Source organism: Collinsella sp. An307, assembly GCF_002161805.1.
In the GTDB taxonomy this organism is placed as follows: domain Bacteria; phylum Actinomycetota; class Coriobacteriia; order Coriobacteriales; family Coriobacteriaceae; genus Coprousia.
Window position 1 is genome coordinate 1 of record NZ_NFIP01000005.1, and the last position, 57,671, is coordinate 57,671.

Below are 57,671 nucleotides of genomic sequence, written 5' to 3' on the forward strand. Positions count from 1 at the left end.
TCCAGCCCTCCTCGAGCGCCATCAGCGCCAGCTCCACGTCCTCCCTGCTGTGCATGCGGACCTCCCGTCCGGACCGCCGCGCGGTCCAACTTTTTGTCCGCGGTCCCCTTGAGCGTAGAAAGAGCGCGTGTGCTAACATACTGACCAACGCGTTGACGGAGAGGGTTGCACCCGCCGCGTCGCCGCCAAGAGAGGGAGGGTCACCGGCTGAGAGCCCGCCTGCGGAGACAAGGATGCAGCGTTCACTCCCGAGCAGCGACTTGAACGGTTCGCGCCCCGCGCCGAGCTGAGTAGGGAAGCCGTTGCCCCACGACACGGGGCCATGAGGGGGTACGTGGGGAGACATCCCACGGCCAAACAAGGTGGTACCGCGGTAATTGAGCCGTCCTTGGGACTAATCCCAAGGACGGTTTTTTAGTGGCTCTACAGGAAGGACAGGTATGAGTCTGATTGAAGATCTGGACGCGCTCGAGGCTCGCGCGCGCGAGATGATCGACAACGCCAACGATGCCGGCAAGCTCGAGGCGGCTCGTGTGGCGCTGCTTGGCAAGAAGGGCGAGGTAACCGCCCTTATGCATATGATGGGTAAGGTGGCCCCCGAGGAGCGCCCGGTGCTCGGCAAGCGCGCCAACGAGCTGCGTCGCATGGTTGAGGGCCTGATCGAGAATCGCGGCGAAGGCATTCGCCGTGAGGCGATGGCGGCGGCGATTGCCTCTGAGGCTATTGATGTGACGCTGCCCGGCGCGCGCCCCACGCTTGGCCATCAGCACCTCATCACGCAGATTGCTCAGGAGATGGAAGACGTCTTCTGCGCCATTGGCTACACCGTTGAGGCGGGTCCCGAGGTCGAGACGAGCTGGTACAACTTCACCGCGCTCAACGCCCCCATGGATCACCCCAGCCGCTCAGCGCGCGACACGTTCTACGTGGTTGACAACGCGCCCGGCAGCGTCGTGCACCCCGAGGAGCACGCGGCGGGCGAGTCCGACGTGCTGCTGCGCACCCAGACCTCGGGTACGCAGATTCACATCATGGAGAACCAGAAGCCGCCCATCTACGCCATCGTACCGGGCACGGTGTATCGTCCCGACACCGCTGACGCCTGCCACCTGCCGCAGTTCCACCAGGTGGAGGGCCTCGTGGTGGACGAGGGCATCACCTTCGGCGACCTCAAGGGCACGCTTGATTACTTTGCCAAGGCCATGTTTGGCCCCGACCGCAAGACGCGCTACCGTCCGCACTTCTTCCCGTTCACGGAGCCCAGCTGCGAGCTCGACGTATCCTGTCACGTCTGCGGCGGCAAGGGTTGCAGCTTCTGCAAGCACTCGGGTTGGATTGAGATTCTGGGCTGCGGCATGGTCGACCCCAACGTGCTTGTGAACTGCGGCGTCGACCCCGAGCGCTACACCGGTTTTGCCTTTGGCATTGGCGTCGAGCGCGTGGCAGCGCTTCGCTACGACCTGCCGGACCTCCGTGCCCTCATGACCGGTGACATGCGCTTTTTAGCGCAGTTCTAAGAGAAGGAGATACGCATGCGCGTTTCATATACCTGGCTCCGCGATCTTATCGATGTGCCGGAGTCTCCCGACGAGCTTTCCCGCGAGTACATTCGCACCGGTACGGAGGTCGAGGCGATCGAGACGGTCGGCGATGCTTTTGAGCACGTGGTCACCGCTCAGGTCGTTTCCAAAGAGCCGCACCCCGATTCTGACCACATGTGGGTCACGAAGGTCGACGTGGGCCGTTTTAACCTCGGCGAGGACGGCGAGCCCGAGCCGCTGCAGATTGTTTGCGGCGCCCAGAACTTCGAGGCAGGCGACCATATTGTGACGGCGCTCGTGGGCGCCGAGCTCCCCGGTGGCATCAAGATCAAGAAGTCGAAGCTCCGCGGCGTCGTCTCGTGGGGCATGAACTGCTCCGCGCGCGAGCTCGGTCTCTCGGGCGATCACTCGGGTATTATGATCTTGCCCGAGGACGCGCCGGTGGGCGTGCCCTTTGCGGAGTATCACAACACCGCGGACACCGTGCTCGACTGCGAGATCACGCCGAACCGCCCCGACTGCCTCTCGATGATCGGTATGGCGGTCGAGACCTCGGCGATTTTTGACCGTGACACGCACATCGAGCTGCCGCGCATCCAGCACGAGGATGCCTCGGTGCATGTGGACGACCTCGTCGAGGTCCGCGTGGACGACCCCGAGCTCTGCAGCCGCTACACAGCGCGCGTGGTTCGCGGCGTGAAGATCGGTCCTTCGCCCGAGTGGCTCGCGAGCCGCGTTGCCGCTGCCGGTATGCGCCCCATCAACAACGTGGTGGACGTCACCAACTACGTGATGATGCTCACCGGGCAGCCCCTGCACGCCTTTGACCTCGGCAAGCTCTCCGAGCGCGAGGGCCGCCGCCATGTGGTGGTGCGCGCTGCGCACGAGGGCGAGCAGATCCAGACCCTCGACGGTGTCGAGCGGACGCTTTCTGCCGATATGTGCGTCATCACCGACGACGGCGAGCGTCCGGTGTGCCTCGCCGGCGTGATGGGCTCGCTCGATTCCGAGATTGACGAGACCACGCACGACGTGCTGCTCGAGGCGGCGTGCTTCGATTCGAGCCACATCTCGCGTACGAGCCGCAACCTCTCGCTCATCTCTGAGGCGTCCATCCGCTACGAGCGCCAGGTCGACCGCACGCGCTGCGATATGGTGTCGAGCATAGCGGCGGCGCTGTTTGAGCAGTGCTGCGGCGCAACCGTGGTATCGGGCGCCATCGACGTCTACCCGGTGCCCGCCGAGCCCGTAACGCTCACCCTGCGCCCGGCGCGCGCCTGCGCGATTGCCGGCACCGACATCCCGGCTGAGTTCATGTCCGCGCGCCTCACGCGTCTGGGCTGCACGGTCGAGACGGCCGCTGACGGCACGCTTGCCGTGACGGTTCCCACCAACCGCCCCGACCTCGAGCGTGAGATTGACCTCATCGAGGAGATCGTGCGCCTTTGGGGCATGGACCGCGTGCCCGCGACCATCCCCGCCGCCAAGAACCACATCGGCGGCCTCTCCCACGACCAGCGCCTTGTGCGCGAGGTCGGTCAGATCCTGCGTGCCTGCGGCCTCAACGAGACGCTCTCCTACGCCTTTGCCGCCCCCGGCGACCTCGAGCGTTGCGGCATGTCCGACGAGGGTCGCGGCGTGCCGGTGAAGATCATGCGCCCGCTCGTTGCCGAGCAGTCCGAGATGCGCCGCACGCTTCTGCCCGGCCTTCTCACCTCGGTTGCGTACAACGAGGCGCACGGTCACGAAAACGTGCACCTCTACGAGATCGGCACGCTCTTCCACGGCCGCGAGAATGCGAGCCTGCCCAAGGAGAACCAGAGTGTGGCAGGCGTGCTCTCTGGCACCTGGGGCGACATCTCCTGGAATCAGAAATATGCGCCGCTGCGCTTCTTCGATGGTAAGGGCATTGTCGAGGAGCTTTTGGCGCAGCTGCGCGTGGAGAAGGTCCGCTTCCGTCCGGCCGAGGGCGAGGGCTTTGGCTTCTTGCAGCCCGGCCGCGGCGCGGAGGTGCTCTCGGGCGGTACCGTGCTCGGCTGGGTGGGCGAGATTCACCCCGAGGTCCGCGCGTCTTATGACATCGCGCTGCCGGTCGTGGCGTTTGAGCTCTCGCTTGACGCGCTTCTGCGCGCCGCGCACGACCAGGGCGCCTACGCTGGCTTCTCCACCTATCCTTCGGTCGATGTGGACCTGGCCATTGTGGTCGATGAGTCGGTGACCTACGAAACGCTCGTCCAGCGCCTGACCTCCGCCGGCGGAAAGCTCCTGCGCGACGTCCGTCTCTTCGACGTCTACCGCGACGAGGAGCGCGTTGGTGCGGGCAAGAAGTCCATGGCGTTCGCACTCACCTATCGTGCCGACGACCACACGCTTACCTCCGATGAGGTGGAGCGCGTCCACGGCAAGCTCGTCACCAAGGTGTGCCGCGCCGTGGGCGGCGAGGTACGCGGCTAGCAGCTCCTGGGGGTGGGAGGTTGGTTTCTGAGAACGTCCTCGGCGCTTTGCGCCTGCGGAATGTTCTCAGAAACCAACCTCCCGCCCTGCTGCAGCCAACCGTACACCTACGCGCGCCTACATAATGAGATGTGGATAACAGACTCGTGAGTAACTTACTCGTGAGTCTGTTACGCTTTCTTTGGCTTGTCTATTACTTGTCCGGAGGCATCGATGCCCAGCTGGAACATTCATATCGCTCAAACGCAGCGGCTGTTTGAACGCGGGGGAGCGGTTGCACGCATCGTGCGCGACCGCAATGCGTTTCTCTTTGGCAGCCTCATCCCCGATATCTACGTGGGCTACATGGTGCCTGCCATCAAGGATCCCATCCCGTATCGCATCACGCACTTTGCTACGCCCGCGCACATTCCCAAGCCGCGCGAGGGGGAGTTTTGGGATACGTATGTTGCCCCCGCGGCAGAAAGAATGGGTATCACGGCGGCTGCGGCGCTCGCCGTGCCTGCCGCAGAAGAGGTGATTCCCGCAGCGTCGCTTGCCGTCGAGCAGGACTATGTGAGCCGCTCCCACTATCCGCAGCGCTACGAGGATGCCGAGCCGCCCGTTTGGCAGGCGTCGGCGGCTGATGACGACCTTTCGCCGGCAGCCATCGAGCAGTCGCTCTTTGACCTGCTCTTGGGCACGTGGTCGCATCTTTTGGCCGATAACATCTGGAACACGCGGGTAAACGAGTTCCTGGACGCCCACGGCGGAAAGCCGAGCGAGAGCTTCCGCATCAAGAAGCAGGGTGACTTCGACCTATTTGGCAAAGCGCTGCCGCTCGACCTTCTACCGCGGATGACCCCGCGTCTTGCGGCGACCGTTCGGGCGTTTCCCCAGTACGCTATCGACGAGGCCGCCGTGCTCACTACCATAGGTGTGGCGCACGAGACGGTCCGCACCAACCATGGGGACCAGAACCCGCGCTACCAGCTGCTTACGACTGACTTCTTTGAGCATGTCTTTGGCGAGAATCTCGATGAAGCGGACCGGCTTGTGGTTGAGCGACTGGGCTAGGCGGATCGGCTTGTGGTCGAGCGACTGGGCTAGACAGTCCTATCCGTTCGCGCGTTCCAGCCTCCGTTATAAGAAGGAAACAGAGGTAGCGTAAACTAGTGCGCTCAAGTGACGCCGTTTTAGTGACGCCCAAGAGAGGTACCCATGTTCGACATCATGTCTTTGCTGGCCGCGCTGAACACCAACGTGCTGTGGGGCATCCCCATGGTCGTGCTGATGATCGGGACGGGCGTGTTTTTGCTCGTCGTTACGCGCGGCGTTGTCTTTTCGCGCTTCAACGTGGTGATGCGCTACACCACCAAGACGCTTTTCCAGCGCCAAGACAAGTCTGAGGCGGGGGAGGGCACCATCTCGCCCTTCCAGGCGGTGTGCACCGCGCTTGCGGCCACGCTCGGCACCGGCAACATTGTGGGCGTGGCGCTCGCGGTGGCAACGGGCGGCCCGGGCTCTATCTTTTGGCTGTGGCTCTCCGCGCTGGCGGGCATGGTCATCAAGTTCTGTGAGGTCACGCTTTCGGTCGCCTACCGCACGCGCAACGAGCGCGGCGAGATTGTGGGCGGTCCCATGTACTACATCTCCCGCGGTTTGGGTCTCAAGTGGCTCGCGGTCCTCTTTGCCGTCTTCGGTTTTCTGGCGTCCTTTGGCATCGGGGCGAGCGTGCAGGCAAACTCGCTCGCCAGCAGCGTTAACGCGACCTTTGGGGTTCCCTTCGCCGTGATCGGCGCCGTTGTGGCGTTGCTTGCGGGTCTGGTGCTTATCGGCGGCATCAAGCGCATCGCGCAGATCACTGAGGTGCTCGTGCCCTTTGCCGCCATCTTCTACCTCGTTTGCGCCGCCGTGGTACTCATCTGCAACGCCGCGGAGATTCCCGCTGCCATCGCGGTGATCTTCCGCGATGCGTTCACCGGCACGGCGGCCACGGGCGGCTTTCTGGGCGCGACGGTCATGTACGCGTGCCGCGTCGGCATGTCGCGCGGCGTCTTCACGCATGAGGCGGGCATGGGCTCCGCGCCCATCGCGCACGCCTCCGCCGACACCGACCACCCCGCTCGCCAGGGTCTGTGGGGTACCTTCGAGGTGTTCTTCGACAGCATCGTCATGTGCACCATCACCGGGCTGGTGATCATCACCTCGGGGTTGTGGTGCGCCGACCCCATGATGACCGAGGGAGCCATGAGCTCCGCCGCCTTTGAGCAGAGCATCCCCGGCGGCCAGTACGTGGTGACGGTCGGGCTCATGCTTTTTGCCTTCGCCACGTTGATTGCGTGGTACTACTACGGCGAGAAGTGCGTCGAGTACCTCTTTGGCGCGCGTCGCGGCGGGCGCGTGGCGATTCGCCTCTACCAGGTGGCGTACGTGGCGATGGTGTTTGCCGGCTGCGTGGCTAACCTCGATACGGTCTGGGAGCTCGCCGACTTCTTCAACGGCCTCATGGCGATCCCCAACCTCGTCGCCCTCATCGCGCTCGCCCCGGTGATTCGGCGGCTCTCGCAGGACTTCTTCCGCGACCCCGACCGCCGGCGTCCGCGTGACACCGACTACCGTGACCTTCTGACCTTCCGCGACGGCGAGTAACTAAAAAAGGCGCCTGGCACAGAGCCAGGCGCCTTTTGCATTAGGGGATGCGTTGCCGCGCAGCTGCGAGCTAGTGCACCTGAACAACGTAGGCCACGTTGGTGGAGGTCACCTTGTCGGCCAGAGCGATGGAGGTCTTGGGATCACCGACCGTCACGACGGCGAGGTCGTTCTTATCGACGTAGCCGTGCTCCTTGGCGGAGGCAATCGCCTTCTGCACGGTCTCGTCGACGGTGCCCTGGGTGATGGCGGCGTAGCGCGGCTCGACGCCCCAGTACATGATCATCTTCTGCACGGCCCACTTGTGACGCGAGAAAGCGACAACCGGGGTCTTGGGGTGGAAGTGCGAGATCAGACGCGCGGAGCGGCCGGTGGTCGTCGGGACGATGATGGCCTTGGCGTCGATGGTGGTGGCCATGTTAACGGCGGAGAGACCCACGACGTTGTTGATTACGCGGGTGCCGTGGCTGCCAGCCGGAACCTGGAGCGGACCGTGGTCGGCGATGTGCTGCTCGGTCTCGTGGGCGATAGAGGCCTGCATGCGGACGGCCTCGACCGGGTACTTGCCGGCAGCGGTCTCACCAGAGAGCATGACAGCGTCGGTGCCGTCATAGATGGCGTTCGCCACGTCGGCAACCTCGGCGCGGGTCGGGCGCGGGTTGCGGATCATGGAGTCGAGCATCTGGGTCGCGGTGATGACGGGCTTGTAGGCCGCGTTGCACTTGGCGATGATGGTCTTCTGGATGTGCGGCACGAGCTCGGGCTGAATCTCGATGCCGAGGTCGCCGCGGGCAACCATAACGCCGTTGGAGGCCTTCAGGATGTCGTCGAAGTTCTTGACGCCAAGAGCGCACTCGATCTTCGGGAAGATGCCAACGTGCTCGCCGCCGTTCTCGTCGCAGAGCTTGCGGATCTCGCGCACCGCGTCGCCGTCGCGCACGAAGGAGGCCGCGATGTAGTCGATGCCCTCCTTAAGACCGAAGAGGATGTCCTCACGGTCGCGCTCGGTGATGGCGGGAAGACCCGTCTCAACGTTGGGGACGTTGATGCCCTTGCGCTCGCCAATCTCGCCGCCGTTCTCAACGGTGCAGTGGATGTCCTGGCCGTGGATGGCGTTGACCACAAGACCAATGAGGCCGTCGTCAATCAGGATCTTGGAGCCGGGGCGGACCTCACGGGGGAGGTTGACGTAGTCAAGGGAGATGTGGCTGGCGTTGCCGAGGTTCTCCTCGGTGGTCGGCTCAGCCGTGACGATAATCTTGTCGCCGGCCTTGACGGTGACCTTCTGATGATCCTCGAGCAGGCCCGTGCGAATCTCGGGGCCCTTGGTGTCGAGAAGGATGCCCACGGGCGTGTCGAGCTCCTCGGCAATGCGCTTGACGCGCTCGATGCGGCCGTGGTGCTCCTCGTAGGAACCATGGGAGAAGTTGAAGCGGGCGACGTTCATACCCGCCTTGATCATCTCGCGGAGTGTCTCGTCGTTGTCGCAGGCGGGACCCATCGTGCACACGATCTTGGTGTGTTTGTACATCAGTCCTCCAGAGTCTTTTCTTATTCCTTGTAACGTCATGCGCATTATAGAAGGACTAGCAAGACCGAATAGCGAAAAATAGATGCCGCACACCGATTTCTAATAGATTTTTTACAAGATAAGGTGGCAATAGCTTCAAATAGTCCGAGCAAGGACGTCCTCGGCAATTAACCTCTTATAAACCAGATAAGGGCGCTCACGAACGCTTCATTTTACGCTAAGATAGAGCGCATTGTCAGCTGCTGCCCGGATCGGCGGCTTTGACGAGCCCTTGCCCCACTCCCGGGGAATTACGATCGGGCGTCAACCTGCAGGGCGGCTTGATGCTCCCGGGAGGGAAACGTATGCAAAAAGAATACTTGGCTTCGGCCGAGGAGGTGCTTGAGGAGCAATCCACAAGCGCTGATGCGGGCCTTGCTGCCAATGTGGCGGCGAGCCGCCTGGCGGCGGTAGGCCCCAACAAGCTCGACGAGGAGGAGAAGACGCCGCTGTGGAAGCGCTTCTTTGAGCAGATGGCCGACCCCATGGTCATCATGCTCATCTGCGCCGCGGCCATCTCCGCCATCACGGGCACCATTCAGGGTGAGCCCGAGTGGGCCGACGTCATCATCATCATGGCGGTCGTCATCATCAACTCCGTGCTCGGCGTGGTCCAGGAGGCCAAGAGCGAGCAGGCCCTCGAGGCCCTGCAGCAGATGAGCGCCGCGCAGTCCAAGGTCATGCGCGACGGCAAGCTCATCCATCTGCCGTCCGCCGAGCTCGTGCCCGGCGACATTGTGCTGCTCGAGGCCGGCGACTCGGTACCTGCCGACTGCCGCGTGCTCGAGAGCGCCTCTATGAAGATCGAGGAGGCCGCGCTCACCGGCGAGTCCGTGCCGGTTGAGAAGCACGTTGAGGCCATCGCCCTTGCCGACGGTGTCGACGACGTGCCGCTGGGCGACCGCAAGAACATGTGCTACATGGGCTCCACTGTGGTCTACGGCCGTGGCCGCGCCGTGGTTGTTGCCACCGGTATGAAGACCGAGATGGGCAAGATCGCCAACGCGCTCACCACCGCTAAGAAGGAGCTCACGCCGCTCCAGATCAAGCTGAACGAGCTCTCGGGCATCCTCACCAAGCTCGTGCTCGGCATCTGCGTGGTCATTTTTGCCGTCGACCTCATCCGCCACGGCGGTGAGCTCGGAAGCAACCCCGAGATGATCCTCGACACCTTTATGGTCGCCGTGTCGCTCGCCGTTGCCGCCATCCCCGAGGGCCTCGTGGCCGTCGTGACCATCGTGCTTTCGATGGGCGTCACCAAGATGGCGCGCCGTCAAGCGATCATCCGCAAGATGACCGCGGTCGAGACGCTCGGCTGCACCACCGTGATCTGCTCGGACAAGACGGGTACGCTCACGCAGAACAAGATGACCGTTGTGAAGCACGAGCTCGCTGCGCCTGAGGAGAAGTTCCTCGCCGGTATGGCGCTCTGCTCCGACGCAAAGTGGGACGAGGAGAAGGGCGAGGCCCAGGGCGAGCCCACCGAGTGCGCGCTTGTGAACGACGCCGCCAAGGCCGGCATGCAGGGGCTCGACGTTGAGCACCCGCGTGTGGGCGAGGCGCCGTTTGACTCCGGCCGCAAGATGATGTCTGTGGTGGTCGAGGAGGCCGACGGCACCTTTGAGCAGTACACCAAGGGTGCGCCCGACGTCGTGATCGACCTCTGCACGCACATCTACGACGGCGACCAGATCGTGCCGCTCACGCCCGAGCGCAAGGCAGAGCTGCTTGCCGCCAACAAGGACATGGCCAACGAGGCCCTGCGCGTGCTCGCGCTCGCAAGCCGCACGCACGACGCGGTGCCTGCCGACTGCTCGCCCGAGGCACTCGAGCACGACCTCGTGTTCTGTGGCCTCTCCGGCATGATCGACCCCGAGCGTCCCGAGGTGGCCCCCGCCATCTCCGAGGCCCGCGAGGCCGGTATCCGTCCGGTTATGATCACGGGCGACCACATCGATACCGCCGTGGCCATCGCCAAGAACCTCGGCATCCTCGAGGGCGATGGCGCAGGCCACGCCATCACGGGCGCTGAGCTCGACAAGATCTCGGACGAGGACTTCCACGAGAAGGTTACCGAGTACAGCGTCTACGCGCGTGTCCAGCCCGAGCACAAGGCCCGCATCGTCGATGCCTGGAAGAGCCGCGGCAACATTGTCGCCATGACCGGCGACGGCGTGAACGACGCTCCGTCCATCAAGCGCGCTGACATTGGCGTGGGCATGGGCATCACCGGTACCGACGTCACCAAGAACGTGGCCGACATGGTGCTTGCCGACGACAACTTCGCCACCATCGTGAGCGCGGTCGAAGAGGGTCGTCGTATCTACGACAACATCCGTAAGGTCATCCAGTTCCTGCTTTCCGCCAACATCGCCGAGGTGCTCTCGGTCTTTGTGGCCACGCTCGTGGGCTTCACCATCTTCCAGCCCGTGCAGCTGCTTTGGATCAACCTCGTGACCGACTGCTTCCCTGCGCTCGCGCTCGGTATGGAAGGTGCCGAGGGCGACATCATGAAGCGCAAGCCGCGTAACGCCAAGGACGGCGTCTTTGCCGGCGGCATGGGCCTCGACATCGTGGTCCAGGGTGTGATCATCACCGCGCTCGTGCTCGCCAGCTTCTTTGTGGGTGTGTACTTTGACATGGGTTACATCAACATTGCCGACATGATTGCCGGTACGGCCGACGAAGAGGGCGTGACCATGGCGTTCATCACGCTGTCCATGGTCGAGATCTTCCACTGCTTCAACATGCGCAGCCGCCGTCAGTCGCTCTTCAGCATGAAGAAGCAGAACATGTGGCTCTGGGGTGCCGCGGTGCTCGCGCTCATCCTGACGGTTGTTGTGGTTGAGGTGCCGTTCCTGGCCGAGATGTTTGGCTTCATGGAGCTGCCGCCGGTGGCGCTTGCCTCCGCGCTTGGCCTCGCGTTCCTCATCATCCCGCTTATGGAGATCTACAAGGCCATCATGCGTGCGGTGGAGAAGGACGCGTAAGCGCACGTACGCATCTGCCTCGTTGGGCCGGGTGCAATCCCTTCGGGTGTGGTCCTCGCCGCTTTGCGGCTGCGGGAAACACCCTCCGGGATTGCACCCGGCCCTTTTGCGTATGGTTTGAACACAAGGTACGTCACGCACTCTGACGTTGTAGGGCCAGTTCATCTGTCGACTATGTTCGACAGATGAATAGTCTTGTTGAGCACCTCGATGCCAGCGGGCGGGCACACGAGGAAGTTGCACAGTACACCGCGCGCGAAACGGGACATATCGCTCCCTTGATTGATTCACCTTACCGATAAGGGGGCAGGGTCCTGAGGGTGCTTCCGGTTTGCGCACATTCCCCTAAGCTGCTGCGCTAAGATGGTGCGCGAGTACGTAGAGAAAGGCGGCGCATGGCGAAGAAGACGCGCGGCAAAAGACAGGTGAAGCGAAGCGCTGCACGAGCGACAAAGCCTCGTGCCGCTGGGGGAGCTCGCGATGGGTTAGGGGTTGTCGAAGGGTCGACCCACGAGATGCCCCCGCTGCCTGCGGCCGATGCGCTTGCTGACGCGCCGACCTTCACGGATCTGTGCCTTGATGACGCCCAGCGCCGTGCGTTTGATGCGTTCTGCGCCGAGGCCGAGGCGCCCGATGAGATGCATATTGGCTTCGTGATTCGCCTTGACCGCGGATTTCCCTTGGTCGCCTGCGAGGGTACGATGTTTCGTGCCGAGCACGCGGTGAGCTTTGCCAAGCGGAACCGCGAGAAGGACGATATGGCTCTGCCCGCCGTGGGCGACGCCGTTGCCGTGCGCCTGGCGCCCGGGCATGATAGGGGGGTTATTGAGCGCGTGCTCCCGCGTCGCTCTACCTTTGAGCGCTGGCGCGGCAAGAACCGCGGCGAGCGTCAGGTCCTCTGCGCCAACGTCGACCGGGTGCTCATCGTTGCGGCGCTTGGTGCAGGCGAGGTGCTGCTCGACCGCATCGCTCGCTCCCTTGTGCTTGCGGCGGATTGCGGCGCTGCGGCGAGTGTGGTGCTCACCAAGGCGGACCGCTGCACGCCTGAGGAGCTTGCCGAGGAGGTCGCACGCGTGCGGCGTCTTGTGGGCGAGCACGTGGATGTGGTTGTGACCTCTTCGCTTGCGGGCGAGGGGCTTGACCCTGTGCGTGCCTGCGTGCCCGAGGGCACGGTCGCCATGATCTTGGGCGAGTCCGGGGCCGGCAAATCTACCCTTCTGAATGCGCTTCTTGGTCATGAGGCGCTTGAGACGAGCGCGGTGCGTGCGCGCGACGATGCGGGACGTCACACCACGGTTGCCCGGGTGATGGTGAAGCTTCCCGACGCGGGCGTGATTGCAGACGCCCCGGGTTTGAGGAGCTTGCCGCTCGTGGGGCACGAGCGGGGACTCGCTCGCGTGTTTCCCGAGGTGGTTGAGGCGGCGCACGGCTGCCGCTTCAACGATTGCACCCATACGCACGAACCTGGCTGCGCGGTGCGTGAGGCTGTTGAAACGGGCGAGATAGACGAGGTGCGACTCGAGGCATGTCTTGCCCTCGCGCGGGAGATGCGCGTGAGTGCGCAGAGCCTCGACCCCGATGTGAAGCTCTAAGCGGCACGCGCGGCCCGCTACTTTTCCACCGGTGTCAGAAACCGATCAGATTGCCCTCCGCCACGCGGTGCGGAGGGCTTTTTTCTGCCGAATGGAGCGTTTTGGGTCCATTTTGCCTTACTTTGGAACGCTTCAAGTGCGCGCTGCAAACAAACAAACCATTGAAGCCGACTTGCATGCTGTTATCTAACAGGCTGGTCAGAAACGTGTACAGCGATTGGTAAGAACGCGTCGGACTTTCTCAGATTGATCCGGGCGCTCCTCGACGCCTCTCAGAGAATGTGTCCCAAGGGGAGCCGATGGGCTTTGGGCCGAGAGATGAGAGGTGCAACGCATGAAACGGACTACAAGATTGATGCTGAGCGTTGCCTCGGGCATTCTGGCCGCGGGACTTGCCCTTTGGTACGGCTCCTCGGTGCGTGCGGAGGCGGACCAGGCGCGCCAAGAAGTGCTTGCCGCGTACGGCGGCGAACTGGTGAGCGTCTGCGTTGCCTCGCGCGATGTGGATGCCGGCGAGGTCTTGAGCGAGGCGAATGTCCAAGTCGAGGAATGGGTGGCGAGCCTGCTTCCCGATGAAGCGGAGACATCGCTCGAGGACCTCGTCGGCCAGCGCGCCACTTCTTCCATTCCCGCCAGCGCGGTCATTTGCCCGACCTATCTTGAGCAGCACGACGGGGCTATCGAGGTGCCTGCGGGAAAGGTTGCCGTTTCTGTTGCGGTGGACGAGGAGCATGCCGTGGGCGGCGCCATCGCACCGAACGATCAGGTGGACGTGTATGTGTCGAGCAATGGCGTGGCTGACCGTCTTTGCAGTGCGAGCGTAATAGATACGAGCGCGCATGGTCAGGAGTCTGAGTCCTCGTCCATCACCTGGGCGACTCTGGCAATCGACCCCGAACGGGTGAGCGAGGTCCTGGCCGCTACGGCAAAAGGGGCGGTAAGCCTCACCATGCCCGAGGCGGCAAGTGACGAGACGGCATCTGATGGTGATACTCACGAAGCCAGCGACAAAGATGCCGACGACAAAGATGCCGGGGAGCAAACGACTTCCGATTCTTCCGGTAACGAGAACGGCGAGGAGGCTGCATGATGGGGAACGTTTGGCTTGCATGCTGCGCCTGCGATAGGTATCCGGAGCTACAGCGTGAGATTGAGCTGCGCGATCCTCGAGCGAAGATTCTGCGCGTAGGGGACGGCGAATCGTTGCTGCGCGTGATCGAGGCGTTTGCCCGCTCGGGGGAGCGGACGCCGGTGATGATCGGGCGGGAGACGGACGCCGAGGGGGCCCTTCTGGATTTGGTCGAGGGTCTTTGCCAGAGCGGTGCCGCTGCCCAGATTGTTGTTATGGCAGAGCGGGCAGATGCCGCACTTGCAGCGCGCCTATTCAATGCCGGGGCAAATGAGGTCATCGCGGGACAGGGCAAGGTCCCGACCGATAGGGAAAGAGAGGCCGGTGCGGAGACGGGGCACATGGCCGCGATACGGGATGGGGACAAAGGCCGCGATGACGCTGCTTCTGGGGCGCCGCATGATACCGGTAGGCTGACCCGCGTTGTCGAGGGAGCCATCCATGGCGGCGCCCCTGAGGAGCATCTGTCCCATGCAAACTACGCTGATGACCTCGATGAGCCCGATGCATTCTCATCTGCTGGGAACGATGCTTCCGCATTGCCTTCCGTAAGGGATGTGGCGCCGACGCCCTTGGCACGAAGTGCGACACCGCGCTCCCGCCCCGTTCGAAATGAGCGAGGTGGAGCCCCTCTCATCACCCTCATATCTGGCCGCGGTGGTTGCGGAAAGACGACGGTCGCTGCAGCGCTCGCCTTGCGTTCCGCAGAGGTGGGCCTGCGCTGCGCCCTGCTCGACCTGGACCTTATGTTTGGGAATCTGTATGCAATCTTGGGCATCGAGGAGCCGAGTGACGCGTTTGCACTCGAGCGTCCGGCACGGGCGGGGGCGCTTGGTGAGGAGGATATCGTGCGCGCGTCCATGCGTGTCGCACCGGGGCTCACGCTGTGGGGACCGGTGCGGGCTCCTGAGCATGCGGAGCTCATGGCGCCCGCGGTGGAGCAGCTAATTGAGGTCATGCGTGGCGAGGCGGACCTCATCGTAGCGGACACCTCTCTGTATTGGAGCGATTCGGTTGCCGCCGCAGTCGCTTCTTGCGACCGCTGCCTTGTGGTGGGGGATGCCGGCGTGGGGTCCATCTCCTCTGCGGAGCGCGCGATCGATTTCGCCGGAAGGCTCGGTGTTTCCCGTACCAAGATGGCGAGCGTCTTCAACCGCTTGTCGCCGCACGGTGGCGAGGACGCTGCTACGCGCTTTGAGTTCACGACAGCCCTCGGCTGCAAGGGGCGTATCGCTGACGGCGGCGAGGAGCTCACAGGGCTCGCATCCATCGGGCATTTCTCCGACGCCTTTACGCATGCTGGCCCGTTCCGCTCAAGCGCCTGCACGTTTACAGACCAGCTGTTGAGGGAGCTCGGGTTCAGCATAACAAGTCAAGAAGTTCCGTCTGCGGATGCGCACGAGAGGCCCCGCATTCGGCTTCCGTGGCACCGTGGGGGTGACGCAAGATGAGCGTGATGGAGCGCGTGCGGCGCGCTACCGCAGAGACTTCCGTTCACGCGTCTCCCGTGCTCAGCCGCCGGCAGGGTATGGTGCGCACAGTGAAGCGTCATGCCATGGAGCGCGTTGGCTACGACGAGATGACGCGCCTGGTTGCCGATGAGGACGTGGACCATGCGCGGAGCGAGTTGCGCCCCGCGGTGGAAGCGGTGGTGAATGCCCAGGATATGCTCGAGCTTGACCCGGCAACGCGTGAGGAGATGGTCGACGGCATCCTCGATGACATCGTGGGACTCGGCCCCCTGCAGCCGCTCATAGAGGACGACTCGGTGACCGAGATCATGGTGAACGGCTGCCATTCGTCGTTCTTTGAGCGCGGGGGAACGCTCCATCCCATGGAGAACTTTTTTGAGAACGACGAGCAGATCCGCATCCTCATCGATCGCATCATCGCGCCGCTCGGACGCCGCATCGATGAGCGAAGCCCGCTCGTAAACGCCCGCCTCAAGAACGGTTACCGCGTCAACGCGGTGATCCCGCCCATCGCCATAGACGGGCCGGCGCTTACCATACGCAAGTTCTCGGACCGCATCACGTCTCTTCGCGAGCTTGTGGAGTTGGGGTCCCTTCCTGAGTGGTATGCGTGCCTACTCTCGTGCGCCGTGGCGCTGAGACAGGATCTGGCAGTTGTGGGAGGCACAGGTTCGGGGAAGACGACGCTTCTGAACGCGCTTTCCACGGAGATCCCCATGGGCGAGCGCATCGTGACGATAGAGGATTCCGCCGAGCTCAAGTTCGCGCGTCATCCCCATGTGGTGCGCTTAGAGGCTCGCGAGGCGTCCATCGAGGGAGAGGGTGCCGTCACCATACGCGATTTGGTGGCAAACTCCCTGCGTATGCGGCCTGACCGCATCGTGGTGGGCGAGGTCCGTGGCGGCGAGGCCATCGACATGCTGAGCGCTATGCAGACCGGACACGACGGTTCCCTCACGACGCTTCATGCGGGAAGCGAGGAGGAGGCGGTGGTGCGTCTCACCCTTCTTGCCCGCTACGGGATCAACCTGCCCTCGGAGCTTATCGAGGATCAGATCGCCCTCGCGCTCGACGGCATCGTCATGTCCGAGCGGCGCCCCGATGGCAGGCGGTTTGTGTCGAGCTATTCGGGCGTGTCGCGTGCCGCGGGAGGCGGGGTCAAGCTCGAGCGGTATGTGACGTTCGACCGCGCGAGCGCCTCGTGGACGCTCGAGAAAGAGCCACCGTTTATCGCCGCTGCCCTAGATGCAGGAGCGCTTACCGAGAAGGAGGTGGAGCAATGGAGGCAATCTTGCCCTGCTTCATAGCGCTGTCTGCGAGTTTTGGCGCATGGCATGCCGCCGTGCTGATGGATGCCGCCGACGCCATGAGAAGGGATTGGCGCGCTGCGGTTGCCAGAGGAAAGATGGCCGCTCGCATCGCTGTTCGTCGGCTGGGTGCTGCCCTTCCGGTCCCCGCGCTGTGGGCGACGACGGTGGACGGCTGCGCCGACGAGCTTCTCCGTGTGCTTGGTCGCGACGCGGAAGGCGCGGTTGCGGATCGCGCGTTTGCCCGCGGAGCGCTTGAGGCAAGCGTTTGCGCGGGAGCTCTCGCCGGTGCAGTTATCTCACTATCCCCCTTGGGAATTCCTGTGGGCGCGGCGCTCCCGCTCGGGTGGTGCGCCGCCCGCGCAGCGCGACGGGAGCGCGAGCGGCGCCAGGCGCTGGAGAGCGCCATGCCTGAGGCGTTTCAGGCGCTGGCGATCTCGCTGGGGTCGGGGCACTCTCTGGCACAGGCCTTGCGCTTTGTGGGCAACCATGCACAAGAGCCCGTTCGCTCTGAGTTTCTGCAGGCGTCGCTCGAGATATCCTGCGGCCTTTCTGCCACAGATGCCCTCAACGGCCTTCTCGAGCGCCTGCCGGCACCGGGGATGGACCTTGTCTCGAGTGCACTCGTTGTTTCCCAGCGCACGGGAGCGCCGCTTAAGGACCTTCTCGCGAATGCGGCATCGATGGTGGGAGAGCGCATAGAGCTCGCTCGGCGACTCGAGGTCAAGACCGCGCAGGCGAGGTTGTCCGCGCGCCTCGTCGGTGTCATGCCTGTGGCGATGATGGCGGCGCTTACCCTGCTCTCGTCGGATTATCGTGCGGGCGCGGCATCGCCCGGAGGGGCCCTTGCTATAGCCGTGGCCATGGCGCTTGACGTGTGCGCCTGGCTTCTCATCAGGCGAATCATGGAGGTGAGGGTGTGATGGTCGATTCGACTGTCCTTTTAGCGGCAACGGGCACCTCTGCTGCGGTCTCGGTCGCCTTCGCGACATCCTGGCCCCTTGCCGACCGGCTGTGGCTGATAGAGCACCTCAAGCAGGCCCGCGCTTCTTTAATAGAGCGGGCACGCATCCTCGAGAGATCAGTTCGTGAACGCAGGCAGCGGGCGACGCCGGTGACCACGCTTTCCGAGGCTTCGGGGATGATCGATGTCGTCAACCTCGGCCTGTCCGCGGGACTGTCGTTTGACGCATCTCTCGAGCTCTATTGCGCATCGCACGACTCCCTTTTAGCAGCTGCGCTCGAGGAGGCACTGCTTTCCTGGCGCATAGGGGCCGGTACCCGAGAGGAGGAGCTCACGCGCGTTGCTCGCCGCTGTCGGCTCAAGGTGCTTGAAACCTTTGCCATCGCAGTCTCCGAGGCGTTGCTCTTGGGGGCTCCCTTGACCGAGACGCTCTCCGCCCAAAGCCGGGAAATCAGATCGGCGCATCGCGCCGAGGTGGAGCGCCAGATAGAGCGTGCACCGGTAAAGCTTCTCATACCCACCGGCACGCTCATTCTCCCGGCGCTGTTGCTGTCTATATTGGGCCCGTTCGCTGCGGCGAGCGGCATGTGGTAAGGAGGACACCATGGCTTGGAACATCGACGGATTAACGGCCACGCACGGGACTGAGCATTTTGTGACGTGCGCAGGTGACCTTGTGAGGCGCACTCAGACCTCGCTAAAGAAACTTGCAAGAGAGGAGAGCGCGCAGGGTACCACCGAGTACGCCATTTTGGTGGGTGTGCTCGTCGTCATCGCGATTATCGCCATCGTTGCCTTTCGTGACAAGGTAAGCGAGCTCTGGCAGGCGATCTCAAGCGGCATCAACAGCCTGTGAGCAGATTTCGCCGGGCGCACCTCTCATCAAGGGCGCGCGGCATCGGCCTCGCGCTGCTCTTAGCGGTGTCGTTGTGTACCTCCTGGTGCCTTATTGATCAAGAGCGCAGGGGCGAGGGGACTGCTCCCGCCGCGATTGAAAGCGATGCTGAGGTTGCTGCTCCGAAGGGGGAGGGTGCGTCGGACGGGGACACTCTTGCTGCGGGAAGTGTACCCGGTGGAGAGGTGGGAGGGGAGGCCGCGTCTCTTGCAACGTTTATGGACATCCTCGAGCAGGATGACGTTCAGGATGCGACTGAAAAGGCTTCGACGAGCGTTTCTTGGAGGGAATCGAGGGACATTGTGGAGGCGGCGAGCGGGGCGCTGGAGGTGTATCGCGAGGTCGAGTCGGTCGATTTGGTGACGAGCGGATACGTCGACCTCTCGGGAAATGTATGGGCGGCGCTCTTGAGTGACGGGAAGGGATGGGTGGACATGGTGACGATCGAGGCGGGGGAGAACGATGAGGGGTCTACGGTCACGGTTGTGCGGCTCAGGGCGTCGGCGGTTCCCTCACTTTGAGAGGGGCGGTGATGTTGAGCGCCCCTTTCTATTCGAAGATTCAGCTCAGGGGACGGTCGAATACGCGATTGTCTTCTGCGCCTTTCTCGGCATGCTCGTTGTCCTCGGCCTGCTCTGGCAGACAGGCGCGGGAGGGGCGTTCGTCGCCCTTGCGTCCGAGGCTGCCTCCCATCAGTTCAACGGGCTGGGGGCGCTCGATATCGCGCTGTTTTGAGGTACTCGGAGAGTGCAAAGCCCAAGCGACGGTGGAGGCAGCGCTTTTGTTGCCGAGTTTTCTCTTCGTGCTCCTGTTGGCGTTGCAGCCGGTGTGCATGCTGTACACACGCGCGGTTATGGAGGGGGCGGCAGCGGAGACCGCACGCCTTATGGTTACGGGCTCCGATGGGGGTGCGGAGGCGTATCGCGCCTTCGCACTCCGTCGGCTCGCAGCCGTCCCTAACCTTGCGCTTTTCCACGAGGGAGGTCCCCTTGCCTGGGATATCGAGCTCTCTGCCGCATCCACCGGGGCGGGAAAGGTCCGTGTTGAGATTGAGGGAGCGGTAAAACCGTTACCCGTGTTGGGAGCATTTGCCGGGCTGTGGGGAGAGCGCAATGGGCAGGGAGACGTGCTGGTGAGGACCGAGGTCTCCTACGAAGGACGGCCGTCTTGGCTGGAGGGAAGCTATGAGACGTGGATCGCATCTTGGAGTTGAGCTGTTCATAGAGGACGGCGCGTACACCACGGTTGCTGCCGCCGTTTCGATGCTGGTTGTGCTGACCCTGCTGTTCTCTGCGGCAACGGCGGTGTGGAGTGCGGCTCGATCGAGTGAGGTGCAGGCAGCGGCAGATGCGACGGCGCTCGCCGGGGCGAACGTTGTGTCCTCGTATCGCACCGCTGCGACGGTGGTCGATGCGGCCGTTCTCAGCATGGGGCTTGCTGGGTTCTGCACAACCGGGGCAGGGCTTGTCGGCCTTCTGATCCCGGGTGGTCAGGCGGCGGCGAAGAAGACCGTCGATGCTGGCATACGGATGCTCGAGCTGAGAAACGACCTCGCCGCCTCCGCCTCAAAAGGCCTTTCCAAGTTGGAGGATGCCCTGCCCTATCTGGTGGCGGCGAACGGGACGCGCGTATGCGCGGCTCAGGGTTCAGAAAAGATAACGTACACGGGAACGGCAATCGCTGCGCCACGGGAGAGCGCATCATCCTTTCCCGCCCTGGAGGGCTCGGGCGTACCCACGCAGGGGCTTAAGGAGACCTCGGAGCGCTTGGATGAGGCGGCCGAGGAACTGGCGCGCGCCGCAGAGGCGTCTGAAGACGCCAAGCGAGAGGCATGGCTGGCTGACTGCGGAAAAGAAGGCGCCAACATGCAGGAGAGGGCCGCGAGTCTGTCGGGTCTCTCGGCAGCCGAGAACCCGGATTATGCGTCGAGCGTCACATGGAGCCCGCAGGTCGCCGTTGACCGAACGCGGGCATATTACCGGTGGCGTCTTGAGCACAACGCTCCGGAGGGCACCGGCACGGAGGCGGCTGCAGATGCCTCCGCGCGCGAGGCGTTTTACCGTTTTGCGCTGAAGGAGTTCGAGGGTGCGCGTGTGGAAGAGGTTGACGGCGTCGTCGTTTCGACGGTGCCCCTGCTGCCCCGTAATACCGATGAGGTGCGAGCAAGTGAGCTGTATCGTGAGGCGATTTGGCCTTCGAGCTATGAGGATAAGGGACTTACCCTCCATTACGGATCGGCGTGCCCGGGTGCGACCGGCTCATCGGGGCCTTTGCTTGCCCTGTCCGCCACCGAGGCCGGGACGGCGCGCGAGTGCGAGGTCTGCCGATTCGGCGTGGGCGACGTGGGCAAGACGCCCGCTGCATCCACCTCGATTGACAACGGCTACGAATATCATCTGCGCGCGTTCACGCTGGCGCTTGAGGACTATGTCGATTGTCGCAACGAGGAGCTCGCTCTCGAGAAGAAGGCGCGAGGGGAGGCGGAGGGCGCTGCGAGCGCTTTTGACGATGCACTGTCTGTACTCGGCGGAAAGCGTCCCCGCATAGCGCCGCCGGGTAGAAACGGCACGCTCGGATTTGCGGTGACCGGTGAGTCCGCTACCCCCGCGGAGCTTACGAGCGCCTTTGCGCCGGGGACGTCTGTCGCATCGCGCGGGGCCGTGGCGGGTGCCGTTTTGGCTCCCGATAAAGCGACCGCCGAGAATAACGTGCTCTCTGAGTTTCTCAGCACGTTTGCAGAGCGGGCAGATGGCGGGGCAATTGGACTTGTCGACGATGTGATGGGCCTATGGGGCCGTCTTTTGGTCTCGTATGGGGATTTGACCGGAAAGCTCTCGGGCGTGATGGATGACCTGCTTGGAGGTCTTAAGCAATGGGGGTTGGGGTCTTTGGCGACATGGCTTGAGGACCGAGTGGACGATGCAGTGAAGGCGCTCGACCTCGAACCAGCCGATCTTACGCTCATGAAGCCGGTGCTTACCGACTCAGCAAACGTTGTGACGCACGCCGGGGTGTCGGGATTAGCGGACGTTCAGGAGCGGTTGCGGTCCATCACAGTTGGGACCACCGATCCTGCGGCGTTGCTGCAGGCGATGGGCTACGGTGCGGTTGAGGCTATACAGGAGTCGACATTCACCATCGCCGAGATTCCTCTTCCGGGCGGAGGCTCGTTCCCCCTTACCGTGCGCGTTCGAGATTTGCTGGGAGGTGGAAAGACATGAGAGCGGGCGTCCCTGTTGCGGAGGACAAGGCCCAGGCGACGGTAGAGATGGCCGTCGTGCTGCCGGTGCTGCTGATCCTCGCAATCTTGGTCTACAACGTGATGCTCTTTGTCTGCGCGGTCGCACGTTTCGATCATGTTGTGGCGGACGTGGTCATGGCTCAGGCAGTTTCGCCTCCAGGAGACTCGGGCGCTACCGACGGCGCCGCGCGTGTGGCTGCCTCTCTCGAGGAGGCCATGGAGGGCTATCGTGTGTCGATTTCCGTTGCCGGCGAGCGGGGTGTATCGGCGGACGGGGGCGTGCTGGAGTTGGTGGGCGCGCTGCACACCTATCGCTGCGAGATGCGATTCCAGCCTTGGCCGGGCGCTCTCTCTATTGCGGGCGTGTCTTTGGGCGCGCCTCTTGAGCTCACGCATACACGCTCGATAACGGTAGATCCTTGGAGACCGGGGGTGGTGGCATAGTGCGGCCGTTTACAAAGAGATTGATAGGGTTTGGTGCGGCAGTTGCCGAGCGGATTGGTGGCTTATGGCGAAGCGGGGCCACGCGTTGCGCTTCTTGTGATGACCCTTACGGATTTCGGCGAGCAATGCAGGAGCTAGGGTGGGACGATTGCGAATTTAAGGTGGCAGAGCATTTCGTCACTCGTTTGACTGGGCTCATCGGAGTGGTGGGCGATTTATCTGCCGACGGACCTCCACGCGTGCTGGGGTTTCCTCGATGTAGCTCGGTGCACACCTGCTTTATGGTCTGCCCGATTGATGTCGCATTCTTGGATGGCGAGGGAAGCATCATCGCAGTTCATGTCGCGGTGCCTCCTTGGCGCTTGTTGCGTTGTCCGACCGCAGCTTCGGTGCTCGAACGTCTGTCTTTAGCGGGAACGGGGGAGCCTGTTATTGGTTGGCTGTGAACTGTTTCCCATCATCTTGACCCCTATGTAATGCAGGGTATAGTAGATGGCAGTGATACGGCCTGGTGTCTTTAAGTGAGCCCAGGGCTGGAAAGGGGTCGCTGCCTTGAAGGCAAGCGGCCCCTTTCCTTTTGGAGAGAAGCATGGAGAAAGCCAAATCATTCAAGACAATCAACGAGCAGATTGAAATACTGGAATCAAGGAACGTGATCGTTGATGACCGAGAAGCTGCTCGGCAGTTTCTGCTAAGAAACAGCTATTACTCACTTGTTAACGGCTATAAAGAATTTTTTCTCGATAAGGATCGAACGAATAGAGACGTCGAAGTTTATCGAGACGGTACTACATTTGCACATTTGGCAACTCTGTATCGTTTTGATAACGAGCTCAGGCTTGCGATGATGCGCTGCCTCACGATTGCAGAGAAAGCGATGAAAACAGCAACTGTGCACGCGTTCTGTCACAAGTTCCCCGATCCCGAGGACTACCTCGATCCTTCGTCGTACTGCCTTAAAAAGGATTATCGCGGCAAGGAGTACACTGCCAATCTCATCCGTCTGCTCTCGACGCTGCAGGGTATCCGAGACGGACGGGGAGATAGGCGTCCGTATATTGAGCATTACCGCAGGAAATATGGCTTCGTTCCTTTATGGGTGGTAGCGAACGCGCTCACCTTTGGAAACATGTCGCACTTCTATAGTCTCCAGAAGATTGGAGTTCAAAATGAGACGTGCCATCTTATATGCAAATCAATAGACCGTGATGTTATAAGTGCAAAAACCTTGCGAGGAATCTACTCGACGTTGACGGCTTTCCGCAATACGTGCGCCCATGGAGGGAGGCTGTTCTGCAAACGATCGGGGAAGCGCGGCGATAAGAGATTCGTGGATATGCTCAACGATTTATCGACCGTTTCGACGCGTATGGAAATGGATGCGACTGTCATATCTATTATGCAAAGCCTGTCTACATTGGAAGAGGTCGATGGGCTGAGGTCTTTGGTAGAAAAGGAAATGGGTCTCACCGAGACTAAGATGATGAAATTGCTTGAGTGTCCTTGTGGATGAGTGGGGCGTGAGACTGTAGGCGACTTGAGAACCTGGCTGAAATGCAGGTTCTTCTCCTACTTTACCGAGGGGATCCTGCAGATCGACTCTCATGGTGAAAAGCAGCAAGCCCGCAGGTGGTCTGCGGGCTTGCTCGAATTGCGATGGTGGTCAGAGAGGGAGTCGAACCCCCGACACGAGGATTTTCAGTCCTCTGCTCTACCAACTGAGCTATCTGACCGGGGCTGTCTCAACAACAGCTTGTTAAATATACCAAAATCGTTCGCAGGGTCAAGGGAGAAATTTCTTTTTCTAAAACTGCGTCTGCGCCGGCGCTCTCGGGCGCATGGGGCATCGGCTATACTCATGGACACGATTGTGCGAGCAGTGTGAGCGATGAGGATGGAGCGGGTATGTTCGAGAGAATTCGCGGCGTCAACCTTTCTGGATGGTTTCTTCCCGAGCCGTGGGTCACGCCCTCGCTCTTTGCTGCCACCGGCGCCTCCAATGTGTCGGAACTGCAGGCGGCGCTCGGCGCCACCAAGTTCAATGAGCGCGTGCGGCAGCATCTGGAGACGTTCATCACCGAAGACGACTTTCGCCGTATCTCTGCAATCGGCCTAAACGCCGTGCGCCTCCCGGTACCGTGGTATGCCTTTGGCTCGCAGAGCGAGTCTGAGGTCTACATTCCCCTGGTCGACTATATCGACCGTGCCTTTGAGTGGGCCGAGAAGTACGACATGGGCGTGCTGCTTGATTTGGCGACCGTGCCGGGCGGACAGGGCGATTCCAACGCCACGCCGAGCACGCCCGAGTCGACCGCTGCCTGGCATTCCTCAACCAACGGACGCCATATTGCCCTGAACGTTCTCGAGCGTCTTGCGGTTCGTTATGGGTCGCGCAAGGGTCTGATTGGTCTGGAGCTGCTCGACTCGCCGATTATGAGCCGGCGCGTGAATCTGTTTACCACAAGCGACGGCATTCCTCGTCACTATCTCAGGAACTTCTACCGTGACGCCTACGAGCTTGTGCGCGCACACATGCCAGAGGACAAGGCGGTGGTGTTCTCCGCTTCGGGTGACCCCGGCGCGTGGAAGCACTTCATGAGCGGCGACAAGTACCAGAACGTCATCATGGACGTGCACCTGTATCACTACCGTGACGACAATGCCCAGGACATTACAAGCCCGCGCGGCCTTTCCGCAGCGATTGCCCGCAACCGAAAGCTCATCAAAGAAGCCCGCTCGGCGGGATTCCCCGTTATTGTGGGCGAGTGGTCCGGCGCGGCGGTGTTCGCTAACGCTTCGATTACTCCGGAGGGCCATGCTGCCTACGGGCGCGTGTTTATCTCGAACCAGCTCGCCTCCTTCTCCGACGCAGCGGGGTGGTTCTTCCAGACGTGGAAAACCGAGAAGCGCATCGCCGCCTGGGATGCCCGTGTGGCGCTCGGCGCACTTGAGCGTGCCATGCTCGATTAGCGGGGCGGTCTGATATGCGCACGCATGCGGATGGCTCGCCCGCCGCGGGCAAGCTCTATGTAGTGGGAACGCCTATTGGCAATCTGGGGGATTTGTCTCCCCGCGCGGCTCAGGCGCTCTCTGAGGCGGATGCCGTGTGCTGCGAGGATACGCGCGTGACCGGTAAGATCTTGGCGCACATCGGGAAGCGCAAGCCGCTCGTTCGCTGCGATGAGAACGTGATCGAAGCTCGCGCGGTGGGCCTTGTCGAGCGGATGCTCGCGGGAGAGACTATCGCCTTCGCCTCCGACGCGGGTATGCCCGGCGTCTCCGACCCCGGACAGGTGCTCGTCGACGCTGCGCGCGCAGAGGGTGTTGACGTTGAGGTCATACCGGGTCCCACTGCGTGCATCACGGCGCTGGTGAGCTCGGGCATTGCATGCGAGCACTTCTTTTTTGAGGGATTCCTTCCGCGCAAGACGGGGGAGCGCGCACGGCGCTTGGCGGAGCTCGCGTCTGTCCCGGGGGCGCTTCTGTTCTACGAATCGCCCCATCGCGCGGCGGCGACCCTCGCCGCTATTGCCGAGGCATATCCCCGTCGCGAGGCCGCGCTCTGTCGCGAGCTCACCAAGCTGCACGAGGAGGTGCTTCGCCTTCCTGCCGCCGAGCTCGCCCGCGAGGTGGCGGGGCGCGAGGAGCTCAAGGGGGAGATTGTTATCGTAGTCGCTCCGCCCGATGCTGAGGAGCTCGCTGCCCTGAGGGCCGCTTCCCCGGCGGGTGCGTCGCGGAGTGCGGCGGATGACATCGACGCCGCCCTGAGGACAGAGATTGAGGCCGCGCTCGATGCGGGCGAGGCCGCCTCGGCAATTGCCAAACGTCTTTCGCGGCGGTTTTCTCGCAAACGGCGGGACGTGTACGCGCTGGTACTCGACATGCAAGACGCTCGTTTGCGGTAAAATCCCTCTTTAGCCGACGCGGCGCCGACCGCGTCTTGAGTCACACCCTATCGGCCCCGTGCCGTGAAAGAAAGGACGCGCATCATGGAGCATACGCAGCCTTCGTATTACATCACCACGCCTATCTACTACGTGAACGCCCGCCCGCACCTCGGCACGGCGTACTGCACCGTTCTGGCCGATGTTCAGGCCCGCTTCCAGCGCTCCTGCGGCCGCGACGTCAAGTTCCTCACGGGCATGGATGAGCACGGCGAGAAGATTGCTGAGGCCGCGGAGAAAAACGGTTTCGACTCCCCGCAGGCATGGTGCGATTCCATGGAGCCGGCGTTCCGCGACCTGTGGAAGACGCTGAACATCTCCAACGACGATTTCATCCGCACCACGCAGCCGCGCCATATCGCGGGCGTCCAGAAGTTCCTCGAGACGCTGCTCGAGCGCGGCTACATCTATAAGGACGCCTACGACGGCTGGTATTGCCGCCCGGATGAGACCTACTTCACCGAGACCCAGGTGCGCCACCATGAGGAGGAGCGCATCGCGGCAGGTGAGGAGCCCGCCGACCCCGAGCACCCGCTCTGCCCGGATTGCGATCGCCCGCTCGAGCGCATCAAGGAGGAGAGCTGGTTCTTCAAGCTCTCCGAGTTCCAGCAGCCCTTGCTTGACTTCTATGAGGCGCACCCCGATTTCATCCAGCCCGAGACGCGCCGCAACGAGGTGCTCTCCTTTGTGAAGGGCGGTCTCAAGGACCTCTCCATCAGCCGCTCGACCTTTGATTGGGGCGTGCCGTTCCCCTTTGACGAGAAGCACGTTGCCTACGTTTGGGTCGACGCCCTGATCAACTACCTCTCGGCCGTGGGCTACGGCGCTGAGGGCGAGGAGGCGGCCGATGAGCTCGCCTTCCGCTGGCCGGCGCAGGTGCACGTAGTTGGTAAGGACATCATCCGTTTCCATTGCGTCATCTGGCCCGCGCTTCTTATGGCCGCCGGTCTGCCGCTTCCCGAGAAGGTCTTTGTGCACGGCTTCCTCACGGTGCGCAACGAGGAGACCGGCAAGGTCGAGAAGATGAGCAAGAGCCGCGGCAACGCCATCGCCCCCGAGGAGGTCCTCGAGCTTCTTGGCGTGGATGCCTACCGCTACTACTTCATGAGCGACGTTGTGCACGGAACCGACGCGCCCATCAGCTGGGGTCGCATGCGCCAGGTCTACAATGCCGACCTTGCCAACAGCTGGGGCAACCTCGTCTCCCGTACGCTCAACATGAGCGCCAAGTACTTCGACGGCTGCGCGCCCGTGCGCCCCGCTAACTTTGATGAGCCCTCGCCGCTGCGCGATGCGTGCGCCGGCATTTTTGAGCGCTACGCCGCCTGCATGGAGACGATGGATTACAGCGGGGCCGCCACCGAGGTGCTCGCCATCGTGTCCGCCGCCAACCACTACATCGAGGACATGGCCCCGTGGGCGCTTGCCAAGGACCCCGAGCGCGCTGACGACCTTGCCCTGGTGATTTGGAACCTCCTTGAGGTCATCCGCATCGTGGCCGAGCTGTACGACCCCTTCATGCCGAGTATCTCCGCCGAGGTTCGTCGCCGCCTGTCGCTCGACACAGCGCCAACGAGCGACCTCGCCCGTGCCTGCGTGTGGGGCGGCCTTGCGGGTGGTGCGCCCGTTGAGAAGGGCGAGCCGCTCTTCCCGCGTCTGGTCGACTAGATGACGACGTCACCTCTGGCGAGCCCGGCCGCCACACGCGAGCTGCTTGACGCCTTTGGGCTCGCCACCAAGCACCGCTTGGGGCAGAACTTTCTTATCGACAACCATGTGATCGAACGCATCATGGCGCTCGCCGAGCTCACGGGCTCGGAGCGCGTGCTCGAGGTGGGGCCCGGCATCGGCACCCTTACGCTCGCGCTGCTGCAGGAGGCGGGTCGCGTCGTTTCGATCGAGATGGACCGCGAGCTCGAGCCCGTGCTCGGCGCGCATGCCGCAGCGCACGACAACTTCCGCTTCCTTATGGGGGACGCGCTCAAGGTCCCTTCCGACCTCGTTGCCGAGGCGGCGGGTGGGGAGCCGACCGTTTTTGTGGCGAATCTTCCCTACAACGTGGCGGCGACCATCATCCTCGACTTTTTTGAGCGCATGCCGACGCTTGAGCGTGCCGTCGTGATGGTGCAAAAGGAGGTCGCCGACCGCATTGCCGCACGCCCGGGCACCAAGGCGTACGGCGCCTATACCGCTAAGCTTGCGCTTTTTGCCGAGGTGACGGGCCGTTTTGAGGTACCGCCGCGCTGCTTTTTGCCTGCGCCCCATGTTGATTCCGCGGTAGTGAGGCTCGACCGCATCCCTGCCGAGCGCGGGGCGTTGGCGGCGTGTGCCGAGGACGGGTGCTTGCTCGGGCTTGCGGATGTCTGCCGCGTGATCGATGCAGCGTTTGCCCAGCGTCGCAAGACCATCCGCAACTCTATGGGCGCAAACGGTTTTGCCAAAGACGTGCTCGACGCCGCGTTCGCTACGGCGGGCATTGCCGCCACGGCACGCGCCGAGACGCTTACGGTTGATGATTTTGTCCGCCTTGCCTGCGCTCTGAGCAAGGCAGGTGCCCTGTGATGTACGAGTCGCGCCCCCAGGCGTCCGACGGTGCCACTATAGAGCCGCTGACGTTTGTCAAACACACCAAACGGGGTGACAAGAGCTATACCGCTCCGAGTCTCGCGCTGCCGCTTGCAGACACCCATGCGCATCTGACCTGCTTCTGGTCAAAAGATCCTGCCCAGGTTCTCGAGCGTGCAGCGTGCGCGGGGGTACATCGCCTCGTGACGCCCTATGATCCCGTGGGCGACGATATGGATCTTCCAACCTACCAGGAGCTTCTGCGGTCGTGGCTCGATCAGGTGCGTGCGGCGGGCTGTGCCCTTGCGGATAACGTCCGGTTTCTCGCGGGCGTCCACCCCTATGGCGCGCCGGACTACACCGATGCGGTGCACGAGGTGCTCGAGCGTGCGCTCAACGACCCATTATGCGCCGGTATTGGCGAGATAGGGCTCGACTACCACTTTGACGCCGACGACCATATCGAGGCGGCGCCGCACGATGTGCAGATGGATGCGATGGCGCGGCAGCTGGCGCTTGCCTGCGAGCGTAACGTTCCGGTCGAGCTTCATTTGCGCAACGACGCGGGCGACGCCTTGCGCGAGGCACATGCGGATGCGTATCGTGTGCTCCGCGAGGTCGGCGTACCCGAAGCGGGCTGCATCCTCCACTGCTTTGGAGAGGACGCACCCACCATGGAGCGGTTCGCGGAGCTCGGTTGCTACATCGCTTTTGGCGGGGCGGCGACGTTTAAGCGCAACGAGTTCGTTCGCGAGGCCTTTGCGGTGTGCCCCCTCGACCGCATACTCTTTGAGACCGATTGCCCCTACATGGCTCCCGAGCCCATCCGCGGGCTCGAGTGCGAACCGGCGATGATTACGTTTACGGCCGATGCCCTCAGCCGTGACCGAGCGGAGCGCACGGGCGAAGCGCCGGATGATATCCTGCGCGCGGCATACGACAATGCCCTCCGCATCTTTTTCTAACAAACAGCACAGGTTGGTGTGCGCTTCGTAGGTCGCAAGGGAGTCGCATGGAAACGAACAAGGTGTTTTCTGGATATGCCCACGTCTCGGGTCGCATGGAGTCGACGCTGAGCGCCGGGGAGCTTTTCGATTGCTTTGCTGCAGGCGAGGCGGAAGTGTCGCGGGGCGCGTTCCGCGCGCTCGAGCTCATCGGTTCTGATGCGGCGGATGCCACTTTTGAACAGGTGCTTTTTCACGACTGTCTTTTTGAGGATGTCGACTTTTCCAACAGCACGCTCACCGATGTGCGGTTTGAGAACTGCCGGTTCATCTCGTGCCGGATGGAGCGCTGCTGGCTTAACCGCGTTGATTTCTGCTCCTGCTCGGCACCCGGCCTGAGCCTCATTAAGAGCCGTATCACAAGCGCCTTTATCGATGACAGTCAGCTGCGCTACGCGAACTTCTCGGAGGCGAACGTGCGCGGACTGCGCGTGTGCACGACCAATCTCGCGGAGAGCTCGTGGCATGCGACGGCACTTAAGAGCGCGGGCTTTTCCGACTGCGACCTCACCGGCGCCGAGTTCATCCGCACCCCGCTTTCGGGCATTAATCTGACGTCTTGCCGCATCGGCGGGCTTGTTGTCTCACAGGATTATCGTGAACTGTGCGGCTGCGTGATTGCTCCGGAGCAGGCGGTGGATCTTATCGGGCTTTTGGGTGTGCACATCGCCGATGATTGATGGCGGCACAGCCGCCTTTTGTGGTTCTGGCAAGCCTTGCCTGCTGCGTGTCCAGGAGGAATTGCAGGCTAGCTGATGAGGCTTGCGCGTATGGCGTCGAGCATCTCGGCGCAGCGAATGCTCGCGGCAAGCGGCATGACGGGGGATTCGGGGGCGCCGGTGCGCATAAGCTCACAGAAGTGATGAATCTGCCCGTAGAAATCGTCCACCTCATAAGGGAGGTCGATGGTATACGGGTCCTCATCTTCGATGCGGACCTCGGCGTGAACGGGGCGATGCAGGTCATCGACGATGATGGTGCCCTTGGTGGCGATAAGACGTGCCTGGCGCGGGAGCTCGTCGCTGTCGCATGCCGTGATGAGGCGAGCGGTGGCCTGCTCGTTTGGGGCAGCTGCACGGGTGACGTGCGAATCGGTGTCGCCCTGACCGGCAAAGGAGAGTTCGGCATCGACAAAGCTGTCCACGTCGGTATCGAAGCGAGCGCGCGATCTGGTAACCTCAAACTGCCCCGCGAGGTAGTCCTCCAGCCAGCAGGCGCAGTAGATGCCGGTGTCTAGCAGCACGCCGCCCTGCTTGGGGTCGGACATATAGTCCGTTCTCGAGGAGAGACGCTCGCCCATATCGTTTTCCAGCGCGGTCTCTACGCGCGTGATCCTACCGATGGCGCCTGCGGCAACAAGCTCGCGCACGCGGGCGTAGCAGGGGGTGAAGCGTGTTTTCATCGCCTCCATAAAGAGCGTGCCCGTCTCGCGAGCGACAGCTGCCACCTCGCGCATCTCATCGGCGGAAAGCGCCGCCGGCTTCTCGCAGAGAACGGCCTTGCCCGCGCGCAGGGCCCGTATCGCCCAGACGCGGTGGAGGCCGTGGGGGAGGGCGAGGTAGATCGCGTCGATGTCGGGGCGTGTGAGAAGGGTCTCGTGCGCTGCGCCCGCCTCGCCGCCGAGCGCCTCGTCGGAAAGCGCATCTGCGGTGGCAACGTTGAACTTTTCTGCAAAGGCAGCGGCTTTGGCAGCGGAGCGGCAGCTGATGGCTACGAGCTTTGCCTGCGGCTCGGATCTAAGGCTCGCGGCAAAGCGGTGCGCGATGCGCCCTGCCCCTAAAATGCCCCAGCGAATGACCTGATCAGCACTCATAGCACGTCTGCTTTCTAGCTCGCTCTAGCGCAGCTCGACGACGGCGAACGTGGCGCCCTCGTGATCGGTGAGCGTCACGACGGCGCGGTCGCCATCGATGGCAACATGCGGATAGATGACGTCGCCGAGGACGGCGGCGCGGCGGTAGTCCACGCGCACGCCTCGGGCTCCGCGCTCACGCACCTGCTCGGGCAGGTCCTCGCGTGCGACCTGCTCGAAGGCCATCTGGACATAGTGGCAGTTGTTGACATGCTCGTTGGTGTCGATAAGGCTCGGCCCAACGGTGATGGGCTCGTCGTCGCGCAGATGCTCGGGCAGCTCGATGCGGCGGTTCTCGGCAGGTAGAGGCAGCGCCTCCGCCTCGCCATAGGGGGCGATGTGCTCGGGTGCCGGGCGGGTCGGGCGCATGGTGGCAAGGTCCATGAACGCCCACGACGACAGCGCGCGCACGATATAGCGCCCCGCCTCATCGCGCAGGTAGAAGCAGCGCTTTGCCGTGAACCCTCTAAAGTGCGTGGCAAACGTGCCCACCGTTACCGGTTCGCAGAGCGACGGGTAGCGGTCGATGACGATGTGCCAGTGGGTGAGGACCCAGGCGCGCTTCTCGTGCTTGAGCCAAGCCATGCCGAGGCCGAGCGTCTCGGACTGAAAGGTGCTCGCGTCCTGGAAAGCGTTGATAAGCGCGGGAAGTGTCATGAGGCCGCGGTGCCCGACTTCGCTGTAGCGCACGTTGTAGGTGTACTCGAAGGCGTTTGGCGCCGGCTTGACGGCGCTGCCGGTGGCGCGCGCCGCCGGCGTTGCGGGCTCGGTGGTATCGGTTGGATCGAGGGGTGCGTCCATGGTGGTCCTTTGAGATGGTATGGGTTAGCGTTGCCGGGCGGTGCGCGGGACGGCGCTAGAACGTGCTGCCGTTCCAGCCAAAGTTGGGTGTAGACGAGCAACTCACGTAGATGCGCGAGGGATCGATGCCAAGCGTCTGCGCCACGCTTTGGGTCACTTCGGCAGTGAGGGCGTCCCATGCAGCGGCCGGTACCTCGCTGCGTGCGAAGACGCCCACCTCGATAAGGGCAGAGGGCTGCGTGTCGTCGCCGGCGAAGTAGATGGGCGCGCATTCGTCAAAAAGGCACATGAGCCATTGCTCGGACTTGCCAGGGATGGCCTCGATGGCAGATCCGTACGCAGCCTTGAGCGCGGTGCGCGCATCCTCGGGGATGGGCGTGGATGCATAGGTCTTGATAACGGGCATGATGGCTCCTCTCTGGGCTGTCTCAGAGTTTCATCATACCCAAAGGAGGCGGCAAGACGTCTTTCTGCCGCGAATGCGCTACCGCGTGAACGGGGCGATGGCGCGCACGGCGGCGTCGATCGCGGCGGCGACGAGCTCCGGGTTCTCTATGTGCAGGATGACCTTGCCGCGGAAGCCGTACTCGGTGATGTCTGAGAAGAGCACCTTGACGGGCGGGTCGGAGACGATGGGGGAGACCGCGCGCACGGCTGTCTCGGTTGCCTGGGCTATGCGTTCGGCGTCCTCTGCGAGCGGCTTTTCGGTTGAGGTGATGGCAAAGGGCACCACAACGAGGCTCGCCGGCGGCAGCTTAACAAAGGAGCTTTTCGACAGAACCGAGTTGGGGATGATGATGGTCTGACCGGTGGCGTTCTCGATGGTGGTGTGCCGCAGACCCACGTCGGTCACCACACCTTGATCGGTGCCGACGCGGATGTGGTCGCCGGGAGCCACAACGCGCATGAAGGTGAGTTGCAGGCCGCCGATAAGGTTGGAGAGCGTGTCCTGGAAGCCGAGCGAGATGGCGATACCGCCGACGCCAAGGGCGGCAACGAAGGTGCTCACGTTGACGTCAAAGCAGGTCTCGAGGATGATGCTTCCCCCTACAAACCAGACGGCGCCGCGCGCGATGTTGACGATGATGGAGGTTGCGGGAAGCGGGTTCTCGTCGCTGCGCAGGATGCGCCGAAGTCCATGGGCGATGGCACGCTCGCAGGCAAATGTTATCGCCAGAAGGATGGCAAACCAGGCGACCTGCCGCATCCAGCCTTCGGGGAGGATGGAGAGGAACTGGGTGAGAAACTGGTCCATGCGCGTGTCCCGTCTGCCGCTGGCGTCGTGATGTTCCCATGGTATACCCGTGCCCCTTTGCGCAATGCGGAAATCTCGGCGGCGGCGCAGCGCGTATACTGTCCTGCAGATGAGTTGACGGAAGGACCGATAATGTCACAAGCCCGGACCACCATAACAACGCCCCAAGGAAAAACCTTTGTTGTGGGCGATCCTATTGTGGATGTGCCCGCGCCCGAGCCCGTGCGCGGGGCGGATACCACGGGCGTGGTGCTCGAGGGCGGTGGCATGCGCGGCCTTTTTACCGCGGGCGTGATCGATGTGTGGATGGAGCACGGTATTACCGCCGCCGAGGTCGTGGGCGTGTCTGCGGGCGCTACCTTTGGGTGCAACTTCAAATCGCGCCAGATTGGGCGCGCTCGCCGCTACAATGAGCGGTTCTGCGCAGACCCACGCTACAGCGGTTTCAAGAACCTGCTCACCACAGGAGACCTCTACAGCAAAGACTTTGCGTACGGCGAGGTGCCCTGGGTGCACGACCCCTTCGACCTCGACACATTTGAGCGCAGCCCCATGCGGTTTTTCACCACCTCGACAGACCTTGCCTCGGGCGAGGCGGTGTATCACGAGCTTTCTGGCGACGGCGGCGATATTATCGAGTGGATTCGCTCGTCGGCCTCGATCCCGGTGCTCTCGCGCCCGGTCGAGCGGGACGGCAGACTGCTCCTCGACGGCGGCGTGGCCGACTCCATCCCGCTTGACTGGATGCTCGCGCGCGGGCACCAAAAGACGGTGCTCGTTCTCACGCAGCCGCAGGGCTACCGCAAGGAACCCAATGCGATAATGCCGTTTTTGCGTCTGTGGTTCCGTCATTACCCTCAGTTCGTGGCGCAGCTCGCCAATCGCCACGAGCGCTACAATGCCACGCTCGATACAATCGAGCGCCTCGAGCAGGCGGGCGAGATTTTTGTGGTGCGGCCGAGTTCCTCGGTCAAGACCCCGGCGGTCGTGCGCGACCCGGCTGTGCTCGAGGAGGTCTATCAGCGCGGGCGCGCCGATGCGGAGGCGACCCTCGACGGTCTTGTGGCCTATCTAGATGCGTAAATGTTCTGTTACTGAATACGTCACATCTTTGCGGGTATAGGAAACTCAAAGATGCGTACATATGCCATGCGGCCTTCGCGTCACCGAGAGGGCCGCTTTTCGTATCGCGACGCCGCGGGTTTGCACTATACGTGATCCCGACGTCGCGTGTCCGCATACCGTTTTACCTACCCGAGAGGACCCTATGCACGGCGACACCATTTTGCTGCTCACCTTTGTATTCGCCCTCGTCGCGGCGTTTGCCGGCGGCCTCGTCGCGCGAGCGCTCCACCTGCCGCCCATTGTGGGCTACTTGCTCGGCGGCTTTGCGGTGGGGCCCTTCACGCCGGGCTTCATCGGTGACTCGCATGCCATGAGCCAGCTCTCCGAGGTTGGCGTCATGTTCATGATGTTCGGCGTCGGCATGCATTTCTCGATCCGTGACCTGCTCTCGGTCAAGGGCATCGCCATCCCCGGCGCGGTACTGCAGATCGCGCTTGGCACGCTTGCGGGCTGGGGGCTCGCGCAGGTGCTCGGTTGGTCAAGCGAGGCGGGCATCATGCTGGGACTTTCGGTGAGTATCGCCTCCACCGTCGTGCTCATCCGCAACCTCACCGACGCGGGCCGCTACCAGAGCGCGGGCGGACGCGTGGCCACCGGCTGGCTCATTGTGGAGGACCTCGCGACCATCGTCATCCTCGTCATTTTGCCGGTGGTGTTTGGCCCGGGCGAGGTTGCGGGCCCGGCGCTTGCGTTTGAGGTGGTCGAGGCGCTCGTGCTCACGGCCGCGTTTGTGGCGCTCATGCTCGTGGTGGGGTCGCGCGTTCTGCCGTGGCTGCTCACCAAGATCGCGCGCTTCTGCCCGCGCGAGCTTTTCCAGCTCGCGGTGGTGGTTGTGGCGCTCGGCGTCGCCATGGTCGCGTCGCTTGTCTTCAACGTATCGGTTGCGCTCGGCGCATTTCTGGCCGGCGTGGTGGTGAGCGGGTCTGCGCTTTCGCACCGCATCGCGGCTGAGGCCGTGCCCTTTCAGGACCTGTTCTCCATCATCTTCTTTGCCTCGGTGGGCATGATGGTCGACCCGGCGGTGCTCGTGGCGCACCTGGGCGAGCTTCTTGCCATCGTGGCACTCATCATGGTCGGCAAATGGCTCATCAACATGGTGCTCGGCATCGTGCTTTCCGCCGGGCTCGCAACCACGCTCACCGTTGCTGCCGGCCTCTCGCAGATAGGCGAGTTCTCCTTCATTATCGGGCAGCTCGGCGTGTCGCTCGGCGTGCTCACCTCCGAGCAGTACAGCCTCATCTTGGGCGGCGCCGTCATCTCGATTGCGCTCAACTCGTTTGTGTTCAAGTCCGTCGACCCGCTCGAGCGCGTACTCGGCGCGCACCCGCTGTTCCATAAGCTCTACGACCGTCACGTGCGCACCATCGAGACGCCCGGTACAAAGATGCTCGCCAACCATGTGGTCGTGGTGGGCTACGGCCATGCGGGCCGCTGCGTGGCAGATGTGCTCGCCCGGCTCGATATTCCGTGCTTGGTGGTAGAACGCGCCTTCGAGGCGGCCGAGGAGGCGGAGGCAGCCGGCCTCAGGGTGCTCCAGGGCGACGCGGCCAACTCCACCATCCTCGAGCACGCGCGGCTCGATGCGGCGCGTCTGCTTGTGGTCGCCATCGATCAGGAGGCGTCCGCCGAGCTCGTCGCCCGCGAGGCGCGCGAGCTCGCGCCGGGGCTCACGGTCGTCGCGCGCGCCGACTCCGACGGTGCGGTCGAGGCGCTCGTAGAGGCGGGCGCCGCTGACGTGGTGCGCCCCGAGCTGGAGGGCGGCATCGAGCTCATGCGCCATGCCCTGCTGCGTCTGGGTTACCGTCCGCAACAGATTCAGGGCTACGCGAACGACCTGCGCGAGAGCGGTTATGAGGCTCTGGGCGATGGCGCGCAGCTCGCCCGCGTCCGTGCGGTCGAGCGCCTCATGACGGCGATGCACGACCTCGAGCTCGACTGGGTTGAGGTAGAAGAGGGGAGTGCGCTTGCCGGCACCACCCTCGCTGAGAGCGATCTGCGTGCCCGTACGGGAGCGCAGGTGGTGGCGCTGCGTCGCGGCGAGGCGGTAACGCTTGCCGTTGCGCCCGACGAGGTTCTGCGCGCAGGCGATGTGCTCGGCCTCATGGCTTCGCCCGAGGGCCTCTCCGCCGCGGAGCGCGAGCTTGCGGGCTAGTTCGGTGGCAGGTACCAGAGGGTGCTGATGAGCGTTTTCGCGCCCTGTTCTTCGCTCCCTGTGTGTGCGCTTGTAACGCCTCATGTGCATCTGTCACACCCCGTGTGCATCTGTCACGCTATATGCCTGATGAAGCGTTACCGATGCACATAAAGTGTGACGGATGCACACGGTCCGTGCAAAGTGCACACGCAGCGTGACGAATGCACATGCAGCGTGACGAATGCACACGCAGCGTGACGAATGCACACGCAGCGTTACGAATTCGCAAACAGCGCACCTATGCCGCGGGCAGCGCGACCGTGATGGCGAGCGTGTTGCCCGTCGTCTCGGCAAAGACGGTACCGTCCATGGCGTCCACGAGGCGTGCTACAATGGCGAGGCCGAGCCCCGTCCCCTCGCCTGTGCGCGCGGCGTCGCTGCGGTAGAAACGGTCGAAAAGTCGCGCCGCGTCGATGCGCGAGGCATCTGCCACCGGGTTTTTGAAACGTATCGTCACGCAATCTGCTGGTAAGGTCGCATCCGCTGTGCCGACGGCGCGTGCGAGCTCTCTGCCTGTGGGCGCGCCGCCGTCTGCCGGTGTCGCAGCGGCGACTTCACGTGCAACCTCCACTGTCGGCGCGCCCGTACCGTGCCGCAGGGTATTGACAGTGAGGTTCATGAGCACGCGTCCAAGCGCCTCGCGGTTGGCGAGTGCACGGACGCTCTCGCCGATTTCGACGCAGCGGATTATCGGCTCCCAGCCGCGGGCGGTAAGGTCGGGGTAGAACGAGAGGAGCGCCTCAGAAAGCGCAGGCATGACCTCCACGGGTTCGGTCGCGAGGGTAAAATCCGGGTCGTTCGCCCGTGCATACTCAAAGAGGCCGTCCACCAGCTCGCGCATGGTGCCCAGGCGCTCGGTTGCCTGGGTGCGGTAACGAGTGGCCTCCTCCTCGTTCTCGGCGCGCTCAGCGAGCTGGAGGTACCCCTGGGCACCGGCGAGCGGCGTGCGGATATCGTGGCTGAGCGATGCGAGGTCCTGCTGGAAGGCGCCCTTCGCACGCTCGGCGGCGATGCGTTCCCCCTCGGTTCGGTCGAACTCGGCGTTCAGCGCCTGAGCAAGCTGTGTGAGGCCGGCACTTCGCACATGTAACCTGATGCGTGCGTTGCTGGAGCCTCGGTCGGCGCGCGTCTCGACGAGGCGGGCGATGCGTGCGAGTTCGCGATCGCGTGCGAGAAGGAGGAGGCCGCAGAGCGCACCCGCCGCGCCGAGAACGGCTACGAGAATCAAAAGTATCGTCTGCACCTCCATGGGCACCTCCCCGTCCCTAGGTGATATTTTGCCACCTACAGCGTTTTGCGGCGGAAGACAATCCAGCCGAGCGCGCCCGCTGCGATTGCCCAGCCCACGGCGACGAGCGCGGTGTGCACGAGCGCACCCGCATCCCCGGCGACGAAGGACGTGCCGTTGCCGAGTCCCATCGCCTGTCTGTAGAGCATGTTGTCGATAGCAAATTGCGCCAGGTCTGTTGCCGGTGGTAGGAAGGCCGCGACCATGCCAAAGAGCAACATGAACCCGTTGCCTACGATGCCGAGGCCCACGAACATGGTGCTCACCCAGGCGAGCGTTTCCCCGCGGGAGAGGATGGCGCAGAGGGTGCAGACGACGGTGTAGGTAAACCCGACGAGCGATGCCAGGCTCCACCACATGAGCAACTGCGATATGTTCGTGACGCTCTCAACGCGCATGCCGAGCATCCAAGGGATGAGCCCGAAGCAGACGAGCATGACGCCCGGAAGAACGAGTGCAAACAACGCGCCAACTGCGATTTTTGAGGCGATGTAACCGCTTCGGGCGCCACCGCCGACGAGTACGGTTTTGAACCCGCTCGCCTTCCAATCGCTTGCGACCAGATACGTGGGAGCGTAGGAGGCAAGCAGAGGCAGAAAGCCAGAAAGGAAGGCTATCTCTGCCGTGACATCAAGCGCGTTGGGAAAATCTACCGTAGAAATCGGCTTGCCCGCGCTAAGCGCGATGACTATGTTCACCCCGACGAAGAACAGGCAGAAACCGACGATAAAGAGTAAAACACCCACCGTCACACCCGAGTGGTGCAGGCGGTAGAGGTCGGCGCGCAGGAAGTTCAGCATCGCCCATCACCTACCTTTCCGAGAGAAGCGGCCGGCGGTGCGGCTCGCGGCATTGCCGGACGTGGTGCCGGTATCGCCTACGTCGTGGCCGCCCATGAGCTTCACAAAGAACGCCTCACGGTCGCCCTCTGTGCGGTGCAGGTCGGTAAGCGCAATGCCCTCGCTCATGAGGACCTCGCCCACACGTGCAGTGTCCACGTCGCCGTCGATGCGCAGGGTGTTGTCCGGCATCATCTGAATACATCCGCCGCGGACGCGCTCAGTGAGCGTCGCGAGGGCGCGTTCTGGCTCAGTGCAGCTGAGGGAAAGGTAGCTCGCACACTCCTCCTCCACGGCGGCTGCTGTCAGCTCCCGCACCATGTGGCCGTCGCGGATGATGCCGTAGCAGGTACACATGCGCTCGAGCTGGTCGAGTACGTGCGAGCTGATGAGCACCGTCACGCCGCGCTCGCGGTTGAGACGCACGATCAATGTGCGGATTGCACGCGCCGCGTCCGGGTCGAGGCCGTTCAGCGGTTCGTCCAGCATAAGCACGCTTGGGTTGCCCATGAGGGCGAGCGCGATGCCAAGACGCTGCTTCATGCCCATGGAGAAACGCTTGGCTTTCTGCCGTCCCGTATCGGCGAGGCCAACCGCGTGAAGCAGCTCTTGGCAGGTTTGCTTGGCGTCCACGATGCCAAGGGTGAGTGCCTTTACCATGAGGTTGTCACGTGCGGACAGGCTAGGGTAGATTCCGGGGTTCTCGATGAGCGTGCCTACCGCCGGATGCGCCTCACAGGGCGCAAGCGAGGCGCCTAGCACGTTCACCTCGCCTGCGGTTGCGGGCATGAGCCCTGCCACGATTTTCATGGTGGTGGACTTGCCTGAACCGTTCTTGCCAATGAACCCGTAGATTTCGCCGCGTCCCACGGTAAGGTTGAGGCTGCGGAGGGCCCGCTTACCGCGGAATGTCTTCTCGAGCACGTGCGTCTCGATGGCGTTCATGGTCGCATCTCCTTTCACTCGACGTTCATCTTGGCATAGAAGATACGGACCGTGCTGCAAGAAGATGCCAGCAAACCTGCAAGATTGTTGCAAGATTGGGCCCGTTTGCTAGCGACGCAGCTTGAAACCGATGCCCCAGACCGTCTCGATATGGACATCAGCGCCCAACGCCTTAAGCTTGGAGCGAAGGTTGCCCATGTGGGTGACGACGGTTTTCTCGTCCGCAACGGTGGGGATGAGCGCGGGGTCGTCGGTGCAGCAGAGTGTGTAGAGTTCGCGCTTGGTGAAGACGCGGTCTGGGTGTTCCATGAGCGTGGCGAGAAGATCGAACTCGGTGCGGGTCAGCCTGACAGGTGCGCCTGCCACCGTGAACGTGCGAGTCTCAGGCGAGAGGCGCCAGGTGCCAAAGGCGAGCACACGCTCCTCAGGGTCTGTAGCGCGCTCGTCTTCGCATCCGTGCGTGGTCGTTGCGCCGCCTTGCGCGCGTCTAAAGAGCGCTTCTGCACGGGCGGCAAGTTCATCGAGGTCAAAGGGTTTGACGAGGTAATCGTCCGCACCGGTGCGCAGGAGTGCCACCCGGTCAGACACCGCGCCTTTGGCCGAGGTCACGATGATCGGAATGTCTCCGAGCCGCGCGCGTGCAAACGGCACGAGCTCCTCGCCGGGCATGCCGGGCAACATGAGGTCGGTGATGATGAGGTTAAAACCGGTTCCACGCACGCAGTCCCGCGTCGCCTCCTCAATAACGAGCCTAGCCTCGCTTCCCGAGAAGACGGGCACACTGGTATAGCCCTCCTGATTAAGAAAGGTGCATACAATCTCGTTTAGGCTGGCGTCGTCTTCTACCACGAGCACGCGTCCGGCCATGTTTCCTCCTGAGTTGTTATGTGCGGAGCAGTCGGCATCATGCTAGCACGCCGGTCCTCTGCTGGTCGGCTCCCTCTGGGGGGTTTTGCTTATCTAGCGGGCCTTGGCTTAACGCTAGCTTAATTTCTGCAATGCCCGGCACCCGTCCGGCTTCGCTGGGCATAATGGGGGCCAGGGAAGGAGTGCCCGTGAATACTCAGCACACACCGCGCGTCCTTGTCGTCGACGACGAGCGCGCCATCACCGATCTGGTCGGAATCTACCTCAAAAACGAGGGATACGAGGTGACGCTCGCCTATAACGGGGCGGACGCTGCTCGCGCCATCCTCACGCAGGAATTCGACCTTGCCCTTCTCGACATCATGCTGCCCGACATCGACGGGTTCGAGCTGTTGCGCACCGTACGCGCAAACCACACCTATCCGGTCATCATGCTCACCGCGCGCGATGCCCAGTCCGACAAGATCGAGGGGCTCTCGCTGGGGGCAGATGACTACGTGGTAAAGCCGTTTAGGCCGCTAGAGCTTGTTGCCCGCGTCAAAGCGCAGCTCAGGCGCTATACGAGCTACGGCACGCGCGACCAGGCAGAAGAGGCGGTCCTAAACGTCAACGGACTATCCATCAACCGCGACGCCCGCCAGGTGACGGTGGACGGGAAGCCCGTGCGCACCACACCGCTCGAGTACGCGATTCTGCTGTATCTGGTCGAGCACCGCGGCAAGGTCGTTCCCGTGGAGGAGCTCTTTGCCGCCGTGTGGAAAGAGCAGTTCATGGCGGGGTCCAACAACACCGTCATGGTGCACATCCGCCACCTGCGCGAGAAGATCGGCGACGACGCGGCCAATCCGCGTTTCATTCGCAACATTTGGGGCGTCGGGTATACCATCGACGCGTAGGCGAGCAACGCGACGCTTGGCGCGAGACGGGGGTGCAGCGCATGGCGAACAAGATCTGGGCGGACCGGCGTGAGGCCCACGCACCGGTGAATCCGGTTACGGGCGAGCCGCGGCGTGCAGACAGCGCCGCTGCGCACGAACAGGTGCCGGCAGAAGCGCCCGCGCCAAGCGAGGCGTCCGCGCAGCGCGTTACGGCAGACGGAGCGGCTTCGTTTTGGGATGACGATACACCCGCCCGTCTCTCGGTGCCGTCCCCTGCTGCTACCCAAGCTGCGGGCGCGGCGCCGGTGAGCGGTGCTGCCTCGGAGTCGTTTGTCGATCGTGTGGACGAGGAGCTCGCCCCCAAGACCCTGCTCGAGCACCTGAGCGCGCTCATGGGTAACCGAGCGTTTTCCATCTGCATGCTCTTTGTGGTGCTGCTTGTGGTGGTCGGCCCCGATCAGCTGCTGCTTTTTGTGGTGCTGCTGTTTTTGGGCTACCTGCTTATCGATCGCTTCCCGCCGGTGCGCCGCTGCGTCATCATGGGCGGAGCGGCCTGGCTCGCCACGCTCCTGGTGGGCTTCATCGTTTCAGAGAGCGTGACCGCCCCCATCGTCTTTGGCCTCGACCACGTGTTCATGATTGGTGGCTTTTTGCTTGCCGTCGCCGTGTGCGGGGCGTATTTTGCCGGGCGCTCTATGTACCGCTACGGCTACGACCGTGGGCAGGAGGAGGCCGACCACGTTATCTCTGCGCACATCGTTGACCGGCTGATCGAGCATCGCGACAACTGGGACGAGCTCGACGGGAGCTTCCTCGAGGTGGAGAGCGCGGTCAACCGCGTGCGCGAGAGCGAGCGCAAGGCGGAACAGGCGCTGCGTGACGATGCTGCCCGCAAAGACGACCTCGTCACCTACCTCGCCCACGACCTCAAGACGCCGCTCGCAAGTGTGGTGGGCTATCTTTCGCTGCTGGAGGAAGCACCCGACCTGCCGCTTGAGCAGCGTGCTCATTTCTGCGGCATCGCGCTCGAGAAGGCGCGGCGCCTCGATGCCCTTATCGAGGAGTTTTTCGATATCACGCGCTTCGACTTCCACGATATGGTGCTCACGCGCGGCTACGTGGACCTCTCGCTGTTGCTCGCGCAGGTGGTGGACGAGTTCTACCCAACGCTTTCCGCCCAGAACAAGGATGCCGAGGTCGATGTGCCGGAGGGGCTCTCGGTGCTGGTCGATGCGGACAAGATGGCGCGCGTGTTCAACAACGTCATGAAAAACGCCATCGCCTACAGCTACGAGGGCTCGACGATTCGTGTGAGCGCCCGTCGCCTGGGCACATCGTTGGCTGCGGCTTCCGCCTCTCAGCCGTCGGGCGATGCCGCCACGGTCGCTCATGCCGAGGGGCCGGTTGAGATTCGCTTCGAGAACCAGGGCGACCCCATTCCCGCCCCCAAGCTCAAGGTGATCTTCGAGAAGTTCTATCGTCTCGATGCCGCGCGTGCCACCAACCACGGCGGGGCTGGCTTGGGGCTTGCCATTGCCAAGGAGATTGTGACGGCGCACGGCGGCACCATCTCCTGCGAATCGTCGCCCGAGCACACTGTGTTTATCATCGTCCTGCCGGCGTAGCGCCACTGCATCTGTCCGCGCATGTTTGGGTACAAGCGGCTACAAGTGCACGGTGTTTGTTGAAAGGTCCCCGTCGGTGGCGAATGTCTTTGAATATCTCGGTTACGAGCTCGCCTCATTTGACGAGCGACCGGTGAATGCCGTCGACGCGGCAATTTTCTCGCAGGCTGCCATGATCGACGGGGCGGGCATTGTACCCTCCGTCCCGCGTACGCCTGCGGCGCTCTCGCGGCTGCGCACGCTGGTTGCGCCCGCCGCGCTTCGCGCCGCACGGTTTGAGGACCTGGCGCGTGCCGAGCGCTTCGACGCGATGTTCACGGGGTTTGTGCCCGAGGACCTCAAGAAACTCCTCTTTGCCCTCATCGCGAGTCCGCGCTTTCGCGACATGCGGCTCATAGGCTACAAGGCGACTTTTGACGAGACAACGCATGCGCAGTTCTCCGCGACGACGTATCTGTGGCGCGATAGCCTGGCGTTTATTGCCTTCCGCGGAACCGATACTTCCTTCTGCGGCTGGCGCGAGAATTTCGACATGACCTACAAGCCCGTGGTGCGCGCACAGCGCCTTGCGCGCTTCTATCTAGAGACCATGGCGGCACATCTACCGTGTCCCCTTGTGGTGTGCGGCCACTCCAAGGGCGGCAACCTTGCGCTTTTTGCCGCGCTTACCGCCGCGCCCAAGGTGCAGTCCCGCATCGAACATGTGTGGGCGCTGGATGCACCGGGGTTCAAGGCGGGGGTGTTTGACGAGGGCGCCTACCGTCCGCTCGAGGGCCGCATTACGCGCATTGTGCCGCAGGACTCCATCGTAGGGATGCTGCTCGAGCACCATGGCGGCGAGCGCTGCGTGGAGAGCTTTGCCGCGGGGCTCGACGAGCATTCCATCTTCTCGTGGGAGACCTATGGCGAGGACTTTGTGGCGCGCGAGCGGGTGAACGACGCCTCTCAGGCGCTCCGTGCGGTGGCCGCCGAGTGGCTCGCGAGCATGGACGATGCCCGCAAGGAGCAGGTAGTAGAGGCGATTTTTGCCGCTATTGCCGTGAGTGGAGCCAAAAGCGCGGCGGAGATCTTTGCGGGCGGGCCGGAGCTCGGCCGTGCAGCGGCGCGAGCACTGCGCGAGCTCGATCCCGACGAGCGGGATCTGCTCACGCAGGAGTTTGGCAACCTCGCCGGTATCGTGGCGCGCCGCGTTGGGCAGGATGTGGCGAGCGCGCTTTTCGACTGGATGGGTTAGCTGCCCTCGCGCACCCGGCCTGCGCGTACTTCCCACGTGCGTGTGGTGCAAGCGTTAAGAAACGCCCGATCATGGCTTACCAGCAAAAGTGCGCCGGGGTAGGCGGCGAGCGCCCGCTCGAGCGCCTCGGTTGAATGCAGGTCAAGGTGGTTGGTCGGCTCGTCCATGATGATGAGGACGGGGTGGTCGAGCATTCCCGCCGCGAGCATGAGCTTGCGCAGCTCGCCGGGGCTTGTGCGCGCACCTATGAGGATGCGGTCGGGGTCTGAGTTGAGTTGCGCCACGGTCGAGAGCACCTGCCCGCGCGCGGTGGTGGAGAGCGCCCGGATGCTCTTAAGCACACGCTTGCGCTCTGCAGGCGTTGGCTCCTGTGGGATATCGAGCACGGTGAGGTCCGGCGCAAGGAGCGTGCGGATGTGCGCGAGAAGCGTCGACTTGCCGGCGCCGTTGGGTCCCACGATGGCAATGTGGTCGGTGTTGCCTACAAAGAACTCAGGGATTGCGAGCGTGCCCGGCCCGCAGGGTATCTCCGTGGGCGCGATATGCACGAGGGTCTTGCGCGGGCACGGATGAGCGTCCAGCCAGAGGTCTCCGTCGTAGCGCTTGGCCACGTACGCTGCGGCAACCCGCTTCTGAGCTGCCTCCATACGCGCCCCCATCTGGGCAGAGAGGCGTCCGCGGGCGCCGTCTTGTCCAGTGTAGACGGCAAGGTCGATCTTGGCCTTTGCCGATTTGTCCTTAGGGTCGAGCCTGCGCTTGCTGCGCCGCGCATCTGCGCGCGCTGCCTCATGCTCGCGGCGGTCGCGCTCCTGAGCCAGGCGGGCGAGTTCGTCTTTGGCGCTTTTGCGTTCCCGAGTGAGGCTTTCGCGCTCAAGCGCTGCCTGGGCGTGCGCCGCCGTGTAGCCTCCCGGTCTCACGACGATACCGCCGTTCTCAAATGAGACGCAGCGCTCGGCGAGCGCATCCAAAAGAGCGCGGTCGTGGCTCACCAAGATGCCGATACCCCGAAAGCGTGCGAGTGCCCGGGTAAGCTCGCCGCGGGCGTCGCCGTCGAGGTGGTTGGTCGGCTCGTCTGCCACCAGCACGTCGGGACGGCGCCAAAGTGCCACGGCGATCTGAATCTTTTTGCGCTCGCCGCAGGATAGCTCGGCAAAGCGCCAGGGCATGTCGTCTTCGATCCTAAAGATCTCGCGTAGCTCGCGCGCCTCGCGGCCATAGTCGGCAGCAAAATCAAAGAGCCCGTCTGGCTCGTCATCGACCTCCTGCGCGCAGAGCACCGAGACGAGCCCCGAGGTCACGCTTCCGCGCTCGGGCACAATCTCGCTTGTTGCGATGCGCGCGAGCGTTGTCTTGCCGCAACCGTTGTCACCTAATAGTCCCGTCCAACCGCGGGGGAAGGTGACCGACACGTCTTGCAAGAGGGGAGCAGGCGCAGCAGGGTAGGTGTAAGTGATATGAGAAAGCACGAGTTGCATGGGCATCTCCTAACGTAGGCGCCGCGCACCGCAGGGTGCGCCGAACGCTTGGGGAACAGATGAGAGATGTCTAGCGGATACGCAACCTCGTAAACCTTTCTGCCGCAGGGGCCGCACGTCGCATGCACGGCAAATCCGCTTCAGTATAGCTCAGGCCAGACGCGGATGCGGTTGCATATTTTGACCCCGTCCCCAAATGAGCGCATCATGTGCGGTGTGCCTTACACTTCCCTAACATGTCTCTTTCAGCTGCCTGAACTCGGACGCGTACCATCAAGCGAGCTATCACGCTTGATATGGGCGCCCTGGGCGCGCATAACGTTTGGAGGTACTCAGGTGGATACTGCTGAGCAGAGCTGGGCGGCAGAGGTCGAGGCGGCGGCAGCGCGCGAGCGGGGCGAAGTCGTACCCCCGGCAGCTGGCGATGCCAAGCCGGAGCATCCGGTGCGCCTGTCGGTGCAAAACCTCGACCTGTTCTACGGCGACTTCCATGCGCTCAAGAACGTCTCCATCGACATCCGGGACCGAGAGGTGACCTCGTTCATCGGCCCCTCCGGCTGCGGCAAGTCAACGCTTCTGCGCACGCTGAACCGCATGAACGACCTCGTCAAGGGATGCCGCATCGAAGGCACGATCGAGCTCGACGGCGAGGATATCTACCAGGACTACAACGTCACCCGCCTACGCCAGCGCGTGGGCATGGTGTTCCAGCGCCCCAACCCCTTCCCTATGAGCATCTTCGACAACGTTGCCTATGGTCCGCGCGGGATGGGCATCAAGAGCAAAAGCGAGCTCGAGGGCATTGTTGAGGAGTCGCTGCGTCGCGCTGCCTTGTGGGACGAGGTAAAGGATAAGCTCAAGAGCTCCGGCATGGGTCTTTCGGGCGGTCAGCAGCAGCGCCTGTGCATTGCGCGTGCCATCGCCGTGCACCCCGAGGTCCTTCTCATGGACGAGCCCACCTCCGCTCTCGACCCCATCTCCACCCAGATGGTCGAGCAGCTCGCGCTTGAGCTCAAGGAGCACTACACGCTCGTTGTCGTTACCCACAACATGCAGCAGGCATCGCGCATCTCCGACTCCGTTGCCTTCTTCCTCTTGGGCGAGCTCGTGGAGCACGCGCCCACCGAGCAGCTCTTCGCCACGCCGCAAGACCAGCGCACGGCGGATTACCTGACGGGCCGATTCGGGTAAGATGGGAGCATGCCGGCTTTGGCACTCGGCAGATGAGAAGAGGATGGCACGATGATCTATTACGTCGAGGACGACGACAACATTCGCGGTCTTACGCTCTACGCGCTGCACCAGCAGGGTATAGAGGCCGAGGGCTTCGCTTCTGACAGCGAGTTCAAAGCTGCGGTGGCTCGTCGCGTTCCTGACGCCGTGCTGCTCGACATCATGCTTCCCGATACCGACGGCCTGGAGATCCTGCGCCGCCTGCGCGCCGACCAAGAGACCGCCACGGTTCCCATCATGATGCTCACCGCCAAGGATACCGAGCTCGACAAGGTGGTTGCGCTCGACGGCGGTGCGGACGACTACCTCACCAAGCCCTTCTCGCTCATGGAGCTCACGAGCCGTTGCCGCGCGCTTCTGCGCCGTGGCGGCATGACCAAGAAGGTGTCCGACGTGCTCTCCTCGGGTGGCATCGTGCTTTCGCCCAGCCATCGCGAGGTGAAGGTCGACGGCGAGGAGATCAAGCTGACGCTGCGCGAGTTTGACCTGCTCGAGTACCTTATGCGCAAACCCGGCGTGGTCTTTAGCCGCGAGGCCCTGCTGCAGAGCGTGTGGGGCTGGGACTTTGACGGCGGCTCGCGCACGGTCGATGTCCACGTGCAGACGCTCCGCCAAAAGCTCGGCGATCATGCCGGCTGTATCGAGACGGTCCGTGGCGTGGGTTACCGCTTTGCCGACCGCGCTGAGTAGCACCGCGTACCAGGCGGTCTGCCCATGAGCCCCTTTGGATCCAAGCGCACCCTTTCCAGACGCGTCTTTGGGACGGTCTTTGTAGTCGCGTTTGCGGCGATCGCGGTCTTCACGGTGGTGGGTTCGGCATTTCTGCAGAACAACCTCGCCCAGGTCACGCGCAGCGAGCTGCATGACGAGGCGGAGATCGTTGCGGCGGCGCTCGAAAGCACCGTGAACGACATCGCGGTGCTCGAGCGGGTGGACATCGACAACACGCGTCTCACCCTCATTGCGGAGGACGGCACCGTCATCTACGACAATCAGGAACCGGCGAGTCAGATGGAAAACCACGGGCAGCGCCCCGAGGTCATCGCCGCGCGCGAGACGGGCCACGGTTCCGACGAACGCGATTCCTCCACGCTCGGCGAGGTCATGCTCTACGAGGCGGTGCTGCTCGGTAACGGTCAGGTGGTGCGTATCGCGCAGGCCCAGGCGGGCGTGCTCTCCATCTTGCTGTCGTTTGTGGGCCCTTTGCTCATCATCGCCGCCGTGGTAATTGTCGTGTCGTTCTTTGCGGCGCGCCGCGAGTCGCGTGCCATCATTGCGCCTCTGCTCGACGTCGACCTCGACCACCCCAAGCGCAACATGGAGGCCGCCTATGCGGAGATGGTCCCCATGCTCGAGCGGATTGAGAGCCAGCGCCAAGAGCTCAAGCAGCAGATGCGCGTACTTGCCGATAACGATCGCATGCGCCGCGAGTTCACGGCCAACATCACCCACGAGCTCAAGACCCCGCTTACGACCATCTCCGGCTATGCGGAGCTTATCTCGTCTGACATGGTGGTCGACGAGGCGGACATCAAGGACTTTGGCAGCCGCATCTACCGCGAGGCGGGCCGTCTGACGTCGCTTGTGAACGACATCCTCACCCTGTCGAATCTGGATGAGGCGGAGCGCTCCGAATCGAACGATGCGGCAAGCGTGCTTGGCTCCACCGAGCCCGTCGACCTGCCGCGCATGCTCGAAACGGTGCAGCAACGCCTCGAGCACGTTGCGCATAAAGCGGACGTTGCGGTCTTTTTGGACGCCCATCCCGCCATGGTGATCGGCGTTCCGCGCCTGCTCGACGAGCTTGCCTACAACCTGGCGTCAAACGCCATCCGCTACAACCGGCCCGGTGGCTCGGTGGTGCTCTCGTGCGGCATCGAAGAGGGACGCCCCTTCATTCGTGTGGAAGACACCGGTATTGGCATTGCGCACGACGAGCAGGCAAAGATTTTCGAGCGTTTCTACCGTGTGGACAAGAGCCGCTCCAAGGCGCGCGGTGGTACCGGTCTGGGCCTTGCCATCGTCAAGCACGCCGCCGCCTTCCACGGCGCGACCATCGACCTCGAAAGCGAGCCCGATTGCGGCACGCGCATTACGGTCACTTTCCCGGTGCAGGTGCTGCCCTCTGTGTCTGAGTAACTGCTGGCACGAATGCTGTGCTGCGATGATGCTGTGATTAATAATCTAAGTCTTAGAGACTAAGGTTTTATGAGTGAGAATATGGGTACTATGGTGTGCGTTAACGAGATGTTGCGGTGAGGTGAGCGCTGCATAGCATGGGCGCCCTTGCCGACACGTCAACGGGAAGGACGTTTTCATGCGCAAGTTCAAGACAGAGAGCAAAAAGCTTCTCGACCTCATGATCAACTCGATCTACACCAACAAGGAAATCTTCTTGCGTGAGCTGATCTCCAACGCATCGGACGCGGTGGACAAACTCAACTTTAAGAGCCTGACGGACGAAAGCATGCACGTTGACCAGGCTGACCTGGCAATTCGTGTTTCGTTCGATCGCGATGCACGCACCATTACGGTTTCGGACAACGGCATCGGCATGACCGCCGAGGAGCTCGAGCGCAACCTGGGCACCATCGCCCACTCCGGTAGCGAGGAGTTCAAGACCGAGAACGCCGAGAGCCAGGGCGACGCGCTCGACATCATCGGCCAGTTTGGCGTGGGCTTCTACTCCGCCTTTATGGTCGCCAAGCGCGTGCGCGTGGTGTCGCGTGCCTTTGGTGAGGACGAGGCGCATGTGTGGGAGTCCGATGGCTTGGAGGGTTACACCATCGAGCCCGGCGAGCGCGCCGAGCACGGTACCGACGTCATCCTGACTCTGCGCGAGAACGTGCCGGGTGAGAACGGCGAGGAGGGCGAGAACTATGATCGCTACCTCTCTGAGTGGGGGCTCAAGGATCTCATCCGCCGCTACAGCAACTATGTGCGCTATCCCATTCAGATGATGGTGATGAAGTCTCGCCAGAAGCCCAAGCCCGAGGACGCCGGCGACAACTACAAGCCCGAGTACGAGGACTACGAGGAGCTTGAGACCATCAACTCCATGACGCCGATCTGGAAGAAGCGTCGCGAGGACGTTGAGGACGCCGACTACAACGAGTTCTACAAGTCGACCTTCCACGATTTCGAGGACCCCGCCCGCACCATCAGCTTCCATGCCGAGGGCGCCCTCGAGTACGATGCGCTCCTGTTTATCCCCGGGCGCGCGCCGTTTGACCTCTACAGCAAGGACTACGAGAAGGGCCTTGCGCTTTACAGCTCCAACGTCATGATTATGGAGAAGTGCGCCGACCTTCTGCCCGACTACTATAACTTCGTCCGCGGTGTGGTCGACTCCGCCGATGTGTCGCTCAACATTTCCCGTGAGACCCTGCAGCAGAACCGCCAGCTTCGCGCCATCGCGCGCCGTATCGAGAAGCGCGTGACGTCGGATCTGGAGGACATGCGCGATAACGCCCGCGAGGCGTACGAGAGGTTCTTTGAGAACTTTGGTCGCGGCCTCAAGTACGGCATCTACGCGAGCTATGGCGCAAAGGCCACCGAGCTTGCGGACCTGCTGCTCTTCTGGAGCGCCAAGGAGCAGAAGATGATTACGCTCGCCGAGTACGCTAAGGCGATGCCCGAGGGTCAGAAGGCCATCTACTTTGCCGCCGGCGACGACCGCGACCGTCTGTCCAAGATGCCGGTGGTGACGGGCGTGCTTGCGCGCGGCTTTGACGTGCTTCTGTGCACGCAGGATGTGGACGAGTTCACCTTCCAGTCCATGCGCGAGTATGTGGCGCGCGATATGCCGAAGGTCTATGAGGACGACGCAGCGCGCGAGGCTGCCGAGAAGGCCGTGGCAGATGGCGCCGAGCCTGAGCTCGAGGACCGCCATCTGGAGCTCAAGAACGTCGCGACGGGCGACTTGGACCTTGCATCTGAGGATGAGAAGAAGGAGGCCGAGGAGGCATCCAAGGAGCACGCCGACCTCTTTAGCGCTATGAAGGAGGCGCTCGGCGACCACGTCCAGAAGGTTTCGGTTTCCTCGCGTCTGGTCTCGGCCGATGACGCGCCCGCCTGCATTACTACCGAGGGCCCGCTCTCGCTCGAGATGGAGAAGGTCCTAAAGCGCGGTCCCGAGGGTGATGTCGAGGGCATGCCCACCGCCCAGCGCGTGCTCGAGCTCAATGCGAAGAGCCCGGTGTTTGCCAAGCTTGCTGCCGCTCAGGAGGCGGGTGACGCCGATAAGGTCAAGCTCTACACCGGCCTTCTCTACGACCAGGCGCTTCTGGTCGAAGGCATCCTGCCCGAGGATCCGGTGGCCTTTGCCAAGAACGTATGCGAGCTGATGTAGTCCGAATAGACTGACAATACGGACGGGACGGCCGCAAGGTCCCCCGCGAGTTCCGCAGAAAAAAGAGCCCCGCAGGGGCTCTTTTTTCGAGGACTGTCCGAAGCGGGGGACCTTGCGGCCGCCCCGCCCCATGGCGTGTCGCTTTGGCAGCGACTACAGCTTCATCGTGTAGTAGCGGTGATCAAAGACCATGCCCTCGCGCTCATAGAAGCGATGCGCGCCTTCGCGCCAGCAACTGGTCTCGAGCTCGATCTGGACACAGCCCGCCTTGCGCGCGGCGTCGCACCCGGCGCGGAAGAGCTCTTGCCCAATGCGTCCCCCGCGGCAGGCCGGGTCGACAACAAGTTCCAGAATACCTGCCACGCGTGCGGCGTGATGCAGCTGGTCTTCAAAGCGGATGTTGATAAGTCCCGCTGCCGGCGCGCCGGGCGTCTCGCGGGCAACCAAGCAGCAAAATGAGGGGTTTTCGAGCTGCGCCTCAAAGATTTCCTTGCAGCGCGCGTAATCGAGCTCGGTGTTCTCGAGAATGCACTCAAGTTCAATTACGCGGTCAGTGTCAGCAAGCGAAGCGTTCTCGATAATCACAGGTATTCCTTTCGCCCATATCAGCCAAAGCCCATTGTAGCGAAGCCTGGAGCATGAGCGTGAGGCGGCAAAAATGCAAGAAGCCGGCGCGTGGCCGGCTTCTCGCGAGTCGCTGTGGTACGTCCGTGGCTGCGGACAAAAGGAGAGCTACAGGTTAGCCGCATGGGCAAGAGGCAAGGTGTTGAGCGCCTCGAGTAGCTCGTCGCTCGAATGCAGGAGGTTTTGTATCTGGTCGCTCGAGCGAGCGGACGACGGCGGGGGAGAGCAGAGGAGGCAGGTTCTCTGTGTTGGGGGGAAGGAGAGGTTACCGGCACGGTCCTCACGGTATTGGGGTCGCCGTGCTAAGGCTGCATGTTGGGAGCTATGCATCGCAGCCTCCTCGCTCATCCGCCGGTGTCGCACGCGCGCCGGCTGCTGCGTTTCCGGTGCGCTGATGCCATTATCGCCAAGTTGCGACGGGCAATACTTATGGGTGAGTGAAGACTTACTTATATCGCCTTGAAGGGTTCGTGTATGGTGTGCTACCAGCAGATTTACGCGCTTGCGGCTTGAATCTGGGCGAGCACACGCTCCATGGTCTTGTCAATGTTGGTGCGTTTGAGCTCGCATTCCCAGATGGTGATGACCGTCCAGCCCGCCTCCTCAAGCGCCGCTACCGCAGCGCGATCGCGCTCAACGTTGCGGGCGAATTTTGCCTCCCAGAAGGCGGTGTTGCGCTTGGGAACGCTCGGGTGGCAGTGGGGGCAGCGATGCCAGAAGCAGCCGTTCACAAAGATGGCGATCTTGCGCCCGGGGAAGGCGATGTCGGGCCTGCCGGGCGCCTTGGCCCACTGCAGGCGGTATCCCGTGAGCCCAGCGGCGCGCAGACGCTGGCGTACGAGCAGCTCGGGCTTAGTGTTGGCGCGCTTATTGCCCTTCATGGACTTGCGGATGGCGGCGCGGCGGCGGACGAGTTCTCCCTCGACCGCGTGCTCGGCATCGTCTCCTTTTGCAAGGGCCTCTACAAGGCCGGTGTCCGCGGGCATCCAAGCAAGCTCGCCGAGGCGCTCGCGCTCGACCCAGCGCAGGCCGAGCTGCCGGTCGGAGAGGCGCGGGCTTCCTGCGGTAATCTCGCAGAAGTAGCACTCCATCGAAAGGTGGAAATCGGGATAATCGTATTCGACGGTATAGAACGCCTGCAGGTTCTCGACGGTAACATCGAGTTCCTCGGCAAGTTCGCGCCGGCAGGCGTCCTCGGGTGTCTCGCCGCGCTCGACCTTGCCGCCGGGGAATTCCCACAGGCCGCGCATCTCTCCGTAGCCGCGTTGCACGGCGAGCACCTCGGACGTAGCGGACGATTCGGCCGTGCGGCGGATGATGCCGGCGGCAACATGTATCGTCTTCAAGGTACTCACCTCCCGCCGGCGCTGAATCTTTTAGGTTCCGAGGTCCTATGCTAGCAAAATCGTATCGCCGCCGCCCCGCTTCGTGTCCGCGCGAATCGCTATGATAAGGCATAAACAACGCATTCTATGGCGCCGCGCGCGGGCGCCATTGTGAGAGAGGCACTGCTATGTCTGCCCAAGAGATCAAGATTCCCCTGCTCTGCCAGGCAACGCATCTCAAGGCGCTTCCTGCGCAGGCGGAAGGGTCGCGCTATGCCGTGTGCTGGGGCGCCGGCATGCCGGAGCCTGAGGGAGGCCTTGGCTACCTTATTGATTTCACGGGCAAGCGCACCGGGTACGTGATCGCATGGATTCAAGACGGCGGCTACGTCTACGCCTGCGACGGGTACCTCGACGTCATTCCGGAACGCGAGCCCGACCTGAGCGTCGCCCGCTGGCGCAGCAACCCGCGCACGGGGCGCATCGCGCTGCGCACGCCGGGCGGCGAGGAGCGGCAGGTAACGGAATACAAGCAGCTCGATGACGGGTCCTACGCGCTTGTCGACCCGGTAAGCGACCTTGGGCCTGTGTACAGCGCATCTGCTGTCAACCTCCGGCAGATGCTCGCGGTGGCTTTTCTTGCCTTCTGGCATCTTCCCCGGCGAGCGGATGCGGGTGCCGCGTCCGGCAAGCGCATGGGCGAGGTCCTGACGGCGTTTTTGGACCTTCCCCCGGCAGATGCGATCGATGCGTTTTTGGGCGAGGTCAAACGAGGCGAGCGCACCTCTGGGTTCGAGCGCTATGCCGCGCGGATTCTGACTGATGCCGACCCCGTTACGCTCCGAGCGCTTACCGCGCGCCATGAAGTTTCTCTGCGTCGCTTAAGGACAACGGGGCTCTTTTGGTTTGCGTGCGATGTCGACGAGCTAAACGAGGAGGAATTCGATGCGCTGACGACGATGGAAGGGGCGCTCAACCGTCTCGCCCTCATCGCCCGCCGTGCGCGCGAGAATGGGGCGGATGACCTTTCCGCAGCGTCGGAGGCGTATTGCGCTGATGAGGACTGGCGTTGCGTGCGCGCCATTACCGACCAGACGGCGCCCTATCTCAAGCAGGCGGCGTATACCGACAATCGCCTGCTCAACCTGTTTGGCACCATGGGCGAGCGCGGGGGCGAATGGGACCTGCGCACGCGCGTTGCCATCCTTCTTGAGGAGCTGGCGCTGCCCTTTAGACTTACCTATCGTTTTTCTGCCAATGCCTCGCAGGGTGCGGTGACCATTACCGCAAAGGTCCCGGGTGCGCAGGCAATGCCGCGCTGGGTCCGCGCGCAGGCGCCGGGCGAGGAGGGAAGCCCCCTTGCGGATTGCAGCGGCCACGCAGAGGTTGCGGCGAGCGCCTATGCCCTCCGCCTTGCCACCGCCCTTGCCACGGTGGGGTTCAGTGCCAGCGCGGGCGTGGGCGGCGTACGGGTGGTTCTTTGCGAGGACCGCGCGTTTGAGCACCCGCTGCTGCGCATGGACGTGGACCGCGAGGGCTTCATCATGTCGGTCTACGATGTCGTGCGCAAAGGCGTTCTCTCTGAGCCGCGCCTCACGTGGAGTGTGAGCGGCATCAAAGAGCAGCTTTTGGCGGCACGCCTCACGTTCACGCTGAATGAGCGCCTGGGTTTGGAGCCCTTGGCCTTGCCGGAAGATGAGCGCACCGATCCAGACGCGGCGCGCACTTGCCCCGTTTGGGAAGACACCCGTTCGCTTACGCCAGAGCTCGCCGAGTTTCTTCATGCGGAGCGCGTATGTGACCTTGACGTGTACCACCTGGGCGAGGATCCGTTTGTCGGGCGCCTGCGCGAGGCAATTGCCCTCGCGGAGGGGCGTCCCGCCGAGGCGGCCCAGCAGCTCTCTGACCTGTTGGGCGTCATGAGTCTTATGGACGAGGATACTGGCTTGCGGCCGCTCTATTGCGCAAGCGGTGCTTCCCGTCTTGCGATGGCGCTTGTTGATGACGACCCGGCGGTGCGGTATCGCTACGTCTACGACTCGCAGTACGACGCGTACGTCTCGCTCGCAAACCTCTGCACCGACAACGGCGACGCCGAGCACGGGGCTGCCTACGCCGAGCAGGCGATTGAGCTCGGCCCAACCTCGCCGAGCGCCTATATCGCAGCGGCGACGGCCGAGTCTAAGCTCGGCGAGCTCGAGAAGGCGGCGGAGCATCTCAAGTGCGCCCTGCGCTTTGATGTCGATCCGGCGTCGTTCACCTACACGTATTACCGACTTGCCTTTGTGCTGTGGCGCATGGCCGACTATCGGACGAGTCTTGCTTGCTACCAGCGCGCTCTGCCCAACCCGCGTCTGCGCGAGATGGTTGAGGAGGAGATGCGCGACCTTATGACGGCGGCATCCGTCGAGAGTCGTCTGGAGCCGGAGGACGTGAGAGGCATACTTGATGCCGCGGAGATTCCGATCGCACCGAGCGACGAGATTCTCGAGGTTGCTGCGCGCGCGACGGTTCTGGCGGCCGACGCGGGCTTTTTGAACCTCGCGCATTCCTACGGACAGGTGCTCAGCCGTGTGGTGGGCGATGACGCCTTTGCGTCCACCCTGGCCTCTATGCGTCCGCGGAAACCCATGCATTAAGGATTCCTTTAGCCTACCTTACAAAACTGCAAGCCGGCTGTAAGGCAAATCGATGGATAGCGCAAACGCCTCCTGACACTATAGTGCCAGGAGGTGTTTTACATGGATGCCCTTTCAACCAATGCCATGTACACGAACATGACGAGAAAAAGTCCGTACGACCCCGAGCCTGTGCGCGACCGTCCACGCAGCCGCATTGTCCGCGCCGGTATGTCGGTCGTGGAGATGGTGGTGTGGATTGTCATCATGGCGGTGCTTGCCATCGGCATGATCGCCCTGCTCTGGAACGTCTCCAAATAACGCGGGCGCGCACGGCGCCCAAACTTGTACCGTATCTCTTATCGAGAAAGGACCGCTATGCTTCCGGCAACTATGACCTCGAGCCCGGCGCGGGCTGACCTTAGCAAGCTCCCCCAAACCCCTGCGCAGGCAACGTCGGCGCCGGTGCTCGAGGTGCGCCATGTAGAGAAGGTCTACGGCAACCGCCAAAACGTCACGCGTGCGCTGAACGACATCTCGTTTACCGTTTCCCGCGGCGAGTTTGTGGGCATCATGGGCGCCTCGGGCTCCGGCAAGTCGACGCTGCTCAACTGCGTCTCGACCATCGACGCCGTCACGTCGGGCCAGGTGCTTATCGACGGTACCGATGTGACCCGCATGAAGAGCGGCAAGCTCGCGCGCTTCCGTCGCGAGCAGCTCGGCTTCATCTTTCAGGATTCCAATCTGCTCGATACGCTGACCGCGCGCGAGAACATCGCGCTGCCGCTCACCATCAGCCATGTGCCCGCGCGCGAGGTACTGCGCCGCGTGGACGAGATGGCCCAGCGCCTCGGCATCCGCGAGATTCTGGAGAAGTATCCCTATCAGATGTCGGGCGGCCAGCAGCAGCGCGTTGCCGCGGCGCGAGCGCTCGTGACTGATCCCGCCCTCATCATGGCGGACGAGCCCACCGGTGCCCTCGACTCAAAAAACGCGCGCCTGCTTCTTGAGAGCTTCGAGACCATGAACGAGCGCCTGCGCGCAACGGTGCTCATGGTGACGCATGACAGCTTTGCCGCGAGCTACACGCATCGCGTGCTCTTCATTCGCGACGGCAAGATCTTTACCGAGCTTCGTCGCGGCGGCTCCACGCGTCAGGCGTTTTTCGAGCGCATCATGGAGGTCGTGGCGATGATGGGCGGTGAGGGTTCCGATGCTCTGTAAAATCGCCTTTGGCAACGTGCGGCGCGCGGGTAAAGATTATCTGGTCTACCTGCTTACCTTGACGCTCGCCGTCACGGTGTTCTACGCGTTCAACACCATCTCGGTGCAGGTGGATATCGCAGGTGTTTCGGCGCAAAACAACGGTGTGGGCGAGCTGCTCGGCAGCGTCATCTCC

General features: G+C 63.0%; 48 protein-coding genes and 1 tRNA gene (1 of these 49 running past the window's edge). 36 read left to right on the forward strand and 13 right to left on the reverse strand.

Going from position 1 to position 57,671, the window contains the following annotated elements; genetic code table 11:
• Window positions 1-440 precede the first annotated feature (440 nt).
• The 4 genes from pheS (at window position 441) to B5F89_RS05140 (ending at window position 6,626) form a co-directional block, all read left to right on the forward strand.
• Complete coding sequence (pheS, locus tag B5F89_RS05125) at window positions 441-1,517, forward strand: phenylalanine--tRNA ligase subunit alpha (protein WP_087430730.1); 1,077 nt, start codon at window positions 441-443, stop codon at window positions 1,515-1,517.
• 15 nt (window positions 1,518-1,532) lie between these two features.
• The gene (pheT, locus tag B5F89_RS05130) at window positions 1,533-3,995 is read left to right on the forward strand and encodes a phenylalanine--tRNA ligase subunit beta (RefSeq protein WP_087430731.1); all 2,463 of its coding nucleotides are present in this window, start codon (window positions 1,533-1,535) and stop codon (window positions 3,993-3,995) included.
• 213 nt (window positions 3,996-4,208) lie between these two features.
• On the forward strand, window positions 4,209-5,051 hold the full coding sequence (locus B5F89_RS05135) for a hypothetical protein (protein WP_087430732.1): 843 nt from the start codon (window positions 4,209-4,211) through the stop codon (window positions 5,049-5,051).
• A gap of 144 nt (window positions 5,052-5,195) precedes the next feature.
• The gene (locus tag B5F89_RS05140; RefSeq protein ID WP_204230583.1) at window positions 5,196-6,626 is read left to right on the forward strand and encodes a sodium:alanine symporter family protein; all 1,431 of its coding nucleotides are present in this window, start codon (window positions 5,196-5,198) and stop codon (window positions 6,624-6,626) included.
• A 70-nt stretch (window positions 6,627-6,696) separates the two neighbouring features.
• On the opposite strand, the gene pyk is transcribed toward B5F89_RS05140, so the two are convergent.
• On the reverse strand, window positions 6,697-8,157 hold the full coding sequence (pyk, locus tag B5F89_RS05145) for a pyruvate kinase (protein WP_087430733.1): 1,461 nt from the start codon (window positions 8,155-8,157) through the stop codon (window positions 6,697-6,699).
• Between the two features lie 344 nt (window positions 8,158-8,501).
• Here pyk and B5F89_RS05150 point away from each other — a divergent pair, with 344 nt between their 5' ends.
• The 13 genes from B5F89_RS05150 to B5F89_RS05215 all read left to right on the forward strand — a co-directional run bounded on the left by B5F89_RS05150 (window position 8,502) and on the right by B5F89_RS05215 (window position 23,743).
• Window positions 8,502-11,186 (forward strand): cation-translocating P-type ATPase, encoded by a 2,685-nt coding sequence (locus tag B5F89_RS05150; RefSeq protein WP_087430734.1) that lies wholly within the window; start codon window positions 8,502-8,504, stop codon window positions 11,184-11,186.
• Window positions 11,187-11,701: 515 nt separating this feature from the next.
• On the forward strand, window positions 11,702-12,778 hold the full coding sequence (gene rsgA, locus B5F89_RS05155) for a ribosome small subunit-dependent GTPase A (RefSeq protein ID WP_087430735.1): 1,077 nt from the start codon (window positions 11,702-11,704) through the stop codon (window positions 12,776-12,778).
• A 334-nt stretch (window positions 12,779-13,112) separates the two neighbouring features.
• Window positions 13,113-13,868 carry a Flp pilus assembly protein CpaB gene (gene cpaB / locus B5F89_RS05160; RefSeq protein WP_087430736.1) on the forward strand — a complete coding sequence of 252 codons (756 nt, stop codon included), beginning with the start codon at window positions 13,113-13,115 and terminating at the stop codon, window positions 13,866-13,868.
• Window positions 13,865-15,358 (forward strand): P-loop NTPase, encoded by a 1,494-nt coding sequence (locus B5F89_RS05165; protein WP_087430737.1) that lies wholly within the window; start codon window positions 13,865-13,867, stop codon window positions 15,356-15,358. Before cpaB ends, B5F89_RS05165 begins: the two co-directional genes overlap by 4 nt.
• Entirely contained in the window at window positions 15,355-16,686 is a 1,332-nt protein-coding gene (locus tag B5F89_RS05170) for a CpaF family protein (protein ID WP_087430738.1), read from the forward strand. The genes B5F89_RS05165 and B5F89_RS05170 overlap by 4 nt, the downstream gene beginning before the upstream one ends.
• A complete protein-coding gene (locus B5F89_RS05175; protein WP_087430739.1) occupies window positions 16,659-17,609 on the forward strand; it encodes a type II secretion system F family protein in 951 nt (316 codons plus the stop codon). The genes B5F89_RS05170 and B5F89_RS05175 overlap by 28 nt, the downstream gene beginning before the upstream one ends.
• Window positions 17,609-18,244 (forward strand): type II secretion system F family protein, encoded by a 636-nt coding sequence (locus B5F89_RS05180; RefSeq protein WP_087430740.1) that lies wholly within the window; start codon window positions 17,609-17,611, stop codon window positions 18,242-18,244. Before B5F89_RS05175 ends, B5F89_RS05180 begins: the two co-directional genes overlap by 1 nt.
• A 10-nt stretch (window positions 18,245-18,254) precedes the next feature.
• Window positions 18,255-18,506, forward strand: coding sequence for a hypothetical protein (locus tag B5F89_RS05185; RefSeq protein ID WP_343206322.1), 252 nt, complete (start codon window positions 18,255-18,257; stop codon window positions 18,504-18,506).
• A complete protein-coding gene (locus B5F89_RS09980) occupies window positions 18,503-19,066 on the forward strand; it encodes a hypothetical protein (RefSeq protein WP_143758340.1) in 564 nt (187 codons plus the stop codon). Before B5F89_RS05185 ends, B5F89_RS09980 begins: the two co-directional genes overlap by 4 nt.
• Before the next feature lie 11 nt (window positions 19,067-19,077).
• Complete coding sequence (locus B5F89_RS10290; protein WP_087430742.1) at window positions 19,078-19,758, forward strand: TadE family protein; 681 nt, start codon at window positions 19,078-19,080, stop codon at window positions 19,756-19,758.
• Window positions 19,730-21,766 (forward strand): hypothetical protein, encoded by a 2,037-nt coding sequence (locus B5F89_RS05200; RefSeq protein WP_087430743.1) that lies wholly within the window; start codon window positions 19,730-19,732, stop codon window positions 21,764-21,766. Before B5F89_RS10290 ends, B5F89_RS05200 begins: the two co-directional genes overlap by 29 nt.
• Window positions 21,763-22,230: a hypothetical protein gene (locus tag B5F89_RS05205; RefSeq protein ID WP_087430744.1), complete on the forward strand. Its 468-nt coding sequence runs from the start codon at window positions 21,763-21,765 to the stop codon at window positions 22,228-22,230. Before B5F89_RS05200 ends, B5F89_RS05205 begins: the two co-directional genes overlap by 4 nt.
• A 589-nt stretch (window positions 22,231-22,819) precedes the next feature.
• Complete coding sequence (locus B5F89_RS05215) at window positions 22,820-23,743, forward strand: Abi family protein (protein ID WP_087430746.1); 924 nt, start codon at window positions 22,820-22,822, stop codon at window positions 23,741-23,743.
• Between the two features lie 144 nt (window positions 23,744-23,887).
• On the opposite strand, the gene B5F89_RS05220 is transcribed toward B5F89_RS05215, so the two are convergent.
• Window positions 23,888-23,963: transfer RNA gene (locus B5F89_RS05220), tRNA-Phe, on the reverse strand.
• Between the two features lie 172 nt (window positions 23,964-24,135).
• Between B5F89_RS05220 and B5F89_RS05225 the strand changes: the two genes are divergently transcribed.
• The 6 genes from B5F89_RS05225 (at window position 24,136) to B5F89_RS05250 (ending at window position 30,423) form a co-directional block, all read left to right on the forward strand.
• The gene (locus B5F89_RS05225) at window positions 24,136-25,200 is read left to right on the forward strand and encodes a cellulase family glycosylhydrolase (RefSeq protein WP_087430747.1); all 1,065 of its coding nucleotides are present in this window, start codon (window positions 24,136-24,138) and stop codon (window positions 25,198-25,200) included.
• A gap of 14 nt (window positions 25,201-25,214) precedes the next feature.
• On the forward strand, window positions 25,215-26,135 hold the full coding sequence (rsmI, locus tag B5F89_RS05230; RefSeq protein ID WP_087430748.1) for a 16S rRNA (cytidine(1402)-2'-O)-methyltransferase: 921 nt from the start codon (window positions 25,215-25,217) through the stop codon (window positions 26,133-26,135).
• Between the two features lie 84 nt (window positions 26,136-26,219).
• Entirely contained in the window at window positions 26,220-27,842 is a 1,623-nt protein-coding gene (gene metG / locus B5F89_RS05235; protein WP_087430749.1) for a methionine--tRNA ligase, read from the forward strand.
• Window positions 27,843-28,736 carry a 16S rRNA (adenine(1518)-N(6)/adenine(1519)-N(6))-dimethyltransferase RsmA gene (rsmA, locus tag B5F89_RS05240; RefSeq protein WP_087430750.1) on the forward strand — a complete coding sequence of 298 codons (894 nt, stop codon included), beginning with the start codon at window positions 27,843-27,845 and terminating at the stop codon, window positions 28,734-28,736.
• A complete protein-coding gene (locus tag B5F89_RS05245; protein ID WP_087430751.1) occupies window positions 28,736-29,704 on the forward strand; it encodes a TatD family hydrolase in 969 nt (322 codons plus the stop codon). Before rsmA ends, B5F89_RS05245 begins: the two co-directional genes overlap by 1 nt.
• 47 nt (window positions 29,705-29,751) lie before the next feature.
• The gene (locus B5F89_RS05250) at window positions 29,752-30,423 is read left to right on the forward strand and encodes a pentapeptide repeat-containing protein (RefSeq protein WP_087430752.1); all 672 of its coding nucleotides are present in this window, start codon (window positions 29,752-29,754) and stop codon (window positions 30,421-30,423) included.
• A gap of 68 nt (window positions 30,424-30,491) precedes the next feature.
• On the opposite strand, the gene B5F89_RS05255 is transcribed toward B5F89_RS05250, so the two are convergent.
• The 4 genes from B5F89_RS05255 to B5F89_RS05270 form a co-directional block, all read right to left on the reverse strand.
• Window positions 30,492-31,556 carry a Gfo/Idh/MocA family oxidoreductase gene (locus tag B5F89_RS05255; RefSeq protein ID WP_087430753.1) on the reverse strand — a complete coding sequence of 355 codons (1,065 nt, stop codon included), beginning with the start codon at window positions 31,554-31,556 and terminating at the stop codon, window positions 30,492-30,494.
• Window positions 31,557-31,580: 24 nt separating this feature from the next.
• Window positions 31,581-32,396 (reverse strand): acyl-ACP thioesterase domain-containing protein, encoded by an 816-nt coding sequence (locus tag B5F89_RS05260; protein ID WP_087430754.1) that lies wholly within the window; start codon window positions 32,394-32,396, stop codon window positions 31,581-31,583.
• A gap of 55 nt (window positions 32,397-32,451) precedes the next feature.
• Window positions 32,452-32,802, reverse strand: a complete 351-nt coding sequence (locus B5F89_RS05265) for a hypothetical protein (protein ID WP_087430755.1) — start codon at window positions 32,800-32,802, stop codon at window positions 32,452-32,454.
• A 78-nt stretch (window positions 32,803-32,880) separates the two neighbouring features.
• Complete coding sequence (locus B5F89_RS05270; RefSeq protein WP_087430756.1) at window positions 32,881-33,651, reverse strand: mechanosensitive ion channel domain-containing protein; 771 nt, start codon at window positions 33,649-33,651, stop codon at window positions 32,881-32,883.
• A gap of 183 nt (window positions 33,652-33,834) precedes the next feature.
• On the opposite strand from B5F89_RS05270, the gene B5F89_RS05275 reads away from it, so the two are divergent.
• Window positions 33,835-34,734: a patatin family protein gene (locus B5F89_RS05275; protein WP_239286682.1), complete on the forward strand. Its 900-nt coding sequence runs from the start codon at window positions 33,835-33,837 to the stop codon at window positions 34,732-34,734.
• Between the two features lie 184 nt (window positions 34,735-34,918).
• Window positions 34,919-36,928 carry a cation:proton antiporter gene (locus B5F89_RS05280; protein WP_087430757.1) on the forward strand — a complete coding sequence of 670 codons (2,010 nt, stop codon included), beginning with the start codon at window positions 34,919-34,921 and terminating at the stop codon, window positions 36,926-36,928.
• Window positions 36,929-37,208: 280 nt separating this feature from the next.
• Here the strand turns inward: B5F89_RS05280 and B5F89_RS05285 are convergent, their stop codons facing one another.
• From B5F89_RS05285 to B5F89_RS05300, 4 genes are all read right to left on the reverse strand, one after another.
• On the reverse strand, window positions 37,209-38,219 hold the full coding sequence (locus B5F89_RS05285) for a HAMP domain-containing sensor histidine kinase (RefSeq protein ID WP_087430758.1): 1,011 nt from the start codon (window positions 38,217-38,219) through the stop codon (window positions 37,209-37,211).
• Between the two features lie 35 nt (window positions 38,220-38,254).
• The gene (locus B5F89_RS05290) at window positions 38,255-39,058 is read right to left on the reverse strand and encodes a hypothetical protein (RefSeq protein WP_087430759.1); all 804 of its coding nucleotides are present in this window, start codon (window positions 39,056-39,058) and stop codon (window positions 38,255-38,257) included.
• A 6-nt stretch (window positions 39,059-39,064) separates the two neighbouring features.
• Complete coding sequence (locus B5F89_RS05295; RefSeq protein WP_087430760.1) at window positions 39,065-40,042, reverse strand: ATP-binding cassette domain-containing protein; 978 nt, start codon at window positions 40,040-40,042, stop codon at window positions 39,065-39,067.
• 108 nt (window positions 40,043-40,150) lie between these two features.
• Window positions 40,151-40,909, reverse strand: a complete 759-nt coding sequence (locus tag B5F89_RS05300; RefSeq protein WP_087430761.1) for a response regulator transcription factor — start codon at window positions 40,907-40,909, stop codon at window positions 40,151-40,153.
• A 188-nt stretch (window positions 40,910-41,097) separates the two neighbouring features.
• Between B5F89_RS05300 and B5F89_RS05305 the strand changes: the two genes are divergently transcribed.
• The 3 genes from B5F89_RS05305 to B5F89_RS05315 all read left to right on the forward strand — a co-directional run bounded on the left by B5F89_RS05305 (window position 41,098) and on the right by B5F89_RS05315 (window position 44,646).
• The gene (locus tag B5F89_RS05305) at window positions 41,098-41,805 is read left to right on the forward strand and encodes a response regulator transcription factor (RefSeq protein WP_239286683.1); all 708 of its coding nucleotides are present in this window, start codon (window positions 41,098-41,100) and stop codon (window positions 41,803-41,805) included.
• Between the two features lie 41 nt (window positions 41,806-41,846).
• Window positions 41,847-43,412, forward strand: a complete 1,566-nt coding sequence (locus B5F89_RS05310; protein WP_239286684.1) for a HAMP domain-containing sensor histidine kinase — start codon at window positions 41,847-41,849, stop codon at window positions 43,410-43,412.
• 76 nt (window positions 43,413-43,488) lie between these two features.
• A complete protein-coding gene (locus B5F89_RS05315) occupies window positions 43,489-44,646 on the forward strand; it encodes an Mbeg1-like protein (RefSeq protein ID WP_087430762.1) in 1,158 nt (385 codons plus the stop codon).
• Here B5F89_RS05315 and B5F89_RS05320 read toward each other — a convergent pair.
• Window positions 44,643-46,121: an ATP-binding cassette domain-containing protein gene (locus B5F89_RS05320; RefSeq protein WP_087430763.1), complete on the reverse strand. Its 1,479-nt coding sequence runs from the start codon at window positions 46,119-46,121 to the stop codon at window positions 44,643-44,645. The genes B5F89_RS05315 and B5F89_RS05320 overlap by 4 nt on opposite strands.
• A gap of 444 nt (window positions 46,122-46,565) precedes the next feature.
• Between B5F89_RS05320 and pstB the strand changes: the two genes are divergently transcribed.
• From pstB to htpG, 4 genes are all read left to right on the forward strand, one after another.
• On the forward strand, window positions 46,566-47,312 hold the full coding sequence (gene pstB / locus B5F89_RS05325; RefSeq protein WP_087430880.1) for a phosphate ABC transporter ATP-binding protein PstB: 747 nt from the start codon (window positions 46,566-46,568) through the stop codon (window positions 47,310-47,312).
• A 51-nt stretch (window positions 47,313-47,363) separates the two neighbouring features.
• Complete coding sequence (locus tag B5F89_RS05330; protein ID WP_087430764.1) at window positions 47,364-48,044, forward strand: response regulator transcription factor; 681 nt, start codon at window positions 47,364-47,366, stop codon at window positions 48,042-48,044.
• A gap of 24 nt (window positions 48,045-48,068) precedes the next feature.
• Entirely contained in the window at window positions 48,069-49,493 is a 1,425-nt protein-coding gene (locus B5F89_RS05335; protein ID WP_087430765.1) for an ATP-binding protein, read from the forward strand.
• 178 nt (window positions 49,494-49,671) lie between these two features.
• Complete coding sequence (htpG, locus tag B5F89_RS05340) at window positions 49,672-51,705, forward strand: molecular chaperone HtpG (RefSeq protein WP_087430766.1); 2,034 nt, start codon at window positions 49,672-49,674, stop codon at window positions 51,703-51,705.
• Between the two features lie 153 nt (window positions 51,706-51,858).
• On the opposite strand, the gene B5F89_RS05345 is transcribed toward htpG, so the two are convergent.
• Together B5F89_RS05345 and vsr are read right to left on the reverse strand one after the other, a co-directional pair.
• Complete coding sequence (locus B5F89_RS05345; protein ID WP_158098423.1) at window positions 51,859-52,290, reverse strand: GNAT family N-acetyltransferase; 432 nt, start codon at window positions 52,288-52,290, stop codon at window positions 51,859-51,861.
• 533 nt (window positions 52,291-52,823) lie between these two features.
• On the reverse strand, window positions 52,824-53,675 hold the full coding sequence (gene vsr / locus B5F89_RS05350; protein ID WP_087430768.1) for a DNA mismatch endonuclease Vsr: 852 nt from the start codon (window positions 53,673-53,675) through the stop codon (window positions 52,824-52,826).
• Between the two features lie 167 nt (window positions 53,676-53,842).
• Here vsr and B5F89_RS05355 point away from each other — a divergent pair, with 167 nt between their 5' ends.
• From B5F89_RS05355 to B5F89_RS05370, 4 genes are all read left to right on the forward strand, one after another.
• On the forward strand, window positions 53,843-56,293 hold the full coding sequence (locus tag B5F89_RS05355; RefSeq protein WP_087430769.1) for a tetratricopeptide repeat protein: 2,451 nt from the start codon (window positions 53,843-53,845) through the stop codon (window positions 56,291-56,293).
• A gap of 102 nt (window positions 56,294-56,395) precedes the next feature.
• The gene (locus B5F89_RS05360) at window positions 56,396-56,593 is read left to right on the forward strand and encodes a hypothetical protein (protein ID WP_087430770.1); all 198 of its coding nucleotides are present in this window, start codon (window positions 56,396-56,398) and stop codon (window positions 56,591-56,593) included.
• A 72-nt stretch (window positions 56,594-56,665) separates the two neighbouring features.
• Window positions 56,666-57,496: an ABC transporter ATP-binding protein gene (locus B5F89_RS05365; protein WP_087430881.1), complete on the forward strand. Its 831-nt coding sequence runs from the start codon at window positions 56,666-56,668 to the stop codon at window positions 57,494-57,496.
• A protein-coding gene (locus tag B5F89_RS05370; protein WP_087430771.1) for an FtsX-like permease family protein crosses the window boundary here: on the forward strand, window positions 57,486-57,671 show its 5' portion. 2,088 nt of this gene lie beyond the right edge of the window; 186 of the gene's 2,274 nt are visible here — the first part of the coding sequence; the start codon lies at window positions 57,486-57,488; the stop codon falls past the right edge of the window. The genes B5F89_RS05365 and B5F89_RS05370 overlap by 11 nt, the downstream gene beginning before the upstream one ends.

Bases quoted from the DNA above. Each gene is read 5' to 3' on its own strand.
- pheS (WP_087430730.1), top strand. From the start codon at position 441: ATGAGTCTGATTGAAGATCTGGACGCGCTCGAGGCTCGCGCGCGCGAG.
- pheT (WP_087430731.1), top strand. From the start codon at position 1,533: ATGCGCGTTTCATATACCTGGCTCCGCGATCTTATCGATGTGCCGGAG.
- B5F89_RS05135 (WP_087430732.1), top strand. From the start codon at position 4,209: ATGCCCAGCTGGAACATTCATATCGCTCAAACGCAGCGGCTGTTTGAA.
- B5F89_RS05140 (WP_204230583.1), top strand. From the start codon at position 5,196: ATGTTCGACATCATGTCTTTGCTGGCCGCGCTGAACACCAACGTGCTG.
- pyk (WP_087430733.1), bottom strand. From the start codon at position 8,157: ATGTACAAACACACCAAGATCGTGTGCACGATGGGTCCCGCCTGCGAC.
- B5F89_RS05150 (WP_087430734.1), top strand. From the start codon at position 8,502: ATGCAAAAAGAATACTTGGCTTCGGCCGAGGAGGTGCTTGAGGAGCAA.
- rsgA (WP_087430735.1), top strand. From the start codon at position 11,702: ATGCCCCCGCTGCCTGCGGCCGATGCGCTTGCTGACGCGCCGACCTTC.
- cpaB (WP_087430736.1), top strand. From the start codon at position 13,113: ATGAAACGGACTACAAGATTGATGCTGAGCGTTGCCTCGGGCATTCTG.
- B5F89_RS05165 (WP_087430737.1), top strand. From the start codon at position 13,865: ATGATGGGGAACGTTTGGCTTGCATGCTGCGCCTGCGATAGGTATCCG.
- B5F89_RS05170 (WP_087430738.1), top strand. From the start codon at position 15,355: ATGAGCGTGATGGAGCGCGTGCGGCGCGCTACCGCAGAGACTTCCGTT.
- B5F89_RS05175 (WP_087430739.1), top strand. From the start codon at position 16,659: ATGGAGGCAATCTTGCCCTGCTTCATAGCGCTGTCTGCGAGTTTTGGC.
- B5F89_RS05180 (WP_087430740.1), top strand. From the start codon at position 17,609: ATGGTCGATTCGACTGTCCTTTTAGCGGCAACGGGCACCTCTGCTGCG.
- B5F89_RS05185 (WP_343206322.1), top strand. From the start codon at position 18,255: ATGGCTTGGAACATCGACGGATTAACGGCCACGCACGGGACTGAGCAT.
- B5F89_RS10290 (WP_087430742.1), top strand. From the start codon at position 19,078: ATGTTGAGCGCCCCTTTCTATTCGAAGATTCAGCTCAGGGGACGGTCG.
- B5F89_RS05200 (WP_087430743.1), top strand. From the start codon at position 19,730: ATGAGACGTGGATCGCATCTTGGAGTTGAGCTGTTCATAGAGGACGGC.
- B5F89_RS05205 (WP_087430744.1), top strand. From the start codon at position 21,763: ATGAGAGCGGGCGTCCCTGTTGCGGAGGACAAGGCCCAGGCGACGGTA.
- B5F89_RS05215 (WP_087430746.1), top strand. From the start codon at position 22,820: ATGGAGAAAGCCAAATCATTCAAGACAATCAACGAGCAGATTGAAATA.
- B5F89_RS05225 (WP_087430747.1), top strand. From the start codon at position 24,136: ATGTTCGAGAGAATTCGCGGCGTCAACCTTTCTGGATGGTTTCTTCCC.
- rsmI (WP_087430748.1), top strand. From the start codon at position 25,215: ATGCGCACGCATGCGGATGGCTCGCCCGCCGCGGGCAAGCTCTATGTA.
- metG (WP_087430749.1), top strand. From the start codon at position 26,220: ATGGAGCATACGCAGCCTTCGTATTACATCACCACGCCTATCTACTAC.
- rsmA (WP_087430750.1), top strand. From the start codon at position 27,843: ATGACGACGTCACCTCTGGCGAGCCCGGCCGCCACACGCGAGCTGCTT.
- B5F89_RS05245 (WP_087430751.1), top strand. From the start codon at position 28,736: ATGTACGAGTCGCGCCCCCAGGCGTCCGACGGTGCCACTATAGAGCCG.
- B5F89_RS05250 (WP_087430752.1), top strand. From the start codon at position 29,752: ATGGAAACGAACAAGGTGTTTTCTGGATATGCCCACGTCTCGGGTCGC.
- B5F89_RS05255 (WP_087430753.1), bottom strand. From the start codon at position 31,556: ATGAGTGCTGATCAGGTCATTCGCTGGGGCATTTTAGGGGCAGGGCGC.
- B5F89_RS05260 (WP_087430754.1), bottom strand. From the start codon at position 32,396: ATGGACGCACCCCTCGATCCAACCGATACCACCGAGCCCGCAACGCCG.
- B5F89_RS05265 (WP_087430755.1), bottom strand. From the start codon at position 32,802: ATGCCCGTTATCAAGACCTATGCATCCACGCCCATCCCCGAGGATGCG.
- B5F89_RS05270 (WP_087430756.1), bottom strand. From the start codon at position 33,651: ATGGACCAGTTTCTCACCCAGTTCCTCTCCATCCTCCCCGAAGGCTGG.
- B5F89_RS05280 (WP_087430757.1), top strand. From the start codon at position 34,919: ATGCACGGCGACACCATTTTGCTGCTCACCTTTGTATTCGCCCTCGTC.
- B5F89_RS05285 (WP_087430758.1), bottom strand. From the start codon at position 38,219: ATGGAGGTGCAGACGATACTTTTGATTCTCGTAGCCGTTCTCGGCGCG.
- B5F89_RS05290 (WP_087430759.1), bottom strand. From the start codon at position 39,058: ATGCTGAACTTCCTGCGCGCCGACCTCTACCGCCTGCACCACTCGGGT.
- B5F89_RS05295 (WP_087430760.1), bottom strand. From the start codon at position 40,042: ATGAACGCCATCGAGACGCACGTGCTCGAGAAGACATTCCGCGGTAAG.
- B5F89_RS05300 (WP_087430761.1), bottom strand. From the start codon at position 40,909: ATGGCCGGACGCGTGCTCGTGGTAGAAGACGACGCCAGCCTAAACGAG.
- B5F89_RS05310 (WP_239286684.1), top strand. From the start codon at position 41,847: ATGGCGAACAAGATCTGGGCGGACCGGCGTGAGGCCCACGCACCGGTG.
- B5F89_RS05320 (WP_087430763.1), bottom strand. From the start codon at position 46,121: ATGCAACTCGTGCTTTCTCATATCACTTACACCTACCCTGCTGCGCCT.
- B5F89_RS05330 (WP_087430764.1), top strand. From the start codon at position 47,364: ATGATCTATTACGTCGAGGACGACGACAACATTCGCGGTCTTACGCTC.
- B5F89_RS05335 (WP_087430765.1), top strand. From the start codon at position 48,069: ATGAGCCCCTTTGGATCCAAGCGCACCCTTTCCAGACGCGTCTTTGGG.
- htpG (WP_087430766.1), top strand. From the start codon at position 49,672: ATGCGCAAGTTCAAGACAGAGAGCAAAAAGCTTCTCGACCTCATGATC.
- B5F89_RS05355 (WP_087430769.1), top strand. From the start codon at position 53,843: ATGTCTGCCCAAGAGATCAAGATTCCCCTGCTCTGCCAGGCAACGCAT.
- B5F89_RS05360 (WP_087430770.1), top strand. From the start codon at position 56,396: ATGGATGCCCTTTCAACCAATGCCATGTACACGAACATGACGAGAAAA.
- B5F89_RS05365 (WP_087430881.1), top strand. From the start codon at position 56,666: ATGACCTCGAGCCCGGCGCGGGCTGACCTTAGCAAGCTCCCCCAAACC.